Origin of the sequence: Herbiconiux moechotypicola (assembly GCF_024979255.1) — a bacterium.
Taxonomy (GTDB): Bacteria; Actinomycetota; Actinomycetes; order Actinomycetales; family Microbacteriaceae; genus Herbiconiux; species Herbiconiux moechotypicola.
In genome coordinates this window covers 171,113-227,231 of sequence record NZ_JANLCN010000006.1, presented here as the reverse complement: position 1 = coordinate 227,231, position 56,119 = coordinate 171,113, and the positions used below count along the sequence as shown (strand labels likewise).

At 71.9% G+C, this 56,119-nt stretch carries 55 protein-coding genes (2 of these 55 cut by a window edge); 21 read left to right on the top strand and 34 right to left on the bottom strand.

Features of this window, described 5'->3' with window-relative positions:
* The 8 genes from N1031_RS11715 to rplU form a co-directional block, all read right to left on the bottom strand.
* A protein-coding gene (locus N1031_RS11715) for a hypothetical protein (protein WP_259479816.1) crosses the window boundary here: on the bottom strand, positions 1-942 show its 5' portion. Its footprint begins 102 nt before the window's first position; the window shows 942 of its 1,044 coding nt (coding positions 1-942); it begins with the start codon at positions 940-942; its stop codon lies off the left edge, out of view.
* Between the two features lie 47 nt (positions 943-989).
* The gene (gene nadD / locus N1031_RS11710; RefSeq protein ID WP_259479815.1) at positions 990-1,622 is read right to left on the bottom strand and encodes a nicotinate-nucleotide adenylyltransferase; all 633 of its coding nucleotides are present in this window, start codon (positions 1,620-1,622) and stop codon (positions 990-992) included.
* A 9-nt stretch (positions 1,623-1,631) separates the two neighbouring features.
* Complete coding sequence (locus tag N1031_RS11705) at positions 1,632-1,853, bottom strand: phage holin family protein (RefSeq protein WP_259479814.1); 222 nt, start codon at positions 1,851-1,853, stop codon at positions 1,632-1,634.
* A 106-nt stretch (positions 1,854-1,959) separates the two neighbouring features.
* Positions 1,960-3,240, bottom strand: a complete 1,281-nt coding sequence (locus N1031_RS11700; protein ID WP_259479813.1) for a glutamate-5-semialdehyde dehydrogenase — start codon at positions 3,238-3,240, stop codon at positions 1,960-1,962.
* A gap of 9 nt (positions 3,241-3,249) precedes the next feature.
* A complete protein-coding gene (proB, locus tag N1031_RS11695; protein ID WP_259479890.1) occupies positions 3,250-4,074 on the bottom strand; it encodes a glutamate 5-kinase in 825 nt (274 codons plus the stop codon).
* 5 nt (positions 4,075-4,079) lie between these two features.
* The gene (gene obgE, locus N1031_RS11690; RefSeq protein WP_259479812.1) at positions 4,080-5,606 is read right to left on the bottom strand and encodes a GTPase ObgE; all 1,527 of its coding nucleotides are present in this window, start codon (positions 5,604-5,606) and stop codon (positions 4,080-4,082) included.
* A 129-nt stretch (positions 5,607-5,735) separates the two neighbouring features.
* Positions 5,736-5,996 carry a 50S ribosomal protein L27 gene (gene rpmA, locus N1031_RS11685; RefSeq protein WP_259479811.1) on the bottom strand — a complete coding sequence of 87 codons (261 nt, stop codon included), beginning with the start codon at positions 5,994-5,996 and terminating at the stop codon, positions 5,736-5,738.
* 12 nt (positions 5,997-6,008) lie between these two features.
* Entirely contained in the window at positions 6,009-6,317 is a 309-nt protein-coding gene (gene rplU / locus N1031_RS11680; protein WP_259479810.1) for a 50S ribosomal protein L21, read from the bottom strand.
* A gap of 178 nt (positions 6,318-6,495) precedes the next feature.
* Between rplU and N1031_RS11675 the strand changes: the two genes are divergently transcribed.
* Positions 6,496-6,771: a DUF4031 domain-containing protein gene (locus N1031_RS11675; RefSeq protein ID WP_259479809.1), complete on the top strand. Its 276-nt coding sequence runs from the start codon at positions 6,496-6,498 to the stop codon at positions 6,769-6,771.
* A 51-nt stretch (positions 6,772-6,822) separates the two neighbouring features.
* Here the strand turns inward: N1031_RS11675 and N1031_RS11670 are convergent, their stop codons facing one another.
* Complete coding sequence (locus tag N1031_RS11670) at positions 6,823-9,630, bottom strand: Rne/Rng family ribonuclease (RefSeq protein ID WP_259479808.1); 2,808 nt, start codon at positions 9,628-9,630, stop codon at positions 6,823-6,825.
* Positions 9,631-9,893: 263 nt separating this feature from the next.
* Here N1031_RS11670 and N1031_RS11665 point away from each other — a divergent pair, with 263 nt between their 5' ends.
* Positions 9,894-10,508, top strand: a complete 615-nt coding sequence (locus N1031_RS11665; RefSeq protein ID WP_259479807.1) for a vitamin K epoxide reductase family protein — start codon at positions 9,894-9,896, stop codon at positions 10,506-10,508.
* Between the two features lie 40 nt (positions 10,509-10,548).
* On the opposite strand, the gene ndk is transcribed toward N1031_RS11665, so the two are convergent.
* Positions 10,549-10,971: a nucleoside-diphosphate kinase gene (ndk, locus tag N1031_RS11660; RefSeq protein WP_259479806.1), complete on the bottom strand. Its 423-nt coding sequence runs from the start codon at positions 10,969-10,971 to the stop codon at positions 10,549-10,551.
* Between the two features lie 86 nt (positions 10,972-11,057).
* Here ndk and N1031_RS11655 point away from each other — a divergent pair, with 86 nt between their 5' ends.
* Positions 11,058-11,819, top strand: a complete 762-nt coding sequence (locus tag N1031_RS11655) for a dienelactone hydrolase family protein (RefSeq protein ID WP_375163634.1) — start codon at positions 11,058-11,060, stop codon at positions 11,817-11,819.
* An 18-nt stretch (positions 11,820-11,837) separates the two neighbouring features.
* On the opposite strand, the gene N1031_RS11650 is transcribed toward N1031_RS11655, so the two are convergent.
* The 4 genes from N1031_RS11650 to N1031_RS11635 all read right to left on the bottom strand — a co-directional run bounded on the left by N1031_RS11650 (position 11,838) and on the right by N1031_RS11635 (position 18,048).
* Positions 11,838-12,215: a DUF4233 domain-containing protein gene (locus tag N1031_RS11650; RefSeq protein ID WP_259479805.1), complete on the bottom strand. Its 378-nt coding sequence runs from the start codon at positions 12,213-12,215 to the stop codon at positions 11,838-11,840.
* On the bottom strand, positions 12,212-13,777 hold the full coding sequence (locus N1031_RS11645; protein ID WP_259479804.1) for a bifunctional folylpolyglutamate synthase/dihydrofolate synthase: 1,566 nt from the start codon (positions 13,775-13,777) through the stop codon (positions 12,212-12,214). Before N1031_RS11645 ends, N1031_RS11650 begins: the two co-directional genes overlap by 4 nt.
* Complete coding sequence (ileS, locus tag N1031_RS11640; RefSeq protein WP_259479803.1) at positions 13,770-17,159, bottom strand: isoleucine--tRNA ligase; 3,390 nt, start codon at positions 17,157-17,159, stop codon at positions 13,770-13,772. Before ileS ends, N1031_RS11645 begins: the two co-directional genes overlap by 8 nt.
* A gap of 295 nt (positions 17,160-17,454) precedes the next feature.
* Positions 17,455-18,048, bottom strand: a complete 594-nt coding sequence (locus tag N1031_RS11635; RefSeq protein ID WP_259479802.1) for a TetR family transcriptional regulator — start codon at positions 18,046-18,048, stop codon at positions 17,455-17,457.
* Between the two features lie 161 nt (positions 18,049-18,209).
* On the opposite strand from N1031_RS11635, the gene N1031_RS11630 reads away from it, so the two are divergent.
* The 5 genes from N1031_RS11630 (at position 18,210) to N1031_RS11610 (ending at position 24,361) form a co-directional block, all read left to right on the top strand.
* Entirely contained in the window at positions 18,210-19,868 is a 1,659-nt protein-coding gene (locus tag N1031_RS11630; RefSeq protein WP_259479801.1) for an ABC transporter substrate-binding protein, read from the top strand.
* A 64-nt stretch (positions 19,869-19,932) separates the two neighbouring features.
* The gene (locus tag N1031_RS11625; protein ID WP_259479888.1) at positions 19,933-20,862 is read left to right on the top strand and encodes an ABC transporter permease; all 930 of its coding nucleotides are present in this window, start codon (positions 19,933-19,935) and stop codon (positions 20,860-20,862) included.
* Positions 20,863-20,985: 123 nt separating this feature from the next.
* Positions 20,986-21,813: an ABC transporter permease gene (locus N1031_RS11620; RefSeq protein WP_259479887.1), complete on the top strand. Its 828-nt coding sequence runs from the start codon at positions 20,986-20,988 to the stop codon at positions 21,811-21,813.
* On the top strand, positions 21,810-23,582 hold the full coding sequence (locus N1031_RS11615) for a dipeptide ABC transporter ATP-binding protein (protein WP_259479800.1): 1,773 nt from the start codon (positions 21,810-21,812) through the stop codon (positions 23,580-23,582). The genes N1031_RS11620 and N1031_RS11615 overlap by 4 nt, the downstream gene beginning before the upstream one ends.
* 59 nt (positions 23,583-23,641) lie before the next feature.
* Positions 23,642-24,361, top strand: coding sequence for an esterase/lipase family protein (locus N1031_RS11610; RefSeq protein ID WP_259479799.1), 720 nt, complete (start codon positions 23,642-23,644; stop codon positions 24,359-24,361).
* 18 nt (positions 24,362-24,379) lie between these two features.
* Here the strand turns inward: N1031_RS11610 and N1031_RS11605 are convergent, their stop codons facing one another.
* From N1031_RS11605 to N1031_RS11580, 6 genes are read right to left on the bottom strand one after another with little or no spacing between them, the layout of a single operon-like run.
* Positions 24,380-25,738 carry an NtaA/DmoA family FMN-dependent monooxygenase gene (locus N1031_RS11605; RefSeq protein WP_259479798.1) on the bottom strand — a complete coding sequence of 453 codons (1,359 nt, stop codon included), beginning with the start codon at positions 25,736-25,738 and terminating at the stop codon, positions 24,380-24,382.
* A 52-nt stretch (positions 25,739-25,790) separates the two neighbouring features.
* Positions 25,791-26,837 (bottom strand): LacI family DNA-binding transcriptional regulator, encoded by a 1,047-nt coding sequence (locus N1031_RS11600; RefSeq protein ID WP_259479797.1) that lies wholly within the window; start codon positions 26,835-26,837, stop codon positions 25,791-25,793.
* 4 nt (positions 26,838-26,841) lie between these two features.
* Positions 26,842-27,627: an ABC transporter permease gene (locus tag N1031_RS11595; protein ID WP_259479796.1), complete on the bottom strand. Its 786-nt coding sequence runs from the start codon at positions 27,625-27,627 to the stop codon at positions 26,842-26,844.
* Positions 27,624-28,418, bottom strand: coding sequence for an ABC transporter ATP-binding protein (locus N1031_RS11590; protein ID WP_259479795.1), 795 nt, complete (start codon positions 28,416-28,418; stop codon positions 27,624-27,626). The genes N1031_RS11595 and N1031_RS11590 overlap by 4 nt, the downstream gene beginning before the upstream one ends.
* Positions 28,419-28,428: 10 nt before the next feature.
* Positions 28,429-29,502 (bottom strand): zinc-binding dehydrogenase, encoded by a 1,074-nt coding sequence (locus N1031_RS11585; RefSeq protein WP_259479794.1) that lies wholly within the window; start codon positions 29,500-29,502, stop codon positions 28,429-28,431.
* A complete protein-coding gene (locus N1031_RS11580; RefSeq protein ID WP_259479793.1) occupies positions 29,499-30,611 on the bottom strand; it encodes an ABC transporter substrate-binding protein in 1,113 nt (370 codons plus the stop codon). The genes N1031_RS11585 and N1031_RS11580 overlap by 4 nt, the downstream gene beginning before the upstream one ends.
* A 245-nt stretch (positions 30,612-30,856) precedes the next feature.
* Here N1031_RS11580 and N1031_RS11575 point away from each other — a divergent pair, with 245 nt between their 5' ends.
* From N1031_RS11575 to N1031_RS11535, 9 genes are all read left to right on the top strand, one after another.
* Positions 30,857-31,507, top strand: coding sequence for a pyridoxine/pyridoxamine 5'-phosphate oxidase (locus tag N1031_RS11575; protein WP_259479792.1), 651 nt, complete (start codon positions 30,857-30,859; stop codon positions 31,505-31,507).
* 65 nt (positions 31,508-31,572) lie between these two features.
* Positions 31,573-32,343: an SDR family NAD(P)-dependent oxidoreductase gene (locus tag N1031_RS11570; protein WP_259479791.1), complete on the top strand. Its 771-nt coding sequence runs from the start codon at positions 31,573-31,575 to the stop codon at positions 32,341-32,343.
* A gap of 75 nt (positions 32,344-32,418) precedes the next feature.
* Positions 32,419-32,853, top strand: a complete 435-nt coding sequence (locus N1031_RS11565) for a hypothetical protein (RefSeq protein ID WP_259479790.1) — start codon at positions 32,419-32,421, stop codon at positions 32,851-32,853.
* A gap of 179 nt (positions 32,854-33,032) precedes the next feature.
* The gene (locus N1031_RS11560) at positions 33,033-34,241 is read left to right on the top strand and encodes an LLM class flavin-dependent oxidoreductase (RefSeq protein ID WP_259479789.1); all 1,209 of its coding nucleotides are present in this window, start codon (positions 33,033-33,035) and stop codon (positions 34,239-34,241) included.
* 47 nt (positions 34,242-34,288) lie between these two features.
* Complete coding sequence (locus N1031_RS11555; protein ID WP_259479788.1) at positions 34,289-34,990, top strand: cysteine hydrolase family protein; 702 nt, start codon at positions 34,289-34,291, stop codon at positions 34,988-34,990.
* On the top strand, positions 34,987-36,387 hold the full coding sequence (locus tag N1031_RS11550) for an NtaA/DmoA family FMN-dependent monooxygenase (protein ID WP_259479787.1): 1,401 nt from the start codon (positions 34,987-34,989) through the stop codon (positions 36,385-36,387). The genes N1031_RS11555 and N1031_RS11550 overlap by 4 nt, the downstream gene beginning before the upstream one ends.
* 101 nt (positions 36,388-36,488) lie before the next feature.
* Positions 36,489-38,108: an HNH endonuclease signature motif containing protein gene (locus N1031_RS11545; RefSeq protein WP_259479786.1), complete on the top strand. Its 1,620-nt coding sequence runs from the start codon at positions 36,489-36,491 to the stop codon at positions 38,106-38,108.
* An 82-nt stretch (positions 38,109-38,190) separates the two neighbouring features.
* The gene (locus N1031_RS20445; RefSeq protein ID WP_310795686.1) at positions 38,191-39,462 is read left to right on the top strand and encodes a zinc-ribbon domain-containing protein; all 1,272 of its coding nucleotides are present in this window, start codon (positions 38,191-38,193) and stop codon (positions 39,460-39,462) included.
* A gap of 112 nt (positions 39,463-39,574) precedes the next feature.
* On the top strand, positions 39,575-40,228 hold the full coding sequence (locus N1031_RS11535) for a DnaJ family domain-containing protein (RefSeq protein ID WP_259479785.1): 654 nt from the start codon (positions 39,575-39,577) through the stop codon (positions 40,226-40,228).
* A 96-nt stretch (positions 40,229-40,324) separates the two neighbouring features.
* Here N1031_RS11535 and N1031_RS11530 read toward each other — a convergent pair whose 3' ends face one another.
* The 9 genes from N1031_RS11530 to N1031_RS11490 form a co-directional block, all read right to left on the bottom strand.
* Positions 40,325-40,816: an SRPBCC domain-containing protein gene (locus N1031_RS11530; RefSeq protein ID WP_259479784.1), complete on the bottom strand. Its 492-nt coding sequence runs from the start codon at positions 40,814-40,816 to the stop codon at positions 40,325-40,327.
* Positions 40,813-41,223 carry an ArsR/SmtB family transcription factor gene (locus tag N1031_RS11525; protein WP_259479783.1) on the bottom strand — a complete coding sequence of 137 codons (411 nt, stop codon included), beginning with the start codon at positions 41,221-41,223 and terminating at the stop codon, positions 40,813-40,815. Before N1031_RS11525 ends, N1031_RS11530 begins: the two co-directional genes overlap by 4 nt.
* Before the next feature lie 9 nt (positions 41,224-41,232).
* Positions 41,233-43,407, bottom strand: a complete 2,175-nt coding sequence (locus N1031_RS11520; RefSeq protein WP_259479782.1) for an acyltransferase family protein — start codon at positions 43,405-43,407, stop codon at positions 41,233-41,235.
* Between the two features lie 57 nt (positions 43,408-43,464).
* Entirely contained in the window at positions 43,465-44,109 is a 645-nt protein-coding gene (locus N1031_RS11515; protein WP_259479781.1) for a signal peptidase I, read from the bottom strand.
* Positions 44,106-45,029, bottom strand: coding sequence for a hypothetical protein (locus tag N1031_RS11510; protein WP_259479780.1), 924 nt, complete (start codon positions 45,027-45,029; stop codon positions 44,106-44,108). Before N1031_RS11510 ends, N1031_RS11515 begins: the two co-directional genes overlap by 4 nt.
* A complete protein-coding gene (locus N1031_RS11505) occupies positions 45,026-45,973 on the bottom strand; it encodes a hypothetical protein (protein WP_259479779.1) in 948 nt (315 codons plus the stop codon). Before N1031_RS11505 ends, N1031_RS11510 begins: the two co-directional genes overlap by 4 nt.
* Before the next feature lies 1 nt (position 45,974).
* Complete coding sequence (locus N1031_RS11500; protein WP_259479778.1) at positions 45,975-46,565, bottom strand: hypothetical protein; 591 nt, start codon at positions 46,563-46,565, stop codon at positions 45,975-45,977.
* 17 nt (positions 46,566-46,582) lie between these two features.
* Positions 46,583-47,170 carry an alternate-type signal peptide domain-containing protein gene (locus N1031_RS11495; RefSeq protein WP_259479777.1) on the bottom strand — a complete coding sequence of 196 codons (588 nt, stop codon included), beginning with the start codon at positions 47,168-47,170 and terminating at the stop codon, positions 46,583-46,585.
* 180 nt (positions 47,171-47,350) lie between these two features.
* Complete coding sequence (locus tag N1031_RS11490; RefSeq protein WP_259479776.1) at positions 47,351-49,186, bottom strand: CYTH and CHAD domain-containing protein; 1,836 nt, start codon at positions 49,184-49,186, stop codon at positions 47,351-47,353.
* A gap of 51 nt (positions 49,187-49,237) precedes the next feature.
* Between N1031_RS11490 and N1031_RS11485 the strand changes: the two genes are divergently transcribed.
* On the top strand, positions 49,238-50,149 hold the full coding sequence (locus tag N1031_RS11485; protein WP_259479775.1) for an aminotransferase class IV: 912 nt from the start codon (positions 49,238-49,240) through the stop codon (positions 50,147-50,149).
* A gap of 42 nt (positions 50,150-50,191) precedes the next feature.
* Here the strand turns inward: N1031_RS11485 and N1031_RS11480 are convergent, their stop codons facing one another.
* On the bottom strand, positions 50,192-50,590 hold the full coding sequence (locus tag N1031_RS11480; protein ID WP_259479774.1) for a winged helix-turn-helix transcriptional regulator: 399 nt from the start codon (positions 50,588-50,590) through the stop codon (positions 50,192-50,194).
* Positions 50,591-50,696: 106 nt separating this feature from the next.
* Between N1031_RS11480 and N1031_RS11475 the strand changes: the two genes are divergently transcribed.
* Positions 50,697-51,566, top strand: a complete 870-nt coding sequence (locus N1031_RS11475; protein ID WP_259479773.1) for an NAD(P)H-binding protein — start codon at positions 50,697-50,699, stop codon at positions 51,564-51,566.
* On the opposite strand, the gene N1031_RS11470 is transcribed toward N1031_RS11475, so the two are convergent.
* Both N1031_RS11470 and budA read right to left on the bottom strand, forming a co-directional pair.
* A complete protein-coding gene (locus N1031_RS11470; RefSeq protein ID WP_259479772.1) occupies positions 51,533-52,168 on the bottom strand; it encodes an MOSC domain-containing protein in 636 nt (211 codons plus the stop codon). The genes N1031_RS11475 and N1031_RS11470 overlap by 34 nt on opposite strands.
* Positions 52,165-52,923 carry an acetolactate decarboxylase gene (gene budA / locus N1031_RS11465; RefSeq protein ID WP_259479771.1) on the bottom strand — a complete coding sequence of 253 codons (759 nt, stop codon included), beginning with the start codon at positions 52,921-52,923 and terminating at the stop codon, positions 52,165-52,167. Before budA ends, N1031_RS11470 begins: the two co-directional genes overlap by 4 nt.
* A 90-nt stretch (positions 52,924-53,013) precedes the next feature.
* Here budA and N1031_RS11460 point away from each other — a divergent pair, with 90 nt between their 5' ends.
* A complete protein-coding gene (locus tag N1031_RS11460; protein WP_259479770.1) occupies positions 53,014-53,874 on the top strand; it encodes a hypothetical protein in 861 nt (286 codons plus the stop codon).
* 106 nt (positions 53,875-53,980) lie between these two features.
* The gene (locus tag N1031_RS11455; RefSeq protein ID WP_259479769.1) at positions 53,981-54,289 is read left to right on the top strand and encodes a hypothetical protein; all 309 of its coding nucleotides are present in this window, start codon (positions 53,981-53,983) and stop codon (positions 54,287-54,289) included.
* A 75-nt stretch (positions 54,290-54,364) separates the two neighbouring features.
* On the opposite strand, the gene N1031_RS11450 is transcribed toward N1031_RS11455, so the two are convergent.
* Together N1031_RS11450 and N1031_RS11445 are read right to left on the bottom strand one after the other, a co-directional pair.
* Positions 54,365-55,657 carry a CDP-glycerol glycerophosphotransferase family protein gene (locus N1031_RS11450; protein WP_259479768.1) on the bottom strand — a complete coding sequence of 431 codons (1,293 nt, stop codon included), beginning with the start codon at positions 55,655-55,657 and terminating at the stop codon, positions 54,365-54,367.
* Positions 55,658-55,767: 110 nt separating this feature from the next.
* Positions 55,768-56,119: the final stretch of a glycosyltransferase family 2 protein gene (locus tag N1031_RS11445; protein WP_259479767.1), read on the bottom strand. The gene runs 518 nt beyond the window's last position; only the last 352 of its 870 coding nucleotides appear in the window; the start codon falls outside the window, past its right edge; it ends in the stop codon at positions 55,768-55,770.

Here is a 56,119-nt window from a genome sequence, read left to right as displayed (position 1 = left end):
ACGCTTGGGAGGGGTGATGAGAGAGGTCGACGAGGTGTTCGTGCTGATGGCACGAGCAGCGCTCACCGGCGCCACATCGGAGCCCGGGGTCTCGACCTCAGACCGGTCGAGCAGGGCGTCGAGGTCGTTCGACTCGAGGCCGGATGCGGGGGCACCGAGGGCGCCGAAGCTCGGGGGAAGGTCGATCGAGCCGGTGATGATGACCTCGCCGGTCTCGTCGAGCGCCGTGCCGACGTCGTTCGATCCGGGGATGGTCGGCAGCACGAGCGCGCTCGTCGTGGAGATGGAGTTCGCCGCGGCGGTGTTGCGCAGCGACAGCAGGTCGTCGAACGACGATGCGGGCGAGGCCGGCTGACCGGAGGCCGGTGCCGACGGACCCTGGAAGACAGGCGCGAGCGGCGGGGTCGACTCGGCCGCCGCGGCGGCAGCGGGCTCGTCGAACACGATCTCCTCCACCACGGCGCCCTCGGTGCCCGGGGCGTCGTCGGCGACGGTGACCGCCTCGAGGTGCTCACCGGTCTCATCGACCGCCAGAGACGCGGCGCCGACCGGAACCACGTCGATGAGCGGTGCGGTGTATGGGGCCGGCTCGGAGTCGTCGACCGCGTCGTCGTCGATGATGGTCTCCATCGCCACGGTCTCGAGCAGCACGGGCTCCGCTACTGGGGCCTCGGTCTCGCTGGAGGGAACTGCCTCGACCGCGGGCTCCTCGACGGAGGGCGCCTCCGCGGTCTCGCCCGCATCCGGAGCGTCGTCGACGACCGGTGCCGCCTGCTGATGACGTAGCGCCCGACGTGAGGGAACACCGGTGTCGGCCACCGCGACACCTGCCGCCGCAGCCTCGGCCGCTTCGCGCTCGGCGTCGGCCTTGCGCGCGGCCTCCGCCTCTTCGGCGGCCTTGGCATCGGCCTCGCGCTCCTTGCGCGGCTTCTGCCGTTCCATTTCACGTAGCTGGCGCCGTGTCAGCGGCTGCTCATCGTGCGACAAACTCATTCAACACTCCGATATAGATGGTGCTTGGTGATGTACTGAACGACACCGTCGGGTACCAAGTACCACACCGGAAAACCCCGGCCGACCCGGCCGCGACAGTCAGTGGACGAGATCGCGAGCGCTGGGACTTCCAAATAGCTTACGTCCTGGCGGGGCAAAGACGAAATGGCGAGAGTGTGACCGGGCCGTGAGACCGCCACGAAATGGGCGAGAGACCACAGGTCGTCGACGTCTTTCCAGTTGAGGATCTGCGCGATCGCGTCGGCCCCCGAGATGAAGAACAGGTCGGCATCCGGATGCGCGGCCTGCAGGTCGCGCAGCGTGTCGATGGTGTAGGTGACGCCCCCGCGGTCGATGTCGACCCGGCTCACGGTGAAGCGGGGGTTCGACGCGGTGGCGATGACCGTCATGAGGTAGCGGTGCTCGGCCGAGGAGATCGGCTCCTTGTGCCAGGGGCGCCCCGTGGGTACGAACACCACCTCGTCGAGCTCGAACGACGTGGCCGCCTCGCTCGCGGCCACCAGGTGGCCGTGGTGGATGGGGTCGAAGGTGCCACCCATCACACCGATTCGCCGCCGGCGCGGCGTGGCGCCGTGCGCCTCGCCCGTCTCGGGCGGATCGATCCTCATCCGCCGGTGCTAGTGATCCGCACCGGTTCGGTCGGCGTGCCCGTGCACGTCGTGCGTGGCGGCGTACTTGGCCGACTTCTGCGGGTGCCGGTTGGCCACGTTGCGGTAGCTCCAGGTGATGAGCGCGAGAGCGATGAACACCACGGCGGCCACGATGCCGAACACGATCGGCGGGAACGGCAGCTCGATGGGCACGTCGACGGCCTCCATGACACTCACCAGAACTGACATCTCATCTCCCGTACTCGTGGAACCCTCCTACAGTACCGCTAAGCACGGTACTGACTCGACCTCAGCTCGCCGCCGCGCCGAGCCGGGCGGTGGATGGGGCGCCGGACTAGGCGCGGTACTGGCCCGAACCCCGCACCAGCCACTTCGTGCTGGTGAGCTCGGGCAGCCCCATCGGCCCCCTGGCGTGCAGCTTCTGCGTGGAGATGCCCACCTCGGCCCCGAACCCGAACTCGCCGCCGTCGGTGAACCGCGTGGAGGCGTTCACCATCACCACCGCCGAGTCGACCTCGTTGAGGAAGCGCTCCGCGTTGCCCAGGTCGTTCGTGATGATCGACTCCGTGTGGTGCGTCGACCAGCGCCGGATGTGCTCCATCGCCTGGTCGAGGTCGCTCACCACGCGCACGGCGAGGTCGAGGCTCATGTACTCGGTCGCCCAGTCGTCCTCGGTGGCGGGCACCGCGGCGGGGAAGAGCGCCCTGGTGGCCTCGTCGCCGTGCACGGTGACCCCGGATGCGGCCAGCCGCTCCAGCACCGGGCCCAGCAGGCGCTCCGCGGCCGCCTCGTGCACCAGCAGCGTCTCGAGGGCGTTGCACACGCTCGGTCGCTGCACCTTGGCGTTGTGGACGATGTCGACCGCCCACTGCTCGTTCGCCGACTCGTCGAGGAAGACGTGCACCACCCCGGCACCGGTCTCGATGACGGGCACCTTCGACTCGGTGACCACGGTCTCGATCAGCTGCGCGCTGCCTCGGGGCACCAGCACGTCGACCGCGCCGCGCGCCTGCATCAGCCGCCTCGCACCATCGCGGCCGAACTCGTCGATGGTCTGCACCGAGGCGGCGGGCAGACCCGACGCGGCCAGCGCATCCTGGATCACCCGCACCAGCACCCGATTGGTGTTCTCGGCCGCGGACCCGCCACGCAGCACGACCGCGTTGCCACTCTTCAGCGCGAGCGCGGCGATGTCGACCGTGACGTTGGGGCGGGCCTCGTAGATGGCGCCGACGACGCCGAAGGGCACGCGCACCTGATCGATGCGCACGCCGTTGGGGAGGTTGCGGCCCCGGATGCTCTCCCCCACGGGGTCGACGAGGCCGATGATCTCGCGCACGGCGGCGGCCAGCGACGTCACCCGGGCAGCGTCGAGCCGGAGACGGTCTTGCAGGGCGGCGGAGAGGCCGTTCTCGCGGCCGTTCGCCAGGTCGAGGTCGTTGGCCGGCACCACCTCGGGCGCAGCCGTCTCGATCGCGGCGGCGATGGCCTCGAGAGCACGGTTCTTCTGCTCGGTGGTGACGGTGGCGAGCACGATAGACGCCGCCCGGGCGGCCTCGAGCTTCTCGTCGAATCCGGTGGGCAGGGTGGTCGTGACGTCGAGAACCTCAGGCATGCACCGATTCTACGGCCGCACCGCCGACATGCTGCCGGTCGGCGGGCTCGAGACGTCGGCCGGTTCGAACCAGGTGCCGATCGACTCGCCCGAGAGCGCGGCGGAGACGTTCGCGGTGGAGGTGATGAGCACCGCGGTGCCCGAGGCGGCCGCGAGACGGGCCGCCGAGACCTTGGTGCCCGCTCCCCCGGTGCCCACACCCGCCGCGCCGATGTCGCCGAAGGTGACGCCGGCGAGGTCGTCGCCGAGCGGCACGTCGGTGATCTTCACCGCTCCGGGCTCGAGCGGCGGGCGGGTGTAGAGCGCATCGACGTCGCTGAGCAGCACCAGCGCATCCGCCCCCACCAGCTGCGACACGAGTGCCGCGAGCCGATCGTTGTCGCCGAAGCGGATCTCGTGCGTGGCCACGGTGTCGTTCTCGTTGACGATGGGCAGGATGCGGAGACCGAGCAGCCGGTCCATGGCGCGCTGCGCGTTGGAACGGTGGGTGGGGTTCTCGAGGTCGCCCGCCGTGAGCAGCACCTGGCCGGCCACGATGCCGTAGCGGCGCAGGCTGTCCTGGTAGCGGAAGATGAGCACGTTCTGGCCCACGGCCGCCGCCGCCTGCTGCGTGGCGAGGTCGTTCGGGCGGGCGTCGAGCTGCAGATAGGGCATGCCCGTCGCGATGGCGCCCGACGACACGAGGATGACCTCGGTGCCGCGCGCGTGGGCCGCCGAGAGGGCGTCGACGAGCGGCTCGATCTGGCCCGCGTTGTCGCCGCTGATCGACGAGGAGCCGACCTTCACCACCACGCGCCTGGCCGTGGCGATGCCCTCACGGGAGGTGAGCCGGATGCGGGTCACGCGTTCTCCCCGTCGCCATCGCTCTCGTCGTCGGCCCAGAGCCCCGCGTCGCGCTCGCGCACGAGCTCGGCACGCGCCTCGGACTTGGCGTCCATGAGGTCGTGGTACTCCTCCCGCCGCTGGCCGGTGGTGCGGCGGCGGATGGGGTCGAGTCGCGGGTCGGAGCCGCGCGGGCTCGTGACCAGCTCGGCCGTGGAAGTGAGCGTGGGCTCCCAGTCGAAGACGATGCCGTTGCCCGCACCGATCACGACGGTCGACCCCGCCACGGCGCCCACGGCGAAGAGGCGGTCTTCGACACCGAGCTTGGCCAGGCGGTCGGCGAGGAAGCCGACGGCCTCGTCGTTGGTGAAGTCGGTCTGCTGCACCCAGCGCTCGGGCTTGGCCCCGAGGATGCGGTACACGTTGCCGTGGCTGCCACCCTCGACCTTGATGGTGAACCCCGCCTCGTCGACCGCCTTCGGGCGCAGCACGATGCGGCTGGGCGCGGGCTGCGACGCCGCCTCGACCCTGGCCTTCTCGACCAGCTCGGCGAGCGCGAAGGAGAGCGGGCGCAGGCCCTCGTGGCTGGCGGTCGAGATCTCGAACACGCGGTAGCCGCGCTCCTCGAGCTCGGGCTTGACGAAATCGGCCAGCTCGCGGGCCTCGGGCACATCGATCTTGTTGAGGGCGATGAGCTGCGGCCGCTCGAGCAGCGGCAGCTGACCGTCGGGCACGGGATAGGCGCCCAGCTCGCCGAGGATGACGTCGAGGTCGCTGAGGGGGTCGCGGCCGGGCTCGAGGGTGGCGCAGTCGAGCACGTGCAGCAGGGCGCTGCACCGCTCCACGTGACGGAGGAACTCCAGGCCCAGGCCCTTGCCCTCGCTCGCGCCCTCGATGAGGCCGGGCACGTCGGCCACGGTGTAGCGCACCGAACCGGCCTGCACGACGCCGAGGTTCGGATGGAGCGTCGTGAACGGGTAGTCGGCGATCTTCGGCTTCGCCGCCGACAGCGCCGCCACGAGGCTCGACTTGCCGGCGGAGGGGAAGCCCACGAGGGCGACGTCGGCCACGGTCTTGAGCTCGAGCAGCAGGTCGCCCTGCCAGCCCTCGGTACCGAGCAGCGCGAACCCGGGGGCCTTGCGCTTGGTGGTCGCGAGTGCCGCGTTACCGAGACCGCCGTGACCGCCCTCGGCGGCGAGGAAGCGCATCCCGGGTTCGGTGAAGTCGGCCAGCAGCTCACCGTCGGCGTCTTTGACCACGGTACCGACGGGTACGGTGAGCACGAGCTCGTCGGCATTGCCGCCGGAGCGGTTGTCGCCCATGCCCGGGCCGCCGTTCGCGCTCGACACGTGCGGGTGGCGGTGGAAGCCGAGCAGGGTCGTGGTCTGCGCGTCGCTGACGAGCACGATGTCGCCCCCGTGGCCGCCGTTGCCGCCGTCGGGGCCCGCGAGGGGCTTGAACTTCTCGCGGCGCACCGACACGCATCCGTTGCCACCGTCGCCCGCCTTGAGGTGCAGGGTGACATGGTCGACGAAGGTCACCATCTCGGTCGCCTCACGATCTCTCTGGGTTGGTTCCGGGGGTCCGGATGGGTTCACGGAGAGGGACTCTCCGGGTGGAACGACGATGGGCGGGCCGAAGCCCGCCCATCGTGAAGTACTGCAGGACCGCGATTACTCCGCGGCGGCTGCGACGATGTTGACGACCTTGCGGCCGCCCTTGTTGCCGAACTCGACCGAACCGGCGGCGAGGGCGAAGAGCGTGTCGTCGCCACCACGGCCTACGTTCACACCGGGGTGGAAGTGGGTGCCGCGCTGACGCACGAGGATCTCACCGGCGCTGACGACCTGGCCGCCGAAGCGCTTCACGCCGAGGCGCTGCGCGTTGGAGTCGCGACCGTTGCGAGTGGAGCTCGCACCTTTCTTGTGTGCCATCTGCCCTGCTCCTTACTTGATTCCGGTGACCTTGACGCGGGTGAGCTCCTGGCGGTGGCCCTGGCGCTTCTTGTAGCCGGTCTTGTTCTTGAACTTCTGGATGACGATCTTCGGGCCGCGGAGGTCTTCGAGGACCTCGGCGGTCACGGTGACCTTCGACAGCGACGCGGCGTCGGAGGTGATCTTGTCACCGTCGACGAGCAGCACCGCAGCGAGCTCGATGTTGCCGTCTTCGCCCGCCTGGACGCGGTCGAGGGTGACGATGGAGCCCACCTCGACCTTCTCCTGACGGCCGCCGGCGCGCACAACTGCGTAGACCAATTTCGTACCTAACTCTTCGGGGTGTTCGACAGCGCCAGGACGATCTCGGAACATCGGGATCTCCGCCGCTTGGAAGCCTTGGCGCTCACGGGAGCAGAGCTCCACGCACACCAGCGGTCAAGCTTACTCGATCACTGGTGGCCGGTCAAACCGGCGGCCGGGGTGCGATACTCGCACGGTGACCGTGCTGATCGACGTCCCCATCTGGCCCGCCCACGGTACCATCTGGGGCCACCTCGTCAGCGATGACTCGCTGGAGGAACTGCACTCGTTTGCCCGCGAGGCGGGACTGCCGGAGCGCGGCTTCGACCTCGACCACTACGACGTGCCTGTCGAGCGCTACGACGAGCTGGTCGCCGCGGGCGCGCATCCGGTGAGCAACCGAGAGCTGGTGGAGCGGCTCCGCGACAGCGGGCTGCGAGTGCGCGGCCGGGACAGGCCCCGCAAGCACTGAAGGCCTGAGCACTGAAGGCCTGAGCACTGAAGGCGTTGCGGGGCCAGAGGCTCAGGACTCGGACGAACCGGTCTCCACGGGAGCGGAGACCGCGGCCGTGCTGACCCGGCGGCTGCGCGAACGGCCCTGGCCGGGCTGCTTGGGCTCGGGAAGGGCGTCGAGCACCGAGTCGAGCAGCTGCGAGGCGTCGCGCGAGTTCACGCGCGGGGCGCGCTGGGTGCGCGCCACCGGGATGTCGAGGATGGCGACCGGCACCACGGGCTCGGCCGGCTCGGTGGCGGCGGGCTCGGCCGTGGCGGTGGGAGCGCTGGCCTTGGTGTCGTCCGCGGTCTGCGGCTCGGCGCTGGTCGCGCGCTCCGGGGCCACCTCCGGCTCCGTCGCGGCGACCGGAGCCGCCTCCGTCGCGGCCGCGGGCTCCGCCGTGGTCTCCCCTGTGCTCTGCCCTCCGGCGTTCGCCGCGTTCTCGGCCGCACGCGACTGGCGCGCCTTCCGGCGGCGGGCCGACCGGCTGGCCGCCTGCTCACCCGAGGGCGCGCCCGTCTCGGCGCCCGCATCCGGTGCACTCGGTTCGGAGACGGCGGCCGGAACCTCGGTGCCCGGCTCGCCCTGCGGACGCTGGGCCGGAGCCCCGGCGATCGTGCTGGCGGCGATCTGCGCCAGAGCGTTCTTGGCGTCGGCGGTGATGGAGTGGGTGCCGTTGGAACCCGAGGCCGACGCCGCACCCTGGCCGCCCGAGGAGCTGTTGCCGGCCGACGACCCGGAGCCGTTCCCGTTGCCGTTGCCGCCGCGCCCGCGGCGACCGTTGCCCGAACCGCCCGGGTTCGAACCGGCCGAACCACTGCCGCCGTTGCCGGAGCGGTGCTTCATCACCGGGTCGTGGTGCACGATGATGCCGCGCCCGGCGCACACCTCGCACGGCTCGCTGAACGACTCGAGCAGGCCCAGACCGAGCTTCTTGCGGGTCATCTGCACGAGACCGAGCGAGGTGACCTCGGCCACCTGGTGCTTGGTGCGGTCGCGCGAGAGGCACTCGATGAGGCGGCGCAGCACGAGGTCGCGGTTGGACTCGAGCACCATGTCGATGAAGTCGACCACGATGATGCCGCCGATGTCGCGCAGGCGCAGCTGCCGCACGATCTCCTCGGCCGCCTCGAGGTTGTTCTTGGTGACGGTCTCCTCGAGGTTGCCTCCGGAGCCGACGAACTTACCCGTGTTGACGTCGACCACCGTCATGGCCTCGGTGCGGTCGATCACGAGCGAACCGCCCGAGGGCAGCCACACCTTGCGGTCGAGGGCCTTCTCGATCTGCTCGGTGATGCGGAACTCGTCGAACGCGTCGCGCTCGCCCTCGTAGCGCTCCACGCGGTCGAGCAGGTCGGGCGCCACGGCGGTGAGGTAGTTCTCGATCGTGGCGCGTGCGTCGTCGCCCGAGATGACCATGCGGTGGAAGTCCTCGTTGAACACGTCGCGCACGATCTTGATGAGCAGGTCGGGCTCGGAGTGCAGCAGGTGCGGGGCGAGCTGCTTCGAGGCCTGCTCGCTGATGTGCGCCCACTGCGCGGTGAGGCGGTTGACGTCGAGCGTCAGCTGCTCCTCGGTGGCGCCCTCGGAGGCGGTGCGCACGATGACGCCGGCGCTCTCGGGCAGCACTTCCTTGAGGATGCGCTTGAGGCGCGCCCTCTCGGTGTCGGGGAGCTTGCGCGAGATGCCGTTCATCGAGCCGTTGGGCACGTACACGAGGTAGCGGCCGGGCAGCGAGATCTGGCTGGTGAGGCGTGCGCCCTTGTGACCCACCGGGTCTTTCGTGACCTGCACGAGCACGGTGTCGCCCGACTTGAGCGCGAGCTCGATGCGGCGCGGCTGCGAGCCCTTCTGGTCGGAGTTGCTCGCCGCGGCCTCCCAGTCGACCTCACCCGAGTAGAGCACGGCGTTGCGGCCGCGGCCGATGTCGACGAAGGCCGCCTCCATGCTGGGCAGAACGTTCTGCACACGGCCGAGGTACACGTTGCCGATGAGCGAGGCGTCCTGCGCCTTGGCGACGTAGTGCTCCACGAGCACGCCGTCCTCGAGCACGCCGATCTGGATGCGGTCGCTCTTGGCGCGCACGACCATCACGCGGTCGACGGCCTCGCGGCGGGCCAGGAACTCGGCCTCGGTGACCACCGCTCGGCGGCGGCCGGCGTCGCGGCCGTCGCGGCGGCGCTGCTTCTTGGCCTCGAGGCGGGTGGAGCCCTTCACCCGCTGCGGCTCGGTGATGAGCTCGGGCTCGCGCGGGGTGCGCACCTTGACGACGGTGTTGGCCGGGTCGCCCTCGCCGCCGCGGTTCTCGTCGCCGGAGCGGCGGCGCGAACGGCGGCGCACCGACCCCTCCTCAGGGGCGGCGGACTCGCGGTCGGGTCGCTGCGGCAGGTCGGGGAGCTCGGGCAGGTCGGGAAGGTCGGGCGCCTGGAAGAACAGCGAGGTGGTGCTGAGCGCCTTCTTCTCGGCGCTCTCCACCGGTGCGCTCCACGGCGCCGCGGCGCTGAAGGGCGCGAGACCGGGCTCGTCGTGGTCGAGCGCGAGGTGACCGGATGCGTCGGCCGCGGCCGCGACGTCGGGTGCCTCGGCGACGGGGTTGCCGGATGCGGCGGGCGACTCGACGGCCTCCTCGGCAGCCGGCGCAGTGTCAGCAGCCGGCGCAGTCACAGCAGCGGGCGCAGTGTCGGCAGCCGGCGCGGCCTCGGCGGTCACCGCGGGCTGCGGCTCCGTCTTCTTGGTGCTGCGGCGCCCGCCGAAGAGCGAGCGCTTGCGCTTGCCCGCTCCCTCTGCATTCCCGGTGTTCGTCGCCTCGTGGTCGTTGTGTGAATTGTTCTCCACCATCTCTGGTGCACTCCTTGCCAGCCGGGGGCTCGCGCCACCCGGCAGGTACTCTCAGAGCGAGGCGCCTCTCAGCGGTTCACGCTGCGCGGCCCACCTCGTCGATCTCTAGCTCCATGCGCCGCGTGGGCGTCATGCCCACCCGGATCGCTCTGTCTGTGAGCACACGGGGTGCTCGAATCGGGTCGGTGCCCGACAAGTCTTCGAGACCGATTATCGCACGCATTCTCAGATTGCTCGTGAGGGCACCGTGCAATAATCCGAACGTGACCCCCGCTCCGACCCGCACCAGGCGCCCCCTCGCGCTCGCGATCTTCCTCGTCGTGGCGGGCGCGCTCGGCTGGTGGGCGTCGTTCGACCTCACTCTGGAGCGCATCCAGACGCTCATCGACCCGAGCTACGTGCCCAGCTGCAACATCTCACCGCTGGTCACCTGCGGGCCCAACATGGCGAGCCCGCAGGGGTCCCTGTTCGGCTTCCCCAACCCGGTCATCGGCGTGGCGGCCTTCGTCGCCCCCATCGTCGTGGGCATGGCACTGCTCGCGGGCGCCCGCTTCGCGAAGTGGTTCTGGGTGCTCTTCAACCTCGGCATCGCGCTGGCGCTGTGGTTCGTGATCTGGCTGATGATCCAGTCGATCTTCGTGCTGGGCACGCTGTGCCCCTACTGCATGCTCGTGTGGAGCGTCGTCATCCCGCTGTTCTGGTACGTCACGGCGTACAACCTCAAGGAGGGCCACTTCGGCAACCGGGGTGCCAGCCGCGAGATCGCCCGCACCGTCTACCCCTGGGTCTGGACCCTCGTGCTCCTCAGCTACCTCGCGGTCGTCGTGATGGCCCAGCTCCGCCTCGACGCCATCACCACCATCCTCCGCACGCTCTGACCCGGTGCACCCACCGGGTCAGCCAGGCGGGATGCGCGGGTCAGGCGAACCAGAGGGCGAGCTCGCGGGCGGCGGACTCGGGCGAGTCGCTGCCGTGCACGAGGTTCTGCTGCACGGCGAGGCCCCAGTCGCGGGCGAGGTCGCCGCGGATGGTGCCGGGGGCCGCGGTGGTGGGGTCGGTGGTGCCGGCCAGCGAGCGGAAGCCCTCGATGACGCGGTTGCCCGCGATGCGGAGCGCCACGATGGGTCCGGACTCCATGAACTCGACCAGCGGCTCGTAGAAGGGCTTGCCCTGGTGCTCGGCGTAGTGCTCGGCGAGCAGCTCTCGCTCGGGCTCGATGAGCTTGATGTCGACGAGCTGGTACCCCTTCGCCTCGATGCGGCGGAGGATCTCGCCGGTGAGGTTGCGGGCGACGCCGTCGGGCTTGACGAGGACGAGGGTTTCTTCGACGTAGGTGGTCACGGTCGTCCAGCCTACCGGCCCGCGTCTGCCCACGTCTGCGCCACCTCACCTCTGCGCCACCTGACGCTGGTACGGTGGCGAAAGGCATGACCATGCACTTCACCTCTGAAAAGAGCCTCGACGCGGGCGTCACCGAGCGCGGATTCACCCTCGGTGAGACCTCCGGCATTCTCTGGACGCCGGCGGCGGCGTCTCCGTCCGCGCCGGTTCCCCTCATCCTGATGGGGCAACCCGGAGGGTTCGGGATGCGGCGGATGTACCCGCGCCTGGTGGCGCGAGCCCGCAACTCGGCGGCGTACGGCTTCGCCTCCGTCTGCATCGAGCCGCCAGGTGCGGGCGAGCGGGCCGCGCTGCCCGGCGCGGAGCAGGCGCGAGCGGACCTCCGCACCGCTCTCGCCCGGGGCGAGCGGCCCGGGGAGGACGTCGTCGATCGACTGATCCTCCCCCTCGTCGACCGGGCGGTGCCGGAGTGGCAGTCCACGCTCGACGAACTCCTGGTGCTTCCCGAGATCGGTGAGCGGGTCGGGTTCTCCGGCGGGGTGATCGCAATCGGGGTGCGCCTGGCCGCGGTCGACCCGCGGATCGTCGCGGCCGGCCTCTTCGCCGGGAGTTATGTGCCGCGCGAGACCATGGCGGAGGCGCGGCGGGTGACGATTCCGCTGCACGTGCTCCTGCAGTGGGACGACGAGGGCAACGACCGGCAGATGGCCCTCGACCTGTTCGACGCCTTCGCCTCGACGGAGAAGACGCTCTACGCCAACATGGGTGGCCACACGGGCGTGCCGCCGTTCGCGGGCGAGGACGCCGTACGCTTCTTCGCCCGGCATCTCGGCACGGCGGGCGACTGAGCGAGGGAAGTCACCGGCTCAGGCCTCGCTCGGGGCCTCGGTCTCGGCCTCCGCGGCGGCGAGGGCCGCCTTCTCACGGTCGATCTGGGCGCCCTTCACCATGGAGTACACCCACAGGCCGATGAAGATGACGGCGACGATCGCGAGCATCGGCACCAGGAAGCACGCCGCGACGATGACGGCCTGCAGGCCCCAGCCGAGCCAGTATCCCCAGCGGAAGCGCAGCAGCGGGATGGTCGCGATGAGGAGGATGCAGAGCGCCGCTCCCCCGCCCAGGGCGAACGGCGCCGGCAGCGCCTTGAGCCCGAAGATGACGAGCGCCGCGAAGAACATCATGATCGACTCGAAGCCGAGCACGATCGCGGCGAGGCTCTGCCGCACCGAGCCGCTCCTCATCGCTCGTCCTCCGGCGCGCCGCCGCCGAAGCCGTCGCCGCCCGCGCCGTTGCCGCCCGAACCCTCCTCGGGCTTCCAGCCCTCCTCGGCCGCCAGCGCGATCACCTCGCCGACCAGCGTGATCGACCCGGTCACGAGCACCGCGCCCTGCTCCGCGTCGGCCGCCAGCTCCCGCGCCGTCTGCAGCGCGTCGCGCAGCTCGACCTCCACCACGACCCGGTCGGCACCCGCCACCGCCACCACGGCGGAGGCGAGCTCGTCGGGGTCGATGGCGCGGTCGGACGACGAGCTGGTCACGACGAACTCGTCGACCACGGGGTCGAGCGCCCGGATGATGCCGCTCACGTCTTTGTCGGCCAGCACCGCCACGACGGCGATCACCTTGCCGAAGGAGAAGTACTCGCCGATCGCCTCGGCCAGCACGAGCGCGCCCCCGGGGTTGTGCGCGGCGTCGACCAGCACGGTCGGCTCCGTGCCCACGAGCTGCAGCCGGCCCGGCGAGGTGACGGTGGCGAGCCCCTCCGTGAGCACCTCCTCGGAGAGCGCCTGCGACCCGCCGCCGAGGAACGACTCCACCGCCGCCACGGCCACCGCGGCGTTGTGGCCCTGGTGGGTGCCGTACAGCGGCAGGAAGAGCTCCTCGTAGCGGCCCGCGAGCCCCTTGATCGTGACCAGCTGACCGCCCACGGCGACCGCCGACGACTCCAGCCGGAAGGCCGCTCCCTCGACCGCGATGGTCGACTCGGTCAGCTCTGCGGCCCGCTCGAGCTCGGCCAGGGCCTCGGGCGGCTGCACCGCGGTCACCACCTGCGCGGCGGGCTTGACGATTCCCGACTTGGTGCGCGCGATCTCGGCGACGGTGTTGCCGAGCCGTGCCGTGTGGTCGAGCGAGATGGGCGTGAACACCGCCACCTGCCCGTCGCCGACGTTCGTGGAGTCCCACTCCCCGCCCATCCCGACCTCGATCACGGCCACGTCGACCGGCGCCTCGGCGAACGACGCGAACGCGAGCACGGTGAGCGCCTCGAAGAAGGTCAGCCGAGGCTCGCCCGCCCCGGTGAGCTCGGCGTCGACGAGCTCGAGGAAGGGCTCGATGTCGCGCCAGTTCGCCGCCAGCGCCTCGTTGGTGATGGGCCTGCCGTCGATGACGATGCGCTCGTTCAGCCGCGTGAGGTGGGGGCTCGTGAACAGGCCGGTGCGGAGGCCGTAGGCCCGCAGGATGCTCTCGGTGATGCGGCTCGTGGAGGTCTTGCCGTTCGTGCCCGTGACATGGATGATCGGGTAGGCCCGGTGGGGGTCGCCCAGCAGCTCGACGACGCGCCGTGTGGCCGAGAGTCGAGGCTGCGGGGCCGCCTCGCCGAGACGCCCGAGCAGGGCCGCGTAGACCGCGTCGCCCTCCTCGACGAACTCGTCGGGGGCGTCGAGACCGACGGCGCCGAATTCACCCGCACCGAACTCACCGGCACCGAACTCGTCGTCGCCGAACTCGCCCGAGCGCGCGCGCTCCTCGTCGGGGTCGTCTGCCGGCGGCCCGAAGTCGCCGCCGAAGAAGCCGTCAGACATCGCGGCTCACCGCCTTCTTGGTCACCGCGATGACGAACTCGCCCGCGTTGGCGTACTTGCCGGCCTTCACCCGCGCGAGGTGGTCGGGCGTGTGCCCGGTCACCGCACCCAGCCACTCCGACGGCAGCACCTCGCGGTAGCCCTCGAGCGCCGGGGTCGCGGCGGGCGAGAACACGGCGAAATCGGTCGCGAGGGTCTCCCCCGCGATGTCGACCGCGCCGGCTCCGCCCGAAGCGCCGAAGCCACCAGGGCCCGCTGCCCGCACGGCCTCCGCATCGGCGTCGTCGAAGAACACCAGCTCGAGCGCGATGCGGTCCGACACCTCGAAACCGGCCGACTTACGCGCATCCTGAACCGCCCGGATGACGTCGCGCGCCAGACCCTCGGCCTCGAGCGCCGGGGTGAGGGTGGTGTCGAGCAGCACGAAACCGCCACCCGGCAGCAGCGCCAGCGCGCTGGACCGCCCGGCGGCGTCGGCCTCGTCGAGCGAGGCCTCCAGCACGAGCTCGTACTCGCCCTGCAGCAGCTCCACACCCCCGGCGGTCACGACACCGTTCGCCTCGTTCCAGTCACCGGTACGCGCCGCCTGGATCGCCTTCTGCACGCCCTTGCCGAGGCGGGGCCCCGCCACACGCGCGTTCACGGTGAGCTTCGAGGTGATGCCGAACTCGGCCGCGCTCGTGGCGTTCTGCTCCACCACGCGCACGCGCTTCACGTTGAGCTCGTCGCGCAGGATGCCCTCGAACTGCGCCAGCGAGTCCGCACCGTCGGCGACCACCGTGAGCTCGGCCAGGGGCAGGCGCACGCGCAGTCCGTTGAGCTTGCGGAGCGACAGCACGGTCGACGAGATGGAGCGCACCGCGTCCATCGTGTGCACCAGGCCGGGATCGGCCGGGAAGCGGTTCTGGTCGGGCCAGTCGGTGAGGTGCACGCTGCGCCCGCCCGTGAGCCCCTTCCACATGGCGTCGGAGACGAGCGGGATGAGCGGGGCCGCCACCCGGGTGACCGTCTCGAGCACGGTGAACAGGGTGTCGAAGGCGTCGCGGTCGTCGCCCGACCAGAAGCGGTCGCGCGAGCGGCGCACGTACCAGTTCGTGAGCACATCGGCGAAGTCGCGCAGCTTCGCCGAGGCGAGCGTCGCATCCAGGCCCTCGAGGTCGGCCGTGACCGACTGCACGAGTTCGCGCGTCTTGGCGAGCAGGTAGCGGTCGAGCACGTCGGTGGAGTCGGTGCGCCACGTGGCGTCATACCCCCCGGGTGCCGCGCTGTTGGCGTACAGGGTGAAGAAGTAATACGTGCTCCACAGCGGCAGCAGCAGCTCGCGCACGCCCTGACGGATGCCCTCCTCGGTCACCACGAGGTTGCCGCCCCGCAGCACCGACGACGACATGAGGAACCAGCGCATCGCATCCGAGCCGTCGCGGTCGAAGACCTCGGAGACGTCGGGGTAGTTGCGCAGCGACTTCGACATCTTCTGCCCGTCGGAGCCCAGCACGATGCCGTGGCTGATGACGTTCGTGAACGCCGGCCGGTCGAACAGCGCGGTGGAGAGCACGTGCATGACGTAGAACCAGCCGCGGGTCTGCCCGATGTACTCCACGATGAAGTCGGCGGGGCTGTGGGTGGCGAACCAGTCCTCGTTCTCGAACGGGTAGTGCACCTGCGCGAACGGCATCGAGCCCGAGTCGAACCACACATCGAACACGTCGGGGATGCGGCGCATGGTGCTCTTCCCCGTGGGGTCGTCGGGGTTGGGCCGGGTGAGCTCGTCGATGAACGGGCGGTGCAGGTCGGGCTCGCCGTCGCGGTTCAGCGGCAGGCGGCCGAAGTCGGCCTCGAGCTCGGCGAGCGAGCCGTACACGTCGACCCGCGGGTACTCGGGGTCGTCGCTCTTCCAGATCGGGATGGGCGAGCCCCAGTAGCGGTTGCGCGAGATCGACCAGTCGCGGGCACCGGCCACCCACTTGCCGAACTGCCCGTCCTTGACGTTCTCGGGCACCCAGTCGATCTGCTGGTTGAGCTCCTCCATGCGGTCGCGGATCGTGGTGACGCGCACGAACCAGCTCGAGACCGCCTTGTAGATGAGCGGGTTGCGGCAGCGCCAGCAGTGCGGGTAGCTGTGCTCGTAGCTGGCCTGGCGGATGAGCCGGCCCTGGGCCTTGAGCAGCTGGGTGAGCGGCTTGTTGGCGTCGAAGACCTGCAGGCCCTCGACCTCGGGCACGGTGGAGAGGAACCGGCCGCCGTCGTCGACCGAGATGATGACGGGGATGCCCGCCGCCTCGCAGACCTTCTGGTCTTCTTCACCGTAGGCGGGCGCCTGGTGCACGATGCCGGTGCCGTCGGTGGTGGAGACGTAGTCGGCCACGAGGATCTGCCAGGCGTTCTGCGTGCCCCACTTCTCGGTGTCGGCGTAGTGGTCCCACAGGCGGTCATAGGCGACACCCTCCAGCTGCCGGCCCGTGACGGTGCGCGAGATCGCGGCGACCGCCTCCTCGGCGGAACCGTAGCCGAGGTCTTTCGCGTACCCGCCCACGAGGTCGCGGGCGAGCAAGAACTCGGCCTCGTGCAACTCGTCGCCGAGACCGGGCAGTACGGCGTAGACGATGTCGGGACCGACCGCGAGGGCCATGTTGGTCGGCAGGGTCCAGGGCGTGGTCGTCCAGGCCAGGGCCCGCACACCGGTGAGGCCGAGGGCCTCGGCCCGGGAGCCGACGAGGGGGAAGGTGACCGTGACGGTCTGGTCCTGCCGCATCTTGTAGACGTCGTCGTCCATGCGCAGCTCGTGGTTGGAGAGCGGGGTCTCGTCTTTCCAGCAGTAGGGCAGCACGCGGTAGCCCTCGTAGGCGAGGCCCTTGCCGTGCAGCTGCTTGAAGGCCCACAGCACGCTCTCCATGAAGGTGATGTCGAGCGTCTTGTAGTCGTTGTCGAAGTCCACCCAGCGGGCCTGGCGGGTGACGTACTCCTGCCACTCCTTCGTGTACTGCAGCACCGACCGACGGCTCGCGGCGTTGAAGACCTCGACGCCCATCTCCTCGATCTGGCTCTTCTCGGTGATGCCGAGCTGCTTCATCGCCTCGAGCTCGGCGGGGAGACCGTGGGTGTCCCAGCCGAAACGACGGTCGACCTTCTTGCCGCGCATGGTCTGGAAGCGCGGGAAGACGTCTTTGGCGTAGCCCGTGAGCAGGTGCCCGTAGTGCGGCAGGCCGTTGGCGAAGGGCGGGCCGTCGTAGAACACCCACTCCGGGGCGCCCTCGCGGTGGCGGATCGACTCGCGGAAGGTGTCGTCGGCCTTCCAGAACGCGAGCACCCCCTGCTCGACCTCGGGGAAGCTGGGCGAAGGGACGACAGTGGAGAAGTCGTCTGAGTCTTTGGGGTACGTCATGATGCTCCTGGACGGCGGATGTGCTGCTGCCTGTTCCACGAGGACGGCCGCCGGGCTCGCGCCCCGCCACCGCGGTACCACCTCGCTTGCCCGCCGGCCCCGGGGCGCTCACCGCGCATCCGGAGCGACTGGCCGCTCGTTCACGGGCTGTGACGGGCCCACCCGCCCGGTTCTACTGGGCGGCCGGTGGTGCTGGCCGCTGTTCTTCCGGAGGCTCACCGGTGATTGCCGGTTCGACGCCATGTAGCTCAGAAGTGTACCTGATAGAAGGCGTGACCGGGCGGCCGGAGCCGGGTCACGCCGCGGCGAGGCTGCGGCGGAATCCGTCGAGCACGGGCCCCGCGGTGCGCTCGAGATAGCCGGCGAGCTCGCCGCGGCCAGGGCCGTCCGCCGCCCACTGCCCCACGGCCGCCGCGGCCGCGCCGACGACGGCCAGCGCGACGGCCCGGGCGAGAGCGGACCGGTCGCCACCGAGACGCACCGCGAGGAAGAGCTCGATGGCGTCGGCGTGGGCGAGCGCGCGGGCCAGACCCGCGGCGCGCAGCTCTTCGTCGATGCCCATGGCCTGCCACTGGGTGAGCACGAGCGGCGCCTGCGCAGCGCGGAAGGCCGCGGCGGTGGCGGCGAGCGCCCCGGCGACGCCGTCGAGCGGGGCGACGGATGCGGGGGTGGAGGCGAGCGCCGCGGTGAGCGTGCGCAGGCTCGCGTCGAGCTCCACCCAGAGCAGGTCGCTCTTCGCCGGGAAGTAGTTGAAGAAGGTGGCACGGCTCACGCCCGCGCGCTGGGCGATCTGCTCCACCGTGGTGCGCGCGTAGCCCTGCTCGAGAAAGAGCTCGGAAGCCGCCTCCTCGAGCATGGGCTGCGAGGATGCGCGGGGCCGTCCGGCCAAGCTGTCACCTCCTGGGGGTCACGGGTGCGGGACGATGCGGGTCGCGAGTGCGGGCTCGCGGATGTGGAATACTCGGATGCGGAATAGTTAGACGCAGTACAAGAATTGCACTCTTCACGATCGACGTCGATCACCACCCTCCCACAGCAGACAGGACGCTCATGCCCACCCCTGTGCCCGCACGCCGCCTCACCGCGATCGCCTCCCTCGTCACCGCCTCGGCGCTCGTGCTCGCGGGCTGCTCCGCCGCCGCCCCCGAGGCCTCCGCGCCCGCCACCCCCGTGTCGGGCGGCACCCTCACCTACGCCACCGGGTTCGGCGAGCCCACCTGCCTCGACCCGCACGTGGGCGGCAACATGCCGCAGGCCCTCGTGGGCACGAACGTGCTCGAGTCGCTGTTCTCGCAAGACGAGACGGGCGCGATCGTGCCGTGGCTCGCATCCGGAGCCACCGTGTCGGACGACGGGCTCACGGTCGACGTGGCGCTGCGCGACGGCATCTCGTTCACCGACGGCACGCCGTTCGACGCCGACGCCGTGGTGGCCAACATCGAGCACATGCAAGACCCCGACACCGCGTCGTCGACCGCCATCCTCGCGCTCGGCAAGGTGGCCTCGGTGGAGGCGGCCGACCCGCTCACCGCGCGCTTCCACCTCTCGGAGCCCGACAGCGCGCTGCAGGAGTCGCTGGCGCAGACCTGGCTGGCGATGGAGTCGCCCGCGGGGCTCGCGCGGGGCATGGACGCCAACTGCGCCGGCCCGATCGGCACCGGGCCGTTCGTGTTCAGCGAGTGGGTGAAGCAGGACCACGTGCTGCTCACCCGCAACGACGACTACACCTCCTCCCCCGCCGGAGCGGCTCACGAGGGCCCGGCCTACCTCGACGAGATCGTGTGGCGCTTCATCCCCGACCCCGCCACCCGCTTCGCGGCGCTGCAGTCGGGCGAGGTCGACGTGATCGACGAGATGCAGCCCGCCGACGTGGTGGCCGCCTCGGCCGAGGGCTCCGGGTTCGGGGTGCTCACGGGCGCACTGCCCGGGGCCTCCATCCGCCTCGAGCTGAACTCGGGGTACGCGCCGTTCGACGACGAGCGGGTGCGCAAGGCGTTCATCAAGTCGGCCGACGTGAACCCGGGCATCCAGAGCCTGTTCTTCGGCACGGTCGACCGCTCGTACTCGGTGCTGTCGAGCTCCACCCCCTACGGTGCCTCGTTCGAGAGCGAGTACGCCATCGACGCCGACGAGGCGAACCGGCTGCTCGACGAGGCCGGCTGGACCTCGCGGGACGCCGACGGTTACCGCACCAAGGACGGCGAGCGCCTCACGGTCGACTTCCCCATCTCGACCAACCAGTCCATCCCGGCCGAGGTGTCGCTGTTCGAGCAGATCAAGGAGACCACCAAGGCGGTGGGCTTCGACGTGGAGCTGCACCCGCTCGACCTCTCCAGCTGGTACGGGGCACTGGCCGCGTGGGACTTCGGGGTGACGAGCGCCATCTACACCAAGAACTCGCCCGACGTGCTGCGCATCCTGTACCACTCCGACAACATCCAGCCGGCGCCGAGCGGGTACCACCCGAACCACTCGCACGTCTCGATCCCCGAGCTCGACGCGGCGCTCACCGAGGCCGGCGAGACGTCAGACCCCGCCGAGCGGGAGGCGCTCTACGAGGAGGCGCAGCGCATCCTGGCCGAAGGGGCGTACGTGCTGCCGCTGTACGACCACCTGTCGAAGATCGGGTACTCCGACCGGGTGCAGGGGCTGTCGCTGCTGCCGACACTGCAGATCCCGTACTTCGGCGACGCGTGGATCGCGGGGTGAGCTGCCTGAGCAGCGGCGAGCTCGGTGGCGCGCTGAGAACCAGGGTCGCCGCGCGGTGAGACGGATGCTCGTGAAGGCGGCGTGGGGGGTGGCCGGCGGCGTGTTCGTGCTGTGGGCCGCCGCCACGCTGACCTTCTTCGGGCTGAGGCTCATTCCGGGCGACCCCGCCCAGGCCGTCCTCGGAGGGCCGGGATCGCAGGCGAGCGCCGAGGCGCTGGCCGCGGTGCGGGCGGAGTACGGGCTCGATCAGCCGGTGTGGGTGCAGTACCTGCGCTACCTCGGGCGGCTCGGCACGGGCGACCTCGGCTCGTCGTACTCGCTGCGGCAGCCGGTGGCCGAGATCATCGGGGCGCAGATCGGCGGAACACTGCTGCTGGCGGCGCTCTCGCTCGCGGTGGCGTGGGTGATAGCGCTCGGGCTCGCGGTGTGGTCGACCCGCGGAGGGCGCGTGGCCGCCGCCGTGGGGTCGGCGCTCGAGATCGTGGCGGCCGCGGTGCCGCACTTCTGGCTCGCCATGGTGCTCGTGCTCGTGTTCAGCACCACGCTCAGGTGGCTGCCCGCGGTCTCGACGCCGGGGCCGGCCGGGCTGGTGCTGCCCGTGCTCACGCTCGCCCTGCCGCTGGCCGGCTTTCTGGGGCAGGTGATGCGCGAGTCGGTGCTCGACGCGCTCGAGGCGCCGTTCGTGCTGTCGGCGCGGGCTCGCGGCGAGAGCGAGGGCGGGGTGCGCTGGCGGCACGTGCTGCGGCACGGCGCGCTGCCCGGGATCGCGCTGTCGGGCTGGGCGTTCGGCTGGCTCATCTCGGGCGCGGTGGTGGTGGAGACGATCTTCGCCCGCCCCGGGTTGGGGCGCACCCTGCTGAACGCGGTACAGCTGCGCGACGTGCCGCTCGTGGTGGGCGTGGTGCTCGTGGTGGCGCTCGGGTACGTGGTGGTGACGGTGCTGACGGATGCGGTCTCCCGCATCGCCGATCCGCGGTTGCGGAGTGCGTCGTGATGGCGCGGCTGGCGGGGCTGGCGGGGACGCTCCCGATGCGGGGTGCGTCGTGACGGCCGAGCGGGCTGCCCATGGTGCGCGGGCGGGCGCCCTCGTGACTCGGGGTGCGTCGTGACGGCCGTGATGCTCACCCGGGCGCCACGCCGGGGTGCCCGGCTGCTCGGGCCGGTGCAGTGGGTGGCGCTGGCCGTCGTGGTGCTGCTGCTGGTCGCCGCGCTGGCGCCCTCGGTGCTCGCGCCGGGCGACCCGTTCGCCATCGCCCCGGCCGAGGCGTTCCTCTCGCCACGCTGGGGGCATCCGTTCGGTACCGACGAGTCGGGCCGCGACATCTACACCCGCGTGGTGCACGGAGCGGCGCCCTCGCTCGTCATCGGCGTCGCCGCCACCGCGATCGGCATCGGCCTGGCCCTCGTGCTCGGACTCGCCGCCGCCCTCCTCGGCCGCGTGGTCGACTTCGCCGTGAGCCGGCTGCTCGAGGTGCTGTTCGCCTTTCCCGGCCTGTTGCTCGCGCTGCTCGTCATCACGGTCTACGGCCCCGGGGTCGTGACCAGCACGATCGCGGTCGGGCTCGCGACCGCACCCGGCTACGCGCGCATCATCCGCGCGCAGGCGCGCTCGGTGGCGGGGGCACCCTACGTCGAGGCCGCCGTGGTGCTCGGGCGGTCGCGGGCACGCATCCTGGGGCGGCACATCCTGCCCAACGCCGTGGTGCCGGTGTTCGTGCTCGTCACCCTCGGGGTGGGGCAGGCGATCGTGTGGGCGGCGGCGCTCAGCTACCTGGGCCTCGGCGCCGAACCGCCCGCCGCGGAGTGGGGCGCGATGCTGTTCGCGGGCAAGAACTACCTGGCGACGGCGTGGTGGATGACGTTCTTCCCCGGCCTCGCGATCGTGCTGAGCGCGGCGGCGACGACGGTGCTCGGGCGGCTGCTGCAACGGAGGGAGGTGCGATGAGCGGGATGAGTGGGGTCGCGGCGGCCGGCTCACCCCAGGATGCGCCGCTGCTGCGGGTGGAGAACCTCGCGGTGGGATTCGGGCGAGCGGCGGCACGTGCGGGTGCCGTGGTAGAAGGCGTGTCGTTCGAGGTGCGGGCCGGGCGCACGGTCGCGCTCGTCGGGGAGTCCGGTTCGGGCAAGTCGGTCACGGCCCGCACCGTGGTGGGACTCACCGGGCGGGGCTCGTGGGTGGCGGCCGAGGCGCTCGAGGTGAGCGGCGCATCCGTGCTCGGGGTGATCCGGGCCGACGGAACGCGGCGGGGGCTGCCCGCGCCGGAGTGGCGGCGCATCCGGGGCGCTCAGGTGGGGCTCGTGCTGCAGGACGCGCTCGTGTCGCTCGACCCGCTGCGCCCCATCGGCCGCGAGATCGGCGACGCGCTGCGGCTGCACACGCCGCTGTCGGCGGGGGCCCGGCGCGAGCGCGTGCTCGAGCTGCTCGAATCGGTCGGGATGCCGTCGCCGGCGGAGCGCATCGGCCAGCGCTCCGGCGAGCTCTCGGGAGGTCTGCGCCAGCGCGCGCTCATCGCCTCGGCGCTGGCCGCGTCGCCCGGGCTGCTCATCGCCGACGAACCCACGACGGCGCTCGACACGACGGTGCAGGCGCAGATTCTGTCGCTGTTCGAGGAGGTGGTGGCGCGGGGTACGGGGCTGCTGTTCATCAGCCACGATCTCGCGGTGGTGTCGCGCCTGGCCGACGAGGTGCTCGTCATGCGCAGCGGACGCGTGGTGGAGTCGGGCCCGGTGGAACGCGTGCTCGGCGACCCCCAGCACGACTACACGAAACAGCTCCTGCGCGCCGTGCCCGCCGGCGTGCCCCGCGGCGTGCGACTGTCGGTGTCTGCTGAGCCCGCTGCGCCCGCTGTCGATGCAATCCGCACCTCGCCTCCTGCGCCGCCCCTGCCGGACCGCGCGCCCGGCGCACCACCCGCGCACGCCGTCGCCGCGTCACCCGCACCCAGCACCGCATCACCCCCCGCGCGCGCCGCTGGTGAACCCAGCGCAGCGCTCGTGGTGCGGGGTGTGACGAAGCGGTTCGGGGATCGGGTGGCGGTCGACGAGGTGTCGCTCGAGCTGCGGACCGGCACCACGCTGGGGCTCGTGGGCGAGTCGGGGTCGGGCAAGACGACGCTCGCCCGGATCGTGCTGGGGCTCGACGCCCCGGATGCGGGAGTCGTCGAGCTCGGTGGCCTGCCGTGGGTGCCCGGCCGCGAGAGCCTTCGGCGACCTCGGCGTGCGCAGCTGGGGGCGGTCTACCAAGACGCGCTGTCGTCGTTCGACCCGCGGCTCACGGTCGGGTCGATCCTCACCGACGCGCTCGGCGGCGCCGACGGCGTGGCGGAACTGCTGCGGGAGGTCGACCTCTCCCCCGAGCTCGCACGCCGACGGCCCCGCGAGCTCTCGGGCGGGCAGCGTCAACGGGTCTCGATCGCACGGGCGCTCGCCCGCCGGCCGCGGGTGCTCGTGCTCGACGAGCCGGTGTCGGCGCTGGACGTGTCGGTGCAGGCGCAGATCCTCGACCTGCTCGACCGCCTGCAGCGGGAACACGGCATCGCGTACCTCTTCATCTCGCACGACCTCGGCGTGGTGCGCCACATGAGCGACCGCATCGCGGTGATGGGTTCCGGCCGCATCGTGGAGGAGGGACCCGCCGCGACCGTGTTCGAGCATCCCGAGCATCCGCTCACTCGCTCCCTGCTCGCTGCAGCGCCCACGCTCTCGCACAGCTAGCTGAAACCGACCCGGCGGTGCCGGTGCGTCCGGAGCCACGGCGAGGTGAGCCGGCGAGGGTGCAAGCTGGAGGGGTGGGATGCGCGGGGCGGGCTGACGAGGCGATCGGGCCACGCACGAGTGTGCGGGAGTGGGCGAGGGACTGGCGGGCCGCCGCCGAGCTGCAGGTGGCGGGGATGGCCGGCACGGTGTCGGGGCTCGACACGCGGCGCTTTCTCGTGGGGCGGGGGCGGCCGTGCGTCGTCATTCCCGGGGTGTACGAGGCGTGGTACTTCATGCGGCCCGTGATCGACGCCCTCCAGGAGGCCGGGCACCCCGTCCACGTGCTCGCGGGCCTCGGACGCAACCGCCGACCGGTGACCGACGGCGCAGACCACCTCGCCGCTCAGCTCGACCGCTACCGCCTCGACGACGTGACCGTGGTGGCGCACAGCAAGGGCGGCCTCATCGCGAAGTACGCGATGCTGCGGCTCGACCCGGCCGCGCGCATCCGGGATCTCGTCGCCATCGCGACACCCTTCGCCGGCAGCCGCTACGCGAACTGGGCGCCGAACCGCACGCTGCGCGCCTTCAGGGCGGCCGACCCGGTGACGGCGATGCTCGCCGCCGAGCGCGAGGTGAACTCGCGCATCACCTCGGTGTACGGCCGCGACGACCCGATCGTGCCGGAGGGCAGCGAGCTGCCGGGCGCCGTCAACGTGCGTCTGCCGATCGCGGGGCACTTCGCGGTGCTACGGCATCCGCTCACGCTGGCGACCGCCGTCGCGCGGGCCTCCTGACGGCGCACCGTCGCGGCTCTACCCCTCGAGGTTCTTCGACGAGGGCCGGAACCCGGCGTGCGCCCCCGGGAATCCGAGCCGCTCGCGCAGCGTGAGCGACCGGTCGGGCTCCTCCCAGGCTCCCAGCGCCTTCAGCTCGGGCAGCACGAGCTCGATGAACTCCTCGTAGGCGGTGGTGTCGCCGAAGGTGGGCTCGAGCAGGTAGCCGTCGAGGTCGGCGATCGACGCCGTCTCGATCATCTCCTCCGCCACCTCGCGCGGCGACCCGGTGATGACGAAGCCGCGCTCCTGCACGCGGAACGCGTCGAGCACGTCCTGCACCGTCTCCACGCCGGGCACCGAGCGGTAGCGGTCGAGGGGGGTGTGGCCCTGGTTGGTGTCGGCGATGTCATCGATGCGCATCGAGCGGTCGAGGGCGCGCAGGTCGATGCCGGTGAAGCCGGCGAACAGCACGGCGGCGTCGTCCATCGAGAACAGCTCCTCGAGCTCACGCCGCTTCGCGAGCGCCTCGTCGCGGGTGGGCGCCACGGTGACGGTCACGCCGCTGATGATGCGCAGGTCGTGCGCGTCGCGCCCCGCCGCCACGACCCGGGCCCGGATGTCGGCGGAAGCCTCCGCCGCCTGCGCCGCGGTCTGCCCCTGGATGAACATGGCCTCGGCGTTGCGCGCCCCGAAGTCGCGTCCGCGCCCGGACATGCCGGCCTGGAAGAGCACCGGCGTGCGCTGCGGCCCCGGCGGCACCTTGAACAGGCCGTGGCTGGAGAAGTGCTCGCCCCGATAGGCGAGCGGATGCACGCGGGACGGGTCGACGAGGGTGTTCGACTCCTTGTCGAACACGACCGCGTCGTCGTCCCACACGTCTTCGAGCAGCGAGCGGGTGAGGTCGACGAACTCGTCGGCTACGTCGTAGCGCGTGTCGTGGTCGAAGTGCGTGATGCCGAAGAGCCCCTCGGTGACCTGCGCGGTGCTCCCGGTGACGACGTTCCAGCCGATGTGGCCGTTCGTGAAGGCGTCGAGGGTGGCGAAGCGCCGCGCGGTGGGCAGCGGCTGCTCGAGCGAGGTGGAGGAGGTGACCACCACGCCGAGCGACGGCGCGGCCTGCGAGAGGGCGCTCACGAGCAGCATCGGGTCGTAGCCGGGGAACAGGATGCCGTGGCTCAGCACCTCGTCGGGCACCTCGCCGTCGATCTGCGGGTAGCCGTAGCTGTCGGCGAACAGGATGAAGTCGAACCCCGCCGCGTCGAGGGTCTTCGCGAGCCCCGCCCAGTACGCCGGGCTGCCGTAGCGGTCGCCGCGACCGTGCGGGTGACGCCAGGTGGGAACACCGTTGGACGGAGTGAGGATCTCGAACACACCGAGAGCTAGAGGTTTCGCCATACCTCCAGCATGGCCGACCGGCCGGGCCCGCGACGGCCAAATCTAAATCGTTTTACATACTCGTAACGCGGCGCGTCGAGTCCCGTTCCACGAGCTCCACCGGGAACACCGAGACCCGCGGCTCGCCGGCCTGCCCCACCAGTTCGACGAGCATCTCGAACGCGTGCCTGGCCATGCCGGCCGCGTCCTGCCGCAGCGTGGTGACGGTGGGCGTGATGCGCGACGACCAGCTGATGTCGTCGAAACCGCACACCAGCAGGTCGTCGGGCACCACGCGCCCGAGGTCGTGCGCCTCGAACACGGCGCCGATCGCCTGGTTGTCGGTGCAGGCGAAGAGCGCGTCGACGTCGGGATGCAGGGCTAGCATGCGCCGCACGCCGTCGCGGCCGCCCTCGAAGGAGTACGGCGCGATGACGCGGTGGATGTTCGCGGGGTCGACCCCCCGTGCCACGAGTCCCTCCACGAAGCCGCTCGAGCGCTCGGCGGCCGTGGTGAGCGTGCCCGGACCTTCGAGCACGCCGAACACGGTGCCGCCCGAGTCGACCAGGTGCTCGGCCGCGAGCCGGCCGCCCCCGCGGTTGTCGGAGTAGACGCCCGCGAGTCCCGGCAGGTCGAACGCCTCGTCGACCGCCACCACGGGCATCCCCAGTTCGAGCAGCGGCCGCACCGTGTCGGCGTCGGGATTGGTGGAGAACAGCAGGATGCCGTCGACCGACTTCGCGATGCGCTCCACCGTCGCCACCTCGCGCTCGGGATCGAACCCGGTGTTGCCGAGCGAGACCCGGAAACCCGCCTCGTCGGCGAGCCGCTCGATGACGCTCACCATGCCCGCCCAGAACGGGTTCGTGACGTCGGGGATGACCAGCCCGATGGCGTTGTGCAGCCCGACCGTCGCGGGCAGACCGGGCCGCGCTCCCGTGCGCAGCGATCGCGCGACCTCGTTGGGCCGGTAGCCGAGCTCGGCCACCGAGCGCAGCACCTTCTCCACCGACGACGCGCTCACCTTGCGCGCCCCGGTGAGCGCGTTGCTCGCCGTCGCCACGCTGACGTTCGCGTGCTCCGCGACGTCTTTGAGCGTGACGGGACCCTTGATGGTCATGACCCTACCAGCGCACCACGAGTCGCTCCACGAGTCCGACGATGCCGAGCAGGATGAGCGTGGTGACGGCCGAGAAGAAGATCGCGGCCCACATCTGCGAGAGGTTGAGGTAGGTGGTGGCCATGACGATCACGGCACCGATGCCCTTGCTCGAGCCGGTGAACTCCGACACCACGGCACCGATCATGGCCGCCGTGACCGAGAGTCTCGCGCCCGCGAACAGGTAGGGCAGGCTCGAGGGCACCCGCAGCCGGAAGAAGATCTCGAGCTTCGACGCCGACATGGCGTCGAACACCTCCAGCGCCTGCGGATCGACCGCGCGGAGACCGGTGATCGAGTTGATGAGCGTGGGGAAGAACGCCGAGAGCGCCGCCACGATGATGTGCGGGATCTCGTTGAACCCGAACGCCACCACGAGGGCGGGCGCGATGGCCACGATCGGAGTGACGTTCAGCAGCAGCGCCAGCGGCATGATGGCGGCCCGCAGAAAGCGGAAGTGCACGATGGCCGCCGCGAGCAGCAGCGCCACCACGACGCCGATCGCGAAACCGAGCATCGCCGCCTCGAGCGTGACGAGCAGGTTCTCGAGGTAGAAGTCGGGGCGTGAGGCGATGTCTTCGAACACGTTCTGCAGCGGGGGCAGCACGCTCTTGAAAGTGGCCGCCGCCCACTGCCAGGCGAGTGCCAGCAGCACGAACAGCACCAGGGGCGCGATGATCGTGAGCGCGGTGCCACCGGCCCGCGACGAGAGCAGGCCCCGACGAGGGCGTGTGAGTGTTCCGGTGCTCATTCGTCACCCTCCCAGGCGCTCCAGAGGATCTGTTTGACCTCGGCCACCTTCGCCGTGAACTCCGGCGTCTCGGTGAGCTCCCAGGTGCGCGGGCGGGGCAGGTCGACGTCGACGACCTCTTTGATGCGCCCGGGCCGCGGGCTCATCACCACCACGCGGTCGGAGAGCAGCACGGCCTCCTGCGCGGAGTGGGTGACGAACACGATGGTCTTCTTGTGGTGCTCCCACAGCTCCAGCAACCGGATGCGCAGGGTGTCGCGAGTGAGCTCGTCGAGTGCCGAGAACGGCTCGTCCATGAGCATGAGCGGCGCGCCCTGGGCGAAGCCGCGGGCGATGGAGGCGCGCTGACGCATGCCGCCGGAGAGCTGGTCAGGGCGGGAGCCGAGGAAGTCGGCCAGGCCGACCTCGGAGAGCACGCCGACCGCGTCCTCCGGGCTGCGCGTGGTGCTGCCCGAGCGGTCGGCTCGCTTGTTGATGACGCTCGAGAGCGAGGCGTTGGCCTTGATGTCCAGCCACGGCAGGAGGGCCGACGACTGCGGGATCCAGGCGATGTCCTTGCTCGCCGAGGCCTTCTTGGGCGTGGAGCCGAACACCGAGATCTCGCCCGTGGTCTGGGTGTCGAGCCCGGCGATGAGGCGCAGCAATGTCGACTTGCCGCATCCGGAGGGCCCGAACAGGGTGATGAACTCCCCCTGGCGGATGGTGAGGTCGACGCCCGTGAGCGCCTGCACCTCCTTCTTGCCACGGGTGTAGGTGCGGCCTACGCCCGAGAGCGAGATGGTGTCGGTCATGCTGCCCTTCCTAGGGGGTGGTCTCGGGAACGAGGGAGAACGAGGGCCCGAGCACCACGATCTTGCCGTAGAAGTCGTTCGACTCCAGCTTGGCCTCGGCCTCGGGCAGCTGCTCGAACGGCCACACGCTGTCGATGACCACCTCGAACGAGCCGCCGGCGAAGGCGGCGACCGCGGAGGCCATGTCGGCGCGGCTGTAGCTGCCGTGGCCGATGATGCTGCGGCCCGGCTGGTAGAGGTCGGGCAGGTGCAGCACGGTGTCGAGTCCGTCGGTGGTGCCGGAGAGCACCACGCGTCCGCCGGTGCGGGTGGCGCGGAGGGCCTGCCCCACGAATCGGCCGCCGACGTGGTCCCAGACCAGGTCGACGCCCTTGCCGCCGGTGAGCTCGCGCACCTTCTCCACCCAGTCGCCGGTCGAGCGGTCGATCACGTGCTGGGCACCCGAGGTCTCGGCGAGCAGGCGCTTGGCCTCGCCGGAGACCAGGGTGAACACCTCGGCGCCCTGGGCGAGGGCGATCTGGATGCCCGCGGCACCGAGGCCCGAGCCCGCACCGGGAATGACCACGGTCTCCCCCGCCTGCAGCTTGCCGGCGCTGAGGAGCCCGCGCCAGGCGGTGGCGCCGGCCACCGGCACGGCGGCCAGGCGGGCGAGGGTGTCGCGGTCGTCGGCCGCGACCTCGACCACGGAGCAGTTGCGGGCCGGCACGGCCACGAACTCGGCCATGCCTCCGTCGCGCGTCGACCCGATGGTCTGGAAGATGGCGCAGTAGGTGGGGGTCTCGGCGAGGCAGTACTCGCAGTGACCGCAGCTGACGACCGGGTCGATCAGCGCGACGCTGCCGACCAGCGGCCGGAGCGCATCCGCCCCGGCCGCCACGATCTCGCCGACGAAGTCCATGCCCGCCACGTGGGGCACGGCCATGCCGGGCACCACGGGCTCGTGGCGCTGCAGCACGTCGAGGCGGTTGAGCGCGAACGCGAGCACGCGCACGATCACCTCGTCGGCGGCCGGGGAGGGTGCGGCGACCTCCGAGAGTCGCCGCACCTCCGGCCCGCCGAAGCCGGTCTGGAGCCAAGCTCTCACGGAGCAGGCCAGATGAGCTCGGTGCCGTCGTAGATCGCGTCGACGAACGTGGTGTTGATGGCCGACTCCACGTCGGGCTCCGCGGTCACCAGCTCGAACTGCACGAGCATGTCGGCCTCGGGGGTCCACTGGGCGACGCTCTCGCCGCCGAGCGGCATGTCGGCGGGACGGCTGTCCTCGACCAGTCCCACCTCGGTCTGCCAGCGGGCCTTGCTCGCCTCGAGGTCGTAGCCGGCGTCGGAGAGGGCCTCCGCGTAGCCGAGCGCCTCGTCGAGGTTGGCGTCGGACTCGTTGATCCAGTTGTAGGCGTAGAAGCTCGCGCGCAGGAAGTCCTCGACCGCGGTCGGGTGCTCCTCGGCGAAGGTGTTGTTCACGATCTGGGTGTTGAAGGCCGACTCGATGCCGTACTCCGCCGGGTCCCACTGCGTGATGTCGTAGCCCATCGAGGCCAGCGCGAGCGGTTCGTTGGACTTGTAGCCGGTGAGGGCCTGCACCTGGCCGTTGGGGAGGATGGTCGGGTCGTAGCCCACCGAGACCCAGTTGATGGTGGTGGGGTCGACGCCCTCCTCGAGGAACATCGCCGAGACCTGGGGCGGGATGGCGCCCTTGTACCCGGCGGTGAGGCCCGCGAAGTCCTCGAACGAGGCGGGGCCGCCGTCGGTGTTGGTCATGAGGGTGATGGCGACGGTGTTGCCGTAGGTGGCGATGCCCGAGATGTCGGCGCCGTTGTCGAGGGCGACGAGCACGTCGGAGGGGCTGCCGAGACCGGCGAACTGCGCGGTGCCGGCGCTCACGAGCTGGGCGTTGGTGGAGCCGGGCTCGATGGTGACGTCGAGGCAGAGATCCTCGAAGAGGCCCTGCTCCTTGGCGGTGACGACGTCGAGGATGCCGACCGAGGCCGCGTACGCGAACGAGGTGAGGAACGTGATGGGGCCCGCGGCCTCGTTCTCGGCGCAGCGCTCGGCGCTGATGAGGTCGCTGCCGGCGGCGGGGGTGCTCGACTCGGTGGCGCTGGAGTCGCTGGAGCAGCCGGCGAGCACGAGGGCGGATGCGGCGGTCACCGCGAGCGCGGCGAGCGGTTTGGTCTTGAGGAGCTGTGCGGGTGACATTCGGGACCTTCCAGGAGGCGGCCGGGGATGACCGGGCTGACTGATGTGTGGGGTTGTGTGGAACCTGCGTGCCCGTGATGGTGCTCGGTGAGGGAGCGCGTGTTCGGAACACTAGCAACAGCCCGAGTCGCAATCTAAATCGATTTATTACGAGCATGTAAAACGTTTAGAAAGCGTCCTTCCGGCGAGGAGGCGGACTGGCATCCTGGTGCCGGGCACCGCTGTGCCCACGATTGGAGACCCTCGTGCCACCCTCGACACTCGACCCTCGCGTGGCGTTCCCGGCCACCCCCGCCGACTCGGCGCGGCTGGATGCGGGCACCGCCCCCGCGCATCCGCTCGCCCTTCTCTCCGACTGGATCGAGGGCGTCGTGGCCCGCGACGCCGTCGAGCCGTTCTACGTCACGCTCGCCACCGCCTCCGCCGACGGTGTGCCCTCGAGCCGCACGGTGCAGCTGCTCGACGTGGAGGAGGACGCCCTGCTGTTCACCACCAACTTCGGCAGCCGCAAGGGCGTCGAGATGCGGGCTACCGGACGCGCGGCCGTGTCGCTGTACTGGCGCGAGACCGCCCAGTCGGTGAACGTGACCGGGCGCGTGGTGGAGGCCGACGACGCGGAGTGCGACGCGCGCTTCGCCGAGGAGGCCCGTGGCGTGCAGGTGTCGCGCACGGTGTCGTTCCACGGGCTGCCGCTCGACGACGAGGCGGAGCAGCTCGGGCGCTTCTCGGCGCTCATGGCCTCCGACGAGCCGGTGGAGCGGCCGGAGTACTGGCGCTGGTTCAGGATCGTGCCCGATGCCGTGACCTTCTGGGAGGGCAACCCCGAGGCGCTCAACCGGCGGCTGCACTACGCCTGGCACGACGGCGCGTGGACGCACGGCGCGATCCAGGCATGAGCGCCGACTTCATCTCTCCCTCCTCCACCAGCCCTGCACCCATGAACCACGAATCGGAGATTCCGGTGACCCTTTCCTCCACTCCCCTTCCCCCGCACGGCCCCCGGTTCGTCGGCAAGCGCGTTCTCGTCACCGGCGGCGCCCGCGGCATCGGCGCCCGCACGGCGGAGCGCTTCGCCGCCGAGGGGGCCTCGGTCGCCATCCTCGACCGGTTGAGCGAGCCCGGGCTCGCCAAGGCGGAGTCGATCGGCGCCTGGTTCGGCGAGGTCGACCTCGCCGACGTGGAGAGCACGCAGTCGGCGACGGGAGCGGCGATCGCGGCGCTCGGCGGCGTCGACGTGCTGGTGAACAACGCCGGCGTGCTCGAGTTCGCCTCGGTGCTGGAGACCACGCCCGAGGTGTGGGACCGCTCGCTCTCCATCAACACCCGGTCGATGCTGCTCACCACGCAGGTGGTGGCGCGCGCCATGATCGAGGCCGGTCACGGCGGGGCGATCGTCAACCTCGCCTCCATGGCGGGCAAGAGCGGCGGGGCCGGGCAGGTGGCGTATGCGGCGTCGAAGTCGGCGGTGATCGCGCTCACGCGGGTGACCGCGCTCGAGCTGGGGGAGCACGGCATCCGTGCCAACGCGCTCTGCCCCGGCTACGTGCTCACCGAGATGGGCGCGGCGACGCGCACCGAGGAGAAGGTGGCGCTGTGGTCGAGCTACTCCCCCCTCGGGCGGCTCGGCACCCCCGACGACGTGGCGGGGCTCGCGCTGTTCCTGGCCTCCGACGACGGCTCCTACCTCACGGGGCAGGCGGTGAACATCACCGGGGGCATGATCATGCACTGAGTGTGTTCATGCACTGAGTGTGTTCATGCGCTGACGTGCGGATGCTTCAATGGAGCGCATGACCGGGATGCACGCATGACCGAGGTGCAGGAGAGCGGCAGCGACCGCTTCGGGCCGGACACGCCCGAGGCGGTCGCCTCCTCCGCGCTCGGCACCCGGCTCGGCGTCTCGCTGCACGGGCGGCGGCTCACGCTCGCCGACGGCACCTCGGTGGAGGTGGAGGCGATGGACGTCGCAGGGTCGGTGATCGCCCAGTTCGTCCTGAACGGCGGGGCGATGCGCTCGGCCCTGCGCAACAAGGTCGCCGCCGACCTGTTCAAGCTGGTGTGGGTGCGGCAGGCCCTGGTGCCGGATGCGCGGGCCGTGCTCTGCGTGAGCCCGACGGTCGCGGCCATCCTGGCGCGCCGGGGGTGGCTCTCGGCCGCCGCTCGCGACTTGGGCGTCGCCGTCTTCGTGGTTCTCGACGACGGCGCCGGCCGGCCGGTGGTCGAGCCGCTGCCCGCGCCCTGAGCTCACCCGGCCGCGGCACCCGCGCATCCGGTACACTCTCACCCAGGTCGGACTCCGCGACGCAACCACGGTTCGCATCGCACGCTCTCCGCCTCCTGCTTCGGCGCACGCCGGGGCCACGCACACTGCCTCGGCGCACGCCGGGGCCACGCACACGGAGGAGAGGCTCGAGCACACCCATGTCCCCATCACCCATCACCACGCACGCACCCGCCGCGCCGGCCGCGCGCCGCGCATCCGGGCCCCGCGAGTACGGGGTCTTCCTGCCCAACGCCGCCGGCGGCTGGCTGGTGTCGACCACGGCGCCCTACCCGCCCGCCGACTACGACCACAACAAGGCGATCGCGCGCCTGGCCGAGGAGATCGGCCTCGACTTCGTGATGGCCATGTCGAAGTGGCGCGGATTCGGCGGCGAGACCGACCACTGGGGCGAGACCATCGAGTCGATGACCATGATGGCGGGCATCGCCGAAGCCACCGAGCGCGTGAAGATCTGGGCCACCATCCACGCCAACATGCAGCACCCCGCGTTCGCGGCGAAGGTGTTCACCACGCTGCAGCAGATCAGCCACGGCCGGGCCGGTATGAACATCGTGAACGGCTCGTACGCCGACGAGTTCCAGCAGATGGGCCTGTGGACGCCGCTGACCAAGGAGGAGCGCTACCGCATGACGGCGGAGTGGACCGAGCTGGTCTCCCGTCTCTGGTCGGAGGACTCCGTCACCCACAAGGGCGAGTTCTTCACCCTCGACGACTGCCAGTCGCGCCCGCATCCGACCCCGCGCCCCGCCGTCATCAACGCGGGCACCTCGGCCACCGGCCGGGCCTACCAGGCGCAGTACGTCGACGGCGCCTTCCTCGGCGCCGACACCCTGGAGGAGATGCAGGCCTCCTCGCGCGACGTGCACGATCGCGCTGCGGCGCTCGGGCGCTCGGTGCGCACGTACACGATGCTCACCGTCGTGCTCGGCGACGACGACGCGGATGCGGCCCGCCGCGCCGAGGAGTACGGCCGGGGGCTCGACCGCATCGCGCTGGCCAACATGCGCCGCTCGTGGGGCATGCCCGAGGAGCGGGCGCTCGCCTGGGCGGAGGGCGCCGACGGGCAGCAGGCGTTCCAGACCGTGTACGTGGCGGGGTCGCCGGAGACCGTGGTCGACCACATCACGGCCGTGGTGGAGACGGCGGAGCTCGACGGGCTGATGCTCATCTTCCCGGACTACCTGACCGACATGGCGGTGTTCGGTGAGAAGGTGCTGCCGGAGCTGCGGCGGCGGGAGGCGGTGCGGGCCGGCGGAGCGGGCGGTGGCAGCGGCGCGACGGGTTCGGCGACCGGCTCTGCGTCCGGCTCTGCGTCCGGCTCCGGCGCCGCGGTGGCCGGCGCGTGAGCGCCGCAGAAGCGCAGGGCGGGTCCCCGAGCACGAGCAGCGCGGAGGTGCCCGGCGGGTCTCTGAACACGACGAGCACGGATGCGCAAGGCGGGCCCCTCACCCCGGCCGGCACCGATGCGCGGGGCGAGGCACTGCGCACGCTCGGTGCGCCCGCGCTCGTGGTGGTCGACGTGCAGCGCGACTTCGCCGACCCCGAGGTGCTCGCAGACTGGGGGGTCGACGCGGCAGGGCTGGCCGCCGTCGAGGCCGCCGTGCAGCGCACCGTCGCGCTCGTCGACGCCGCGCGTGCCGCATCCGTTCCCGTCGTGTGGGTGGAGCTGGCCTACGATCCCGCCCGCCCGTGGCACTCGAGCGCGTGGCTGCAGACGGGGTCGCCCGACTCCCCCACCGATGCGTTCCCGTGCGTGGCCGGTTCGCCCGGGGCCGAGTGGTGGGGCGGCCTCGCGCCGGCGGCCGGGGAGCTGAGGGTGCAGAAGCGCTTCTACAGCGGGTTCGCGGGCACGGCGCTGGCCGCCTCGCTCGAGGAGCTCGGTGCGGGCTGGCTCGCGGTGGCCGGGCTCACCACGGAGTGCTGCATCCAGGCCACGGTCACCGACGCGTTCCAGAACGACTACCCGGTCGTCGTGGCCTCCGACGCGACGGCGGCCTACACCGCAGAGCTCCACGCGGGGGCGCTGGCGTCGATGGCGGTCAACACGGCCGACGTGCGCACGGGCGACGAGATCGAGGGGCTGTGGCGCTCGTGAGCGGGGCGGGCGGCGTGGGCGAGCCCCGCGAGCAGCGCGGCATGCACACCGCGTTCGACCTGTCGTTTGCGCACACCGAGGGCCGCTGGGCGCGCCCCGGGTCGTGGGTGGGCGCATCCTTCCCCGACGTGCGCATCTACCAGGAGATCGCCCGCACCGCCGAGCGGGCCGGGGTCGACCTGCTGTTCTTCGGCGACGGCAGCGGCATCCCCGACACCTGGCGCGGATCGATGGACGCCGCGGTCGAGTGGGGCATCCAGTGGCCGCGCCACGACATGAGCCCCGTCGTCACCTCGATGGCCGCCGTCACCGAGCACATCGGGTTCGGGCTCACCTACTCGTCGACGTTCCAGCATCCATTCACCGTCGCCCGCCTGCTCAACTCGCTCGACCACGTGTCGCGGGGGCGCATCGCGTTCAACGTGGTGGCCTCGGCGCGGGGTGCGGATGCGGCCAACTACGGCTTCGACGAGCGCATGGACCACGACGAGCGCTACGACCGCATGGCCGAGTTCATGGCGGTGTGCCGGGCGCTGTGGGCGTCGGTTCCGGCCTCGGCGATCGTGGCCGACCGCTCGACGGGACGGTTCGCCGATCCGTCGCAGGTGCACCCGATCGACCACGTCGGGCGTTATTTCAGCGTGAAGGGGCCGCTCGCGAGCATGCCGAGCCCGCAGGGGCAGCCGGTGCTCGTGCAGGCGGGCAACTCGCCCAAGGGCATCGCCACCTCGGCGGAGTTCGTGGAGCTCGTGTTCGGGTTCGGCGGCAGCGTCGAGGGCAAACGGCGGCATCGAGCGGCTCTGGATGCGGCGCTCGTCGCCGCCGGGCGGGCGTCGGCGGTCGACACGGTCGGCATCCTGTGGGCGACGCAGGCGCTCGTGGGGCGCAGCGCCCGCGAGGCGGCCGAGCGGCGCGACGAGGTGGCGGCGTTCTGGAACCCGGAGGCCGTCGGGGCGTTCCTCTCGCACAACGTGGGGTTCGACTTCTCCACGCTGCCGACGCGGTTCACCGTGGGCGAGCTGGTGGCCGAGGTGCAGCGGGTGAACGGCGCGCAGGGCGGGTTCGTGGGGTCGCTCGCGGCGTCGCTCGGCGCCTCGGCGTCGCTCAGCCGGCAGGAGCTGTTCGAGCACGGCTGGCAGCACGCCACCGGGCTCGACCACACGCTGTGCGGCACCGCGGCGTCGGTGGCGGATGCGCTGGAGGCCGACTTCGAGGCGACGGGGTCGCGGGGCGGGTACATGTTCGCCAGCCCGCTGGCGGCGCCGTCGGGGTTCGGCGATCTGGCTGAACTGCTGGTGCCGGAGTTGCGGCGGCGAGGGGCGTTGGCGCCGCGGTACGCGGGGGCGACGTTGCGGGAGAATCTGGGGCTCGAGGGCGGAGACGGGGTCGCGGGTTAGGCCTGGGCGGGCGAGCGGGCTCGGCGGCGGCCGGGGTCCGCGGCGGTCGGGCTGGGCGGCCGGCCAGGCCGATGTCGGTGGCATGGTGTTGAGTTGTCCTCATGAGCACACCGGTCTTCGTCGCACTGCCGCCCGCGGGGCGGTCGTCGATCGAGCGCTCGACCGCGCCGCTGCCGACACGGCCTCTCGATGCCCTGCTGCGCCGGATCGCCGACGACGAACGGCAGATCGCCGCCCTCGAAGCGCGTCGCGCCCGGCACCTCGCCGAGGCTGTGGGGCTGGTCGACTCCGATCCGGCGGCAGCGGGCCTGGCTCGCGACACCCGGCGCGAGCTGGTGCGTCGCTCGCTGGTGGCCGAGATCGCGTGCGCGCTGCACAGGTCCGAGCGCGCGGTCATCCGGCTGCTCGACGAGGCGGAGCGTCTCGTCGAGCAGCTGCCCGCCACCCTGTCGGCCCTCGACACCGGTGCCATCTCCTACGCCCACGCCCGCTCCCTCGTGTCGCACGCCGGGTCGCTGCCCGAGTCGGCGCGGCACGGGTTCGAGCTGCTCGCCCTGCCGCTCGCGAGAGAGCTGCCGGCCCACCGCTTCGACGAGCGGGCGCGCCGCCTGCGGGAGCGCGCGCATCCGGAGTCCCTCGAGGTGCGTGCGCGTCAGGCGCGTGAAGAACGGCACGTGGCGTTCACGGCCGAGCCCGACGGCATGGCCACCCTGCACCACCACCTGCCGGCAGCCGAGGCGATCGCGATCGACGACCTGCTCGACCGCATCGCCCGCGCGGGCCGTGGCGACGCATCCGATGCCGCCAATGCCGCCGGGCAGTCCACCCACGCCCAGCGCCGATGCGATGCCCTCACCGATCTCGTGCTCGGTCGCGGCGAGCGCCCGCGGATCGTCCCTTCGGTCATCGTCACCGTCCCGGCCGCCGTCGTCGCCGGGGTGCCGGAGCGCTCCTCCCGCGAGGCCGTCGCTGAGCTGCACGGCTACGGCCCCCTCGACGCCGACACCGCCCGAATACTCGCTGCAACCGCGCCCACCTTCCTCCGCGCACTCCTCCACCCCGAAACGGGCGAGCCCACCCTCGTCACCCGCCACCGCGGCCGCCCCGTCGCCGGCCAGATGCCCGGGAGTGTGATGCCCGAGGGCACATTGCTCGACGGCGCGATGCCCGACAGTGCAATGCCCGACGGCGCGATGCCCGACAGTGCAATACCCGCTAGTGCAGGGCGCGAGCGATACAGCGCCTCACCTGCCGTGCGGACAGTGCTCGCCGTCGCCGACGAGACCTGCCGTTTCCCCGGCTGCGGGCGCCGCGCTGCCCGCTGCGAGCTCGACCACACGATCGCCTGGGCCCACGGCGGCACCACCACCGCCGACAACCTCGCCCACCTCTGCACCAAGCACCACCACCTCAAACACGAGGGCGGCTGGCGCGTCACCCACTCCCTCGACGGCACCCGCCGCCTCCGCTGGAGCAGCCCCCTCGGCTCCCGCTACACCACCTCCCCACCCGGCGTGGTAACCCGCATCGCGCCACGACCCATGCCACCCGAGACCACAACGCCCCGCTCAGTGCCGCCGTCTCCGGAGTTCGGTGCTGCCCCTCGCCCCGGCGTGCCGACCATGCCATCCACGCGCGCCGGCTTGCCGCCGCCCCCGACACCGCAGACGGAAGGTGCACCGCAGACGGAAGGTGCTCGCGACGACCCGCCTCCGTTCTGAATCTCGCACCCTGTCGCTTTCGGCAGGTCTCACGCTGTCGGTGGTGTGGCCTAGCGTCGGGCTCGAGCAACGCGGAGGTGGCATGACCGAGAGCATCGACGCCTGGTGGAGAAGGCGCCAGCGGTCGAAAGAAGCGATCGTGCCCTATCCCATGGGCCGGTTCCGCGACGACTGGGCGAGCTACCCGGTACTGAAGCGCCAGTTCCATCCCGATCTCAATCGCGGCATCGCGCTCACCCAGATCCCACCGGCGGCCGATGTGTACCTCACATGGCAGTGCGAGTCAGGCCATGTCTTCGTCGCTACCCCCACCGAACAGCGCTCCCGCCCCGGTGACACCCGCCGCCGTTCGATCTGGTGCCCCGACTGCACCCGAGGTGCCACGACCACACGCCTCGCCGCAGCGGCTCCCCCACCGCCACTCCGCTCCGCCCACACAGAACTCCCCGCCGGCACACAGCTCCCCGCCCACACAGAACTCCCCGCCCACACAGAACTCCCTGCCCACACAGAACTCTCCGCCCACAGCGGACACCCCATCCAAATCGACCACCCCATCCACATCGACCACTCCCGGGGCACCATCGCATCCGAACGCCCCAACCGTCACCCTGACCCCACAGGCGCGGGCACCGGCCCCAACAGCGGCGCCGACACCAACACCGACACTGAAACCGACACGCCAAGAGGCCCCACCCACGCTGCAGGCCTCACCCACGCCGAGAACCCGAGCGCCGCACGTGCACTCGACCACACCGGCGTCAGCACGCCAGAGCGCCCCACCGCCACGCAACTCCCCACCGCAGGGCGTGGCCGTCCCGCTGAAGCATCACGACGGAGGGCGCTCGTCGCCGACAGGCGCACGAAGACAGCTCGCGCAGAAGTGGACGAGCCCGTGCGCCGGAAGCCGGGTGAGGCCTTCCACAGCGCACGCGCTCCGCGGCCTGCGTCGGCGGCCGAGGCAGAGCTGCGCGAACGGATCGGGGCGCGGCTCGAGGTCGATCTGCGCTGGAACGCCGTCGCTGTGCGCCAGCCCTTCTTCGATCGATTCGAGGTGTGGCCCGACTTCGCGTTCGACGAGTTCCGCGTGGCCGTCGAGTACGACACACCCGGCCGGCACGGGCTGGAGCATCTCGGCTCCCGGCTGCCTGTCGACCGACGCAAGGACCGCCTGCTGCGCGCGGTCGGCTGGGAGGTGGTGCGCATCCGCTGCGGTGGGCTCCCCCTGCTCGGTCCGTTCGACCTCGCGGCCTCGACGGTGTCCGAACGTCTCGTCGAACGGCTGATCGACACCGTGCGCGACATCCGTGGGCCGCTCCTGGTCGATGCCTACCTGCGAGGCACTCCGGCGTGACCCGCACCCGGGAGCCGACCCGCCCCACCCCCGGCCCCGCATCCGCATCCGCATCCGGTGATTCCTGACCCACCCGAGACCACGACCCACTCCGCCGACCTAGGCTGGAGACATGGCCGCACCGCGCGAACCCTGCGACTCGCGCCTCCACGCCGCGCGATACCGGGTGACGCGACTCGACCACGAGTCGAGCTCCAGCACAGAGGCGACCGGCGACGCGGCCGCACCCGACGCCCGCGAGCCGATCGGCAGCCAAGCAGGCTCCCCCACCGCCGATCAGCGAGCCCACTTCGTGGAGATCCAGATCCGGCAGGCCATGCGCCGCGGCGACTTCGACGACCTCCCCGGCGCCGGGAAACCCCTCACCGGGCTGGGGCCCAGCCACGATCCCGACTGGTGGATCCGCCGCAAGATCGAACGCGAGCAGCTCACCGGCCTGGGACCACCCGCCCTCACCCTCCGCACCGAGCACGCCGAACTCGACGACCGGCTCGACCGCCTCCACACCGAGCGCGAGGTGCGAGACACCCTCCACGACTTCAACCGCCGCGTCATCGAGGCGCGCCGCCAGCTGCTCGGCGGCCCACCGGTCATCACCCCCACCCGCGACGTCGAGACCGAGGTGGCCGCCTGGCGCGACCGCCGATCGGAGCGCTCACGACGAGCCGCCGACGCGCTCGCCGCCGAACAGGAACGATGGCGGCGGATGTCACGACGAGAACGCCGCGCCGCTCGCCGCGCCGGTGCCGCCGACCCCACCCGCTAGCGCATGGGCGCGTCGCGCGGGGCAGGTCGACCGACCGCCGACCGCCAACACCGCCTACCGTCACACCGCCGCCCGCTTCACCGGCCCGCCCGGCCGCTAGTCCGTCCGCCCCTCCAGCTGTTCGGCCAACTGCCCGAGCACAGTGCCCCACCCCTCGGCGAATCCCGCCTCCGCGTGCAGGTCGCGGTCGACCCTCGTGCCGTGCAGAACCCGCGCCGAGTAGATCGTTCCCTCGGGCACCGCCTCGAACGTCATCACCGCGGTCATAAACCCCTGCGCCGGCCGCCAGCCACCCGTCAGCGCATTCGTGAACACGAGCCGCTCCTCGGGCTCGGCGACGAGGATGCAGCCGCTGATGTGCGGCCCGAACTCCCGGCCGTCGTCGCTCATGCGCGTCTCGAACGCCCCGCCGGGCCAGAGCTCCAGCTCCTCCACCCGGCAGGTCGCCGGCGCCGGCAGCCACCACTGCTCCAGGCGACGTGGATCGGCCCAGGCCCGCCACACGGATGCACGCGGTGCGCGGATGAGGCGCGAGATCGTGAGGTCGCGCTCCGGGTCGACGGGGTGCAGCGGTGCGGGGTTGGTCATGGGGTGTCCTCTCGGTCGGCGGATGCATCGGAAGCCTGACCTTGCCCGAGCTCGGCCAGCTCGCCCAGCACGAAGTGCTCGAGACGATCGGTGCGGGCTTCCCAGTCGGCCCGCTCGCGCCGGAGCCAGTCCTCGGCGACGACCACCACCCTCGGCTCGAGGGTGCACACACGCGTGCGCCCGACCTTGCGCGTGGCGATGCATCCGCTGCGCTCGAGCACCTGCACGTGCTTGAGGAACGACGGCAGCGCCATGCCGAACGGCTCCGCCAGCTCGGTCACGCTGGCCGAACCACGGCCGAGCCTCCGCACCACCGCCCGGCGAGTGGGATCGGCGAGCGCGCCGAAGACTCGGTCGAGATCGACTGCTCGATCGACTTCCCCGGCTTCCGCCACATACTTAGCCACACGGCTAAGTTACTGCATCAACCCCTGCTGCACCAGCTCCCACCGGATCGAGGAGGCGATCCGCTCCGCATACTCCGGCGTGATGTGCACGCTGTCGTACTTGGTGGGCACCGTGCCCGCGAACGCCGGGCAATAGCCTTCCGCGCAACTGAAGCCGAGCGATCCCACAACATGGTCGCCGGTGCCCGCCGCGGCGACGGCCGCCTCCGTGGCCGACTCGAAGTCGTACCAGGTCTGGTCGATACCCGCGTTGCAGTCCTGCGGACTCTTGACGGGCGAGTAGCACGTGCCGAGGTCGGCCCCGAGCGGCGGAGGCGCGAGGTAGACGACACGGCCGGGCAGACCGTACTGCGCGGTCTCGGCCAGGGTCGCCGAGACGAGATCGCCCACTCCGAGCGGCTGCCGGGCGGTGCTCGTACCGAGCGCGAAGGCGTTCGAGACCACCACCAGATCGGGCTGCAGGTCTCGCACCATCGCCGCCACATCGGCCTTCCGCTGCGGGCAGGCCTCGGTCACACCGGCACCGTCGTTCTGCACGTCGACCGTCGTGAACCGGCAGCCGTAGAGCCCCACGGCGGTTACCCGCCACTGCCCACCGCTGTCGTCGGCGATCCGCCGGAACGCCGGAGCGTAGGCGAGCGCCGTCGAGTCGCCCACGAGCACGAGCCGGTGCGGGGCGTCGCCGCTCCCCCAGGTGCAGGCCGACGCATCCGGAGTCGACCCCACGTCGAAGCAACCCGCCGCCGGATTGCGGCTCGAGGTCTCCGCGATCGCTGCATCGAGCGAGGGCGAGAGATCGGTGGGCCAGGCCGTCGCCGAGGCCGCCGCCCAGAGCTCCGCCTGCAGCGCGACCTCGGGGTTCTCGGCTGGAGCGGGCGCCGCGCCGCCCGCACCCGACCCCGCACCGGATGCGGGCACGGCCTGGGCGGGCGAGGCCAGCTGGAGCGGTCCCTCCCCCTTGAGCGCCAGCTGCACCACGACGGTCGAGGCGATCACCACCACCACGAGCGCCGCGCCCGAGAGCATCACCTGGGCACCGAAGCGCTCGCGCCACGCCACCCATCGCTCCGCGGCGTCGCCCCGGTCGAGCCGCACCCTCGACGGCCCCACGGGCATCCGGTGCAGCGGCTGCTCGACCAGCAGGTAGCCGAGCACCGACACCACCACGGTCACCCCCAGCACGATGAGCGTCGTCTGCGTGCCGGCCGGGAGCAGCATGACAAGGAACACGAGCACGGGAAAGTGCCACAGGTACAGCGAGTACGACAGGGTGCCGACCGCCGTCGTGACCGGGTTGGCGATCGGCAGCAGGTAGCGGTGAGCGGATGCGCCGATGCCGGCCGCCAGCACGGCCAGGGTCGCGAGAACGGGCGCGAGCGCCCACGGGCCCGGGAACGGCACCGTCTCGTCGAGCAGCACGAACGACGCGACCACGCCCGCGAACCCCGCCCAGCCGACGACGGCTCGCCCCGCCGTGCCGACGCGACCGAACACCCAGGCGACCGCCGGGGCCACGACGGCGAGCAGCGCGCCCGCTCCGAGCTCCCACACGCGCGTGAGGGTGGAGAAGTAGGCGACCGTGGGCGCCGACGCGCTCTGCCACAGGGCGAACCCGAACGACGCGGCCACGAGCATCCCGACCACCGCACCGAGCGCCACACCCCGTGCCCGCCGCCGGCCGCGAGCATCCCGCACCGGCGCAGTGAGCGCGACCACCGCCAGCACCACGAGGGGCAGCACGAGGTAGAACTGCTCCTCGACCGAGAGCGACCAGAGGTGCTGCAGCGGCGACACCGCCGCCTCCGACGCGAAGTAGTCGGTGCCCTCGAGGGCGAAGCGCCAGTTCGACACGAGCAGCACGGCCGAGACGCCGTCGGCGAGGGTCGACGCGAAGCGCGCCTGGTTGAACAGGAACCAGGCCGCGGCGAGGGTGGCGGCGATGACGAGCAGCGATGCCGGAGCGATGCGCTTCAATCTGCGCAGGGCGAAGGCGCCGAGCGACACCCGGCCCGTGTCGTCGGCCTCGCGCAGCAGGAGACCGGTGATGAGGAACCCGGAGACGACGAAGAACACGTCGACCCCCGCGAAGCCGCCGCGCGGCCAGCCGGTGACGTGACAGAGGATGACGGCGGCGACGGCGAGGGCACGGAGTCCCTGCACGTCGTGACGGAGGGACGACTTCATGGCCTGGACATCATAGCCAGCCGAAACGACCTGCCCGGCTGAAAGCCGCCAGGTCGGTCAGACGGGCAGGGTGACGGGCCGCTCTCGTCGTCGCCGCCGTCGTTCGAGAACCGTCGAGAGCACGGTCCAGCCCGCGTAGCCGAACAGCAGCGCCACGGCGACGGGCACGATGACGCCGCGCGCCTCCCCGTTCACGGCGGTGTTCACCCACCCGAGCAGGGGCACGCTGTACCAGACCGTGCCCACGATCTGCACCTCCTGGACCGGCTTCTCGTCGGCGACGTCGTTGTTGTCGCCCCGCGTGACGAAGGTGGTGGAGCCGTCGGTGGAGACCGTCTTCCCCACGACGCGGTGGCTCACCACGGCCGGCTCCCCCGACACCAGCTGGTAGGTGAGCACGTCGCCGAGGCGGATGTCGGCTGCCGCCTCGGGCCGCACGATCACGAGGGTGCCGGGCGGGAGGGTCGGTTCCATCGACTGGGTGAGCACGGTGAGCGGGCGTCCGCCGACGGCCGCGGGGACGAGCACGGTGGCGACCGCGAGCAGCAGAACCAGGATGAGGGCGGCGGCGCTGAGGCTCACGGCCAGGTAGTGCAGCAGACTCGCTCCTGCGGCGGGGAGGCCCACGTGCTGCAGAGGTTTCGGGGCGTGCGGGCCGGTCGCGGCACGGTGGCGCCCCTCGCGGAGGGCGGTGGTGGTCACGTCGCGCCCCTGTCGTGACTGCCGCCCGTCTCGGCGACCTCGCTGCGCTCCCATTCCCTCGCGTCCCGCGGCGAGCGCCGTCGGCCCGAGGCGAACAGGGCGATCCCGGCCACCAGCACGATCGCCCCGAGCATCGCGGCGCCGATCGGCACCAGACCCGTGGCGGCGATCGCATCCGCGCGCGGCACGCTGCCCCCGTCGCCCGAGTCGGGGATGCCCGGGATGACGGTCCCACCCGAGCAGTCGGCGGTCGGCGAGGCCGGGTCGGCGGGATCGCGCAGGGCGGCGACGAAGTCGAGACCGGCCCGCGCGCCGGCACCGTCCCGGCCGCCGACGGTCGGCGCGAAGGCCAGCGTGACGAGGAGAGGGATGCTCTCGCCGGGCTGCAGCACCGGTCCGGCGAACAGCAGCGCGCACTCGTCGACGGAGCCGAGCGGCACTTCCGCGCCGGGGGCCACCACCGGGTCGCTCGGCGACGCCGACACCAGAAGGTGGTCGGCGAAGGCGGCGCTCGTCGACCATCCGTCGCTCGCGCTGAAGCGCACCGCTCCCGCCTGCACGCCGCCGTTGCGCACCCACAGCGTGGCGCTCACGCTGTCGCCGGGTACGACGACCGGCAGATCGGCGAAGAGCGGGCTGTCGATCGAGGTCGTGAAGGTGTGGCCGTCGGCGCTGACTTCGACGCCTCCGGATCCGGTGGAACCGGCTGACCCCGCAGACCCCACGGACCCCACCGTGCCCGCAGAGCCCACAGAGCCCACAGAGCCCACGATCTCAGCCGATGCCGCTGCAGGGACGGCGACTCCACCCACCACCGCCATCACGGCGAGGCCCGCCGCCAGCCCGGCCGCGTGCGTCCAAGCCGCGCGCGTTCCGGCCGCGCGCATCCCGGCCGCGCGCATCCGGGCCGAGGGCCTCACAGCGGGCACCTCAGCCCGAGCAGCGACACGACGACCGCCCGCAGGTTGACCTGGGTGCCGGCCGACATGGTGCCGTAGGTGGCGTCGATCGACTGCACGAGCACGGGGATGGTGCCGAGACTCAGGATGCCCGCCTCGGTGCCGTTCACCGTCACCGAGGGGGCGGCCGGGTTCGCGGGCGTAAAGGCGGCCTTCACGATCGTGACCGGGGGGCCCGGTTTCACCACGCGGTACTGGCTCGCATTGGTGACCTGGGGCCAGGAGAGCGTGACGGTGCCGACGTTGAGTCCGGTTCCGTCGACACAGGTGATCGGCGTGGGATCGGCCACCCGGTAGACGCTCTGCGTGAGGGTCGGCGCGGTGGACGTGGCGACCCAGTTGGTGCCGACCCGGCCCGTCAGCGTGAGGGTCGCGGTCACCGTCTGCCCCTGCGACGCCGCGGTCGTGGTGGCGAGGGTGGTGGCCACGCAGAGCGTCGCCGTGGCCCCCACCGCGACGCTCGCCGCCCCGGAGGGGAGTGACGGCGGGGCGTTGAGGGTGCCGGCCACGGTGCCGCTCGACGGGATGGTCGTGCCGCAGCTCGCCTGGCTCCACAGGGTGAGCGTGATGTTGGCCGCGAGGGTCGAGTTCGTGTTGGCGATGGCCATCGTGAGGGTGAGTGGCGCCGTGCCGGTGTTAGTGAAGCTGATCGGCGCGATGCGCGTCGCACTGGTGCCGGGGCTCACCACGGGCACCTGGTAGGTGGTCGTGAGGGCGGCGGTGCCGGTGGCGCTCACCGAGGCGGTCGCGGCGTTCGCGGTCGCCGTGCCCGAGCTGACGGTGGCCGCGGTCCAGGAGGCGTGCGCGGCCCACCCGGAGACCCCGATCGCGAAGACGGCGACGAAGGCGAGCACGGCCCACTTCACGGCGGTGTGCCAGAGGCCGGGTCGGGTGGTGCGCCGCATGTCAGGCGACCTGTCGGCCGTCGAGGCTCAGGATGAACGTCGTCGCCGCGTTCGCGTTGGCGGTGGCGGGCGCACCGACCGGCAGGCTCACGCTCACGCAGACGCGCACGGAGCCGTTCTGCGCGAGGCGGACGGAGAGGTCGGTCGGGGTGGCCGAGGCGAAGGTGCCCGTCCACGCGGTCGAGACGGCGGGGCAGGATGCGGAGGTGGCGACCGTGGAGACCCCGACGGTGAGCGACGAGGCGAAGTCGGTGGCGGAGCTCGTGCGGCTGAGGCCGGCGATCCGAAGTGACAGCGGCACGTTCCCCGTGTTCTGCACGATCGCCGATCCTGAGATGGAGATGCCCGGGTAGAGCACCGTGGTGGGCAGGCTCAGGGCCGTCGTGACCGCGAGCGTGGCCGTGCCGGACCGCACGACCGCACCCGGCACCGTCGCGCTGGAGTTGAGCAGCGCGTAGGTGCCGCCCGACGCGACGACCGCGAGCACCACCGCGCCCGAGGCAGCGGCGAGGGCGAGCCCGAGGCGGCGGAGCGCGCGGGATGGGGCCGCGTGCCGGCGCGTGGGAGCGTGTCGCCCCGCAGTGCCCGTCACGCGGCCCCTCCCGGGGGTCACGGAGTGACGGCGGGCGCGGTCTGCGTGAGCGTCAGCGTCATGTCGCTGAGGTCGACCGCTCCGAGCTTGGCGGTGTTCTCGGCACCGGCGGTGTTGGCGTTGGGGAACGCGAGGGTCACGGCCACCGTGACCACCGAGCTCACACCGGCCGTTCCGGCGGTGACGGTGTAGGTCGGGCTCGCGCCCGAGATGCCCGTTCCGGTCGCGGTCAGCACCGCGCCGTCTTCGAGGAAGCCCGCCAGGGCGACGTCGGCCGGCACACCACCGTCGGCCGGTGCGATCGACTCGGGGCCCAGCGCGAGCTCGGCCACCAGGTTGTTGCCGACCGCGGTGACGGTGAGGGTGTCGGTGTAGGTGAGGGTGTCGCCCGGCACGATGCGGTAGGTGGCGATGTTGATGGTGGTGCCGTTCTGGTCGGTCCAGACTCCTGCGCCACCGGTGTTCTCCACCAGGAGGTTGCCCGCGGTGATGGTGCCACCGGCGATGTCGGCGGTCGAGTTCCAGTAGGCGAAGGTACCTGCGCCGCCGAGGAGGAGGACGAGGCCGGCGGCGCCGGCGATGGCGCCCTTGGCGAGCTTGTTCATGCGTGATCCTTTCGCGCACGATCTGCTCGGCGCTGCTGTGCGGCGGAATGCCGTGAGTGAATGTCGTCACTCGAGTGTCGGCATTCACACCCGCCCCACCGGTCCCAGCGCCGCCAGATGTCGCGGGAGCGACGAAAGCCGTCGCGAACTGCACGACGGCGTGACGCGCATCCGGTGCAGTCAGACTGCGCGGGCCAGCGCCTCCCGAGCCTCGTCGGCCACGTCGAGGGCTCGTTCGGCCTGATCGATCGCCCGCTGGTAGAGCACGCCGTAGGTGAAGCTCGACTCCCCCTCCGCGTCGGCCCGGCGCGAGGTGAGCAGCACGAACTCGGCGAAGAGCGCGGCGTCGCGATGCTCGCCGAGCGCATCCTGCAAGGCCTCTGCCGCGGCGGCGGTGCGCTCGGCCGACCCGCCGAGAACGGCCGCGGGGCCCTCGGTGTCGAACTCGGCCGCCTGCCGCAGTCGCCGGGCGCCGGTGCGCGAGGCGTGCAGCGTGGCGAGGGCGACCGCCGACTCGGAGGCATCGCCGTCGAGGTGTTTGCGGGCGTGCGCACCCGCCGCGGCCCGCCGGAGTGCGCGGCGGCCCTCGCGCGCCAGGGTGCGCCTGGCCTCTCTCTTGGCGGCGCGGCGAGTCGCTTTCCCGCCCTTCACCGGCGGTTCTCCGGGCACCGCGTCCGCGACGAAGCGCTCCAGTCCGTCGAGGAGGCGGAAGTAGGGCACCCGGCCGAGTGTGGCGACGAGCCGGCGGTGCGCCTCGTCGTGCTCGGCGCGGGTCTGGTCGACCAGGCGGCGTCGCGCATCCGGATCGTCGACGCCGCGATCGCTTTCGAGCTGGTCGAGGGCGTGCGCGGCCCACGCCGCACGCACCTCGAGGTCGCGCACCTCGCCGAGCGCTGCCCCGAGCCGGGCGAGGGAGTCGCGCTGGGTGTCCACCTCGTCGGCGTCGAAGAGCCCCCGGTGCACGGCGAGAGCGGTGCGCAACCGCCGCACGGTGCCGCGGTACTCGTGCACCGCGTCGGGCCGGTCGGCACGGGCCTCGGGATCGAGCTCGATCATGCGGGCCACCAGCGCCGCGATCCCGGCGCGCACCCGTACGGCGGCGGGATCGGCGGCGCGGGCGGCGATGTCGGCGGCGGGATCGGAGGTGTGGGGTGCGGGTGCGGCCTCCGCCGGGGTGACGGCATCCGGCGAGGACTCCGGGCGACCGGGCGCGGTGGTGCCCGGTTCGGTGCGCCCGAGTCCGGTGCGGCCGAGGGCCTGGGCGAGCTTCGACACGCTCGGCGACACTCGAGCTCCTGCCGCGAGCAGCTGCCGCTCCACGGCGTCGAGAAGCTCCGCGCGCTGGTCGCGGGTTCCGGGTGCCGCGGCACCGAGCTCGGCCTCCCACTCGCGCCAGGAGCGCTCCGTGCCGCCCCGGAGGTCGGCGGTCGACACCGCGTCGTCGGCGACCTCGAGCACGAGGCCTCCGTCGGCGTCTCGGACGAGGGTCACGCGGCGCGAGGTCGAGATGCGCGCCAGCGGGGTGACGGGGCGGTCGCGCACGTGCACCCGCACCTGGTCGAGCACCTCGTCGGGGACCAGTCCGGGTGCGCCGTCGCCGAGCGGCCACTGCAGCTCACGGCGGCCCTCGACGGCCGGCAGCTTGAGGTGCCAGCCCTCGTCGTGGCCGCCCACCCGCCGTCGCAGCGCGACGCGGGCGCGGGCGAGGGCCGCATCGGGCGTGTCGAAGTAGACGGCCTCGAGCTGCACGGCCTCGAGCTGCTCGAGCGTGGGCGCGCCCGCGGCGATCGCGCCGGTGCCGGCGGAGGCGAGTCCGGGAAGGGCGCTCAGGTCGAGGGTCGGCAGCGGGGTTCCGGCCTCCACCTCGTACTTGCGCTCGATCTCCACGGTGCTGGTGTGGGGTGTGCGGGTGCGGGGTGTGCTGGTGTGGGGTGCGCTGGCGCGGGTCGTGCTGGCGCGGTCAGTGCCGGACTCGTTCGTGCTGGTGTCGGCACTGCCGTCGGATTTCTGCGCCATGCATGCTCCCTGCTGTTCCCTGCCGCTGCGGGGCGGTGCCTACACTGAGGCGTGGCCGCTCCCGTACTCATTCTGGTCGACCGCCCGCTGCTCGGCATGTCGGGCGGGCGTCGGAACGGTGACGGGTCGTCTCCGGGGTTCGCCGCAGCCGATCCCTCGGCGCCTCAGCTCAGCGTGTTCGACCTCGGGGTCACCCGCGCCGACGGCGTGTTCGAGACCGTGATGGTGAGCGACAGAAACGCGCCCGCCCTGGAGGCGCATCTGGCCCGCCTGAGTCGCTCCGCGGCGGCGCTCGACTTCCCCCCGCTCGATCTCGGGGTGTGGCGCGACGCCGTGGCCGCCGCCGTCGCCGCGCATCCGCGGGTCGGCCTGCTCGCCGTGAAGCTCGTACTCACCCGGGGCGTCGAGGGCACCGAGCGGCCGACGGCGTGGGTGACGGCACGCGAGGCGCCCGACTTCACCGAGCTGCGCCGCCGCGGCCTGCGGGTCATCACGCTCGACCGTGGGGTTCCGCACGACCTCGGGAGCCGCTCGCCCTGGCTCCCCGCGGCCGCGAAGACGCTGTCCTACGAGGTCAACTCGGCCGCCCTTCGCGAAGCCGCCCGCCGGGGCGCCGACGACGCCGTCTTCGTGAGCAGCGACGGTTACGTGCTCGAGGCCACCACGTCGAGCGTGCTGCTGCGTCACGGCGACCGCTTCACGACCCCGGATGCGGGCCAGGGCGGCGGCTCATCACAGGGCATCGTGGCGGGCACCACGGTGCGCCGGGCGTTCGAGGTGCTCGAGCGGCTGGGACACACCACCGCATCCGAGGCGCTGCCCGTCGCAGCACTCACCGAGGCCGACGGCATCTGGCTGCTCTCGAGCATCCGGAGGGCCGTCCCGGTGACGCGCCTCGACAGGGCCGAACGAGAGGTCGACCACGACCTCACGGCGAAACTCAACGACGAGCTGGGCCGCTGAGCGCTGAGCTACCCGGCCGCTGAGCGCCGGGCCCCGGCACCGTCAGCTCGCGGCCCCCAGCACGACCCCGGTGCGGCCGACGTTCTCGCCCACCCAGCGCACCAGCGGGATGAGCAGCTCGGCGAGCTCTTCGCCCAGGGCCGTGAGGCTGTAGTCGACGCGCGGGGGCACGGTGCCATGCGAGTCGCGCAGCACGAAGCCGTCGGACTCGAGGGCGCGCAGCGTCTGCGCGAGCATCTTCTCGCTGATGCCCTCGACGTGCCGGTGCAGCTCGCCCCAGCGCCGCGGGCGCTCGGCGAGCGAGGCCAGCACGAGCACGCCCCACTTGCTCGTGACGTGGTCGAGCACGACGCGGCTCGCGCACCCCGAGGCGAAGGGCGTCGCGGGGCGGTCGCTCCGGATGCTCGTCCAGATGTCATTCCCCGGCGTGTCGTCGCTCATGCCCCTAACTTACCAAAAAGTGGGTACCTTCGACAGGGAAGTAAAGCCGCGAGACCCCGGTTGCCCCTCACAGAGCTCGCACCGGCGGGCACGAAAGGACTGCATCATGACCATCGCCGTCACCGGAGCCACCGGCCACCTCGGGCGCCTCGCCATCGACCACCTGCTCGCCCGCGGCGTGCCCGCCGACGGGATCGTGGCGGTCGGCCGCTCGGCCGAGAAGCTCGCCGTCGTCGCCGAGCAGACCGGGGTGCGCACCGCGGTCGCCGACTTCGGCGACCCCTCGTCGCTCGACGCGGCGTTCGCGGGCGCCGACTCGGTCGTGTTCGTGTCGGGCAGCGAGGTGGGCCGCCGCGAGGCGCAGCACGCGAACGTGATCGCCGCCGTGCAGCGTTCCGGCGCGGCCCGCGTGGTCTACACCAGCGCACCGAGCGCCACCGACACCGCCCTCATCCTCGCCCCCGACCACGCCTTCACCGAGCGCGCCCTGGCCGAGAGCGGCGTGCCCGCCATCGTGCTGCGCAACGGCTGGTACCACGAGAACTACGCCGGCTCGTTCGCCCAAGCCTCCGCCTCGGGCGTGTACACCGCCTCCACCGGTGAGGGCCGGGTCTCGAGCGCGGCGCGCAGCGACTACGCCGAGGCGATCGCCGCCGTGCTCACGAGCGAGGGTCACGAGGGTGCCGTGTACGAGCTCTCCGGCGACACCGCCTGGGACGGTGCGGGCTTCGCCGCCGCCGCGAGCGAGGCCCTCGGCCGCGAGATCGTGTTCTCGAGCGTGACGCCCGAGGAGCACCTCGCCCTGCTCACGGCCGCCGGTCTCGACGAGGGCACCGCGGGCTTCGTGGTGGCGCTCGACGGCAACATCCGCGACGGGCTGCTCGGCCACACCCCGGGCACCCTGTCGAAGCTCATCGGGCACCCCACCCAGCCGCTGGTCGACTACTTCCGCACGCTGGCCTCGAACGAGAGCTGACCGGAGTCGGGGCGCGTGACGGGGACGGCCGTCCTCAGCACCGCCCGGCCGAGGGAGAGCCGGCCGTCGCCGAGGGGCTCGCAGCGCACGCCGCCGCGGCCCCTCAGCGCACGGTGGGCCCCGTCGGCGAGCACCACGTTCATCCAGCCGCACGGGTTCGCGGCGCGGTGCCCTTGGAACGGCACCGGCCCTTCGCCGCTGTCGAGGCTGAAGGGCTGGCCCACGAGGGCGTCGACGTCGGCGCCCCGCAGCACGACGTTGCGCCGGGCCGCGACCGGGTCGAGCGGATGCGCGAGGCCGAGCGCGAACTCCACCTCGTCGAGCGACTCGGCGGCGAGGAGCGTGACGGCGGCCGAGCGGTGGGCGCCGTGCCCGAAGTAGCGGTCGCCCACGATGCCGAGGCGAGCGCGGATCTCGACGCTGTCGCGCGCTTCGGCCTCGGCGACGCCCTCGGCGTCGAGCGGGCGGGGCAGCGGACCGTCGGCAGGCCGGCCCTCGTAGCGATGGATCGACGAGACCACGAGCCGTACGATCTCCACGTCGGTGGCGAAGCGCAGCTCGCCGAACTCGCTCGGCGCCTCGGCGGGTAACCCGCGGCTCATCGCTGGTGGTCCGACTCGGCGTGGCGGATGGCGGCGTCGGCGCCCTCGGGTGCGAGCTCGGCGGCGAGGTAGTCCTCTGAGGAGGGCAGCCGCACCGTCACCGCGGAGTAGCTCTCGATCTCGAGCACGCCCTCGGCCGACGCCAGCCCGAGCACGTGCCCGCCCACCAGGCCCGACTCGTCGACCACGTGCAGGTGCGGGCCCGCCACACTGATGCCCTGGAACACCCTCGGTGCGAGAAAGCCGGCGAGGGTACCCCTCATCCGCGGCACCGTCACCTCGCGCTGATCACGCACGGCCTCGGCCAGCGGAAGGTACGGCTTGGACTGCCGCTTCGCCTCCCTCAGCCCCACGCCCTCGAACACCCCGCGCATCCGCACCGCATGGAAGAGGTTGTCGCTCACCACGAGACCCCGGATGCGCTCCACCAGCTCGCCGAACGAGGTCACCCCGAAGACGTCGGTCACGATCTCGGGCTCGAACCGCACCACCTCGGCGAACGCCAGGGAATCGTCGGCACCCAGCACCGTCACGGTGCCGTCGCCGTGGAAGAGTCGGAACTCCCCGTCGACGAGCACCAGCTCTCCGTCCATGTGGTCGCCGCACCCCAGCCCGAGGTCGCCGCGGCGGGCGACCTCCTGCACCGAGTACACCCCGTCGAACAGGCCCACGACGAGCGCGTTGACCAGCGAGAACTGCTCGACGGCCTTCTCGGCACGCGATCCCGCTGCGCCGTCGGAGGAGTGTTGGCTCATGCAGCGATTCTGCCCCATCCTTCCCCACCCGTCGCAGCCGGCTGACCGTGTCTGCACCCGTCGTCCAGCCTGACGGTCCAGAGTGGAACCATGCCCACCCGACTCGAACGCAACGTCGACCGCCTCCTGAGCGTGCACCGGCCCGTCGTGCTCGCGCACCTCAGAGGCATCCGCAAGCTCCACCCCGACGCCTCGCCCGAGCAGCTGCTGGTCATTCTCGAGAGGCGCTACGTCGCTGCGGTCACCACCGGTGGTGCGGCGGTGGGGGCGAGCTCGATGCTGCCGTTCGTGGGCACCGGCATCTCGCTCGGGCTGAGCGCGGTCGAGACCGCGGGCTTCCTCGAGACCACCGCCCTGTTCGCGCAGTCGGTCACCGAGGTGCACGGCATCGCGATCGACGACCCCGATCGCGCCCGCGCCCTCGTGATGACGCTCCTCATGGGCAAGGCCGGCAGCGACCTGCTCAAGCAGATCGCCGGGCAGGCCGCAGGAGGGATGCCGCGGAGCGCGTACTGGGGTCAGGTGGTGACCTCGAGTCTCCCGTCGTTCGTGGTGGGGCCGATCGCCGATCAGCTCAAGAAGCAGTTCGTGAAGCACTTCGCGGTGGGCCAGGGCACCAACGTCATCGGCCGCATGGTGCCGTTCGGCATCGGCGCCGCGATCGGCGGTGTGGGCAACTTGCTGCTCGGGCGCACCGTCATCCAGAGCGCCCGCAGCGCGTTCGGGCCGGCGCCGTTCACGTTCCCCGCAGTGCTCGCGGTGACCGTCAAGGCGCCACGGTCCGTGGGCGAGGGAGGAGCGGACGACGCGACGGGGCGGCGGGGCGTGAAGAAGCTGCTGCCGAGGCGCCGGCGCGAGATCGTGGAGGCGCCGGGCGTTCGGGGCCGTGCCGGCTCGCCGGGCGACGGCGGGGATGCGGGCGGGCCGCCCGTGCACGACATCCGCATCTGAGTCGACATCCGCATCTGGCACGAGGGCGCGGCGGCAGGCCGGTGGTACCCTGGTGGTGTCGAGCGGGAGCCACCCGCCGGCTGGCCGAGCCAGGAAAGGGGGCAGAATGCGCATCCGTCGCCTCGCCCCCGGTCGTGTCGCCCCGGGTCGTGTCTTCCCGGGCCGTGTCTTCCCGGCCGTCGGTGGAGTCGTGCTCTCGGCGATGCTCGCCCTGGCATCGGTGGTGTTCGGCGCCGCGATCGCCGCTCAGGCCTCGAGCTGGGCCGGTTCACACGACGAGGCCGCGCCTCCCGCCCTGGCGCAGACCGGCTACGACTTCACGCCGATGCTCGTCACCGCCGCCGTCTTTCTCGTCATCGCCGGTGTGGCGGTGCTGGTGGCGAAGTACGCGCTGGCCCGCTCGCGCCACAGCTGAGATCGAGTCCGGCCCGGGGCGGCACAGATCCCCGCGTGTCAAGCGCGCGTTCCTGTGCTGGCCGCGCTCGCGCCGTCAGACCTCGTCGTGGGTGCCGCCCTGAGCGGTGCGCGCCGACTCGCGGAGCTCCACCGGGCCGTCGTGGGCGTGCAGGGCCGCGTGGCGGTTCCACTCCGCGAGCAGGTGCTCGATCGCGGCGTGGAAGCGGGCCGTGGCGACACCGGGCGAGGTGTCGCCGAAGTAGTGCTCCACCCAGCGGTGCAGGCGCACCCCCGCGGCCGAGTCGTGGTCGAGCTCGTCGAGTCTCTCGAGCACGGTGGAGGCCTCGGTGCTGTCGAGCCACTCCGCATCGGAGAGGTAGCCTCCGGTGTCGATCTCGGCGGCCGGGTCGGCCGGCCGGGTGACGAGCAGGGGCTTGCCGGTGGCGAGGCGGTCGTAGACCATGGCGGAGACGTCGACGATCGCGACGTCGGCCACCGCGAGCTGCCAGCCGAGCTCGGCCCCCGTGTCGTGCACGTGATGCGCACCGGGGTCTGCCCGGTTCGCCTCGGCGATGGCGGCCACGATCTCGCGGTTCGCCGCCGCATAAGCCGGGTCGAGCACCCCGCTGCGCGGGTGCGGGCGGTAGACCAGCCGGTGGTTCGGCGAACTCAGCACGTCGCGCGCCAGCGCGACGCCGTGGCTGGCGATGGAGCCGTAGTGGGCGGCGGCACGGTCGCCCTCCCAGGTGGGCGCGTAGAGCACGACGGTGCGGCCGTCGCGCGGGAAGGGCACCGTACCGGCCAGGTGGTCGGCCTGCGGACGACCGATCGGGAGGGCGCGCTTGTCGAAGTCGTAGTCCCAGAGCACGCGCTTCAGCCGGGAGAGGGCCGCGTCGCCGGCCACCAGGGCGTAGTCGTACGCCTTGAACTGGTTGGTGGTCATGTACATCTTGTCGCTCTCGCCGTGATTGACGAACACGTGCCAGCGACGGCCGTAGCGCATCATCTGGAAGTTGCGCGCGTTCTGGTTCACGTAGAGCACGATCTTGAGTTCTTGGGCGTCGATGAAGTCCTCGAGCTGGCGCACCGTGCGCACGTGCGCCACCGGCACCGGCGACTCCTCGAGCAGCGCGCTGCTGCCGCCGGGGTTGCGGCTGAGCACCACGACCGGATGCGTGCGGTCGAGTTCGGCGAGCGGGCCGTACCACTGTCGCATCTGGTACAGGTTCACCTCGGGGTCGGCGAAGTACACGCCGATCTCGTAGCGCAGCCGGGGCAGCTCGCCCCGCGCCGCCAACTGGCGCGCGAGCTTCGAGCGCACCGCGCGGGCAGCGAGCAGCTCGCGCACGGCACCCAGGCCCAGTTTCGCGTCGTTCACCCATCCCACGCTTCCAGGCTAGCCAGACCCTCGTCGCGACCCGGCCGGATCAGCGGGTGTGCAGCGGTTCTTTAGGCAATCGTGACCTTGCCGGGCGAGGTACGCCGTGCGGGCGGGCCTCAGACGATCGGAGGGCGCCCGGCGGCGGTCATGCGCAGCACGGTGCGCCACGAGATCGGGCGCCGCTCCCCCGCATCCGTTCGCCAGCCGTCGGCCCAGCCGCCGAACCAGGCCCGCAACGCTGCGGGGCGCCTCGCCCAGCGCAGCACCTGGATCGCGGTCCACGAACCCACGTAGAGGGGCACCAGGGGCCAGGGCAGGTTGCGCTTGGCCAGCCACACCCTGTTGCGGGCGTTGAGCCGGTAGTAGTAGGCGTGCCGGGTGGGCTCGATGGCGGGATGGTTCGCGACGAGGCCGCCCGCGTACCAGGTGCGCAGTCCCTGGTCCCACACCCGCCAGGCCAGCTCGATG

Coding starts and splice junctions, on each gene's coding strand:
- N1031_RS11580 (WP_259479793.1), bottom strand. CDS start 30,611: ATGTCACCCGCACAGCTCCTCAAGACCAAACCGCTCGCCGCGCTCGCG.
- N1031_RS11530 (WP_259479784.1), bottom strand. CDS start 40,816: ATGACCAACCCCGCACCGCTGCACCCCGTCGACCCGGAGCGCGACCTC.
- N1031_RS11625 (WP_259479888.1), top strand. CDS start 19,933: ATGCTCGTGAAGGCGGCGTGGGGGGTGGCCGGCGGCGTGTTCGTGCTG.
- N1031_RS11565 (WP_259479790.1), top strand. CDS start 32,419: ATGACCGAGGTGCAGGAGAGCGGCAGCGACCGCTTCGGGCCGGACACG.
- N1031_RS11655 (WP_375163634.1), top strand. CDS start 11,058: ATGACCATGCACTTCACCTCTGAAAAGAGCCTCGACGCGGGCGTCACC.
- N1031_RS11700 (WP_259479813.1), bottom strand. CDS start 3,240: ATGCCTGAGGTTCTCGACGTCACGACCACCCTGCCCACCGGATTCGAC.
- N1031_RS11460 (WP_259479770.1), top strand. CDS start 53,014: ATGCCCACCCGACTCGAACGCAACGTCGACCGCCTCCTGAGCGTGCAC.
- N1031_RS11535 (WP_259479785.1), top strand. CDS start 39,575: ATGGCCGCACCGCGCGAACCCTGCGACTCGCGCCTCCACGCCGCGCGA.
- N1031_RS11490 (WP_259479776.1), bottom strand. CDS start 49,186: ATGGCGCAGAAATCCGACGGCAGTGCCGACACCAGCACGAACGAGTCC.
- N1031_RS11545 (WP_259479786.1), top strand. CDS start 36,489: ATGAGCACACCGGTCTTCGTCGCACTGCCGCCCGCGGGGCGGTCGTCG.
- N1031_RS11650 (WP_259479805.1), bottom strand. CDS start 12,215: ATGAGGAGCGGCTCGGTGCGGCAGAGCCTCGCCGCGATCGTGCTCGGC.
- N1031_RS20445 (WP_310795686.1), top strand. CDS start 38,191: ATGACCGAGAGCATCGACGCCTGGTGGAGAAGGCGCCAGCGGTCGAAA.
- N1031_RS11645 (WP_259479804.1), bottom strand. CDS start 13,777: ATGTCTGACGGCTTCTTCGGCGGCGACTTCGGGCCGCCGGCAGACGAC.
- N1031_RS11595 (WP_259479796.1), bottom strand. CDS start 27,627: ATGAGCACCGGAACACTCACACGCCCTCGTCGGGGCCTGCTCTCGTCG.
- N1031_RS11480 (WP_259479774.1), bottom strand. CDS start 50,590: ATGAGCGACGACACGCCGGGGAATGACATCTGGACGAGCATCCGGAGC.
- N1031_RS11495 (WP_259479777.1), bottom strand. CDS start 47,170: ATGAACAAGCTCGCCAAGGGCGCCATCGCCGGCGCCGCCGGCCTCGTC.
- N1031_RS11455 (WP_259479769.1), top strand. CDS start 53,981: ATGCGCATCCGTCGCCTCGCCCCCGGTCGTGTCGCCCCGGGTCGTGTC.
- N1031_RS11670 (WP_259479808.1), bottom strand. CDS start 9,630: ATGGTGGAGAACAATTCACACAACGACCACGAGGCGACGAACACCGGG.
- rpmA (WP_259479811.1), bottom strand. CDS start 5,996: ATGGCACACAAGAAAGGTGCGAGCTCCACTCGCAACGGTCGCGACTCC.
- N1031_RS11475 (WP_259479773.1), top strand. CDS start 50,697: ATGACCATCGCCGTCACCGGAGCCACCGGCCACCTCGGGCGCCTCGCC.
- N1031_RS11615 (WP_259479800.1), top strand. CDS start 21,810: ATGAGCGGGATGAGTGGGGTCGCGGCGGCCGGCTCACCCCAGGATGCG.
- N1031_RS11560 (WP_259479789.1), top strand. CDS start 33,033: ATGTCCCCATCACCCATCACCACGCACGCACCCGCCGCGCCGGCCGCG.
- N1031_RS11630 (WP_259479801.1), top strand. CDS start 18,210: ATGCCCACCCCTGTGCCCGCACGCCGCCTCACCGCGATCGCCTCCCTC.
- N1031_RS11600 (WP_259479797.1), bottom strand. CDS start 26,837: ATGACCATCAAGGGTCCCGTCACGCTCAAAGACGTCGCGGAGCACGCG.
- N1031_RS11590 (WP_259479795.1), bottom strand. CDS start 28,418: ATGACCGACACCATCTCGCTCTCGGGCGTAGGCCGCACCTACACCCGT.
- budA (WP_259479771.1), bottom strand. CDS start 52,923: ATGAGCCAACACTCCTCCGACGGCGCAGCGGGATCGCGTGCCGAGAAG.
- N1031_RS11705 (WP_259479814.1), bottom strand. CDS start 1,853: ATGTCAGTTCTGGTGAGTGTCATGGAGGCCGTCGACGTGCCCATCGAG.
- obgE (WP_259479812.1), bottom strand. CDS start 5,606: ATGGTGACCTTCGTCGACCATGTCACCCTGCACCTCAAGGCGGGCGAC.
- N1031_RS11620 (WP_259479887.1), top strand. CDS start 20,986: ATGCTCACCCGGGCGCCACGCCGGGGTGCCCGGCTGCTCGGGCCGGTG.
- N1031_RS11470 (WP_259479772.1), bottom strand. CDS start 52,168: ATGAGCCGCGGGTTACCCGCCGAGGCGCCGAGCGAGTTCGGCGAGCTG.
- nadD (WP_259479815.1), bottom strand. CDS start 1,622: ATGAGGATCGATCCGCCCGAGACGGGCGAGGCGCACGGCGCCACGCCG.
- N1031_RS11520 (WP_259479782.1), bottom strand. CDS start 43,407: ATGAAGTCGTCCCTCCGTCACGACGTGCAGGGACTCCGTGCCCTCGCC.
- N1031_RS11605 (WP_259479798.1), bottom strand. CDS start 25,738: ATGGCGAAACCTCTAGCTCTCGGTGTGTTCGAGATCCTCACTCCGTCC.
- ileS (WP_259479803.1), bottom strand. CDS start 17,159: ATGACGTACCCCAAAGACTCAGACGACTTCTCCACTGTCGTCCCTTCG.
- N1031_RS11505 (WP_259479779.1), bottom strand. CDS start 45,973: ATGCGGCGCACCACCCGACCCGGCCTCTGGCACACCGCCGTGAAGTGG.